Source organism: Terriglobus sp. ADX1, assembly GCF_036877645.1.
Lineage (GTDB): Bacteria > Acidobacteriota > Terriglobia > Terriglobales > Acidobacteriaceae > Terriglobus.
On the sequence record NZ_JAEDXV010000031.1, the window covers coordinates 1 to 46,741 of the forward strand.

Below are 46,741 nucleotides of genomic sequence, written 5' to 3' on the forward strand. Positions count from 1 at the left end.
CGTCCCAGACATATGCAATGGCAAAGCGATACTTCGGCGACCACGCACTAAAGTATGCCTGCGGCTTCATCAGCACGGCGATGTAGCTGCTGGCTGGTGCGTCCGGCTTCATGTCTGTGACATTGATCACGCCGCTACCGTTCAGTCCCGGGGCATTTGGCCACCCAAAAGGTTCGCCCTGCTTCAGGTAAGAAGCTTCACCCAGGCTTTCAGGATGCGTCATCGCAGGGCCTGCCGCGCTCATGCGAAACTCGGTCGTCGCCGGATCAAGGAACGGCGGCGACAGCGTTACATGCTGTGTCCATGCAATGGGACGATCAAAGGAAGCCTTGTTCGTAACCCGCTCTTCAATGCGAACGCCTTCGCCTTCAAGTGTGAGTGTGCGCACAAAATCAATCTGCGCCAACGGAAAGTGCGCGCTGCAGGTAAGAGTGTTGCCCGATTCTTCAATCGTGTAAGGCAAGATGGAACTCTCACCATGCACGGTCAAGCTTAAGGCGGCTTCCGCTTCACTCGGCCCACCAAAGATATCCAGGCAAAGGTTGTGCCCCAGAATGCCTGACAGTAGCTTGGCCTCCGCATCGCCGCCGTAAAGCACTTCCTGTTCCGGCTTCAGCGCGCTCGGCTCCATCGTGGGCCAGGGGGGCGTCCACATCGGATTCACATCGGCCCGCTTGCTGTACACCTCAGCAATGTGGCCACCTTCTTCTGTCACGGTAAGGCGAAGGAATTCGTTTTCGATCGAAACTGTGCGGCGTCCCAGGTAGTTCGTCTTCGGCATGCCGTTATTCTCTCCTGAAACAGAACGCAGCGATCGCTGCATTTTTGCGGCGACCGCTGCATTCTGCTTCTTATCTGTTGTTACAGCTTCTTAATGGAAATGTTACGCACCCAAAGGTCGCCGGTAGATTCTGACTCCACACCAATCTTTCCGCTAGGACGGAAGTAAGTGGGGTCGATATCTACAAACTGCGTAATCAAGTGACCATTCATGTAAATGGAGGTCGAGTGACCAATCGCCACAACGATGAATTGATTCCAGTCGTCCTTATGGAACCATTCGTCATGCTGTGCCTTGTCCACAATCTTTGCCATGGCATAGCTGCCACTGACATCGCCATACATGGAGTAACCGGGTGTAGCGATCACTGCGCGGCCACTCTGTTCATAGAACATGCCGCTGTACTTGTTGCCTTCGTCAAAGTCGGCCTGCGGACCGGCCAGATCCCACTTCGACTCATACTCACGCGTCGGAGGTGTGCCGGGATTGGCGCATGCAGCCGGGCGAGGCGGCCGAGCCGGTGCATTCGCTCCTGCAGGACGCGGCGGCGGTGTGGGCCGCACTACCGGCGGAAACTTTGTACCGGTTGAATTTGGATCGCCCGTAATGTAACTGCGGAATTGCATGCCGCCATTGATGTTGCCGGTGCCCTTCATCTCATACTTCAATACGAAGTCACCAAACTCACCAGCGGTGGAAACGGCATACACCGTGCCCGTGGGTTTCTCGCAGGTGGCAGAGAGATGAATCGAACCATCCTTGATGTCCCACAGGTTCGAGTCATAGCTCCAGCCCTTCAGGGTTCCATCAAAGAGCGAGGTAAAGCCGGTGTTGTCGTTAAAGTCCACCATCGGTGGCGGCTGCATGATGCGCTGGAATCCAGCACGCAGCGGATTGGCAGGCGGCGCACCCGCTGGGGCCTGCGCCATAAGTGTCGCGGAGAGGGTAAGTGCTCCCGCGGCGGCAATTAAGTTGCGATACTTCATCGGATACAGCCTCCGGTAATTCAGTTACAGAAACTCTTTGGGCCTACTTAGCCGCATACTGCGGCCTGAAGAAATATCAACGGCGACAAGTGATGCGAAGTAAGTTCGACTTACTCCGTCTCCACTGTCTCCCACTTCTTTGTCTGTGCGGACTTCAATACAGCGTCCGTCACATATTCCGTCATCAAGCCATCGCGGAAGGTTGGTCCCACTGGCTTGCCACTATCCAGCGAAGCTACAAAGTCGGCTACCTGGTGCGTAAAAGTATGTTCGTAACCAATCTGCAATCCGGGCACCCACCAGTTCTTCATATAGGGGTGATCGCCGTCGGTGATGTGAATGTCTGTCCAGCCGCGCAGCTTACCGTCGTTCTTGTAATCGAAGTACTGCAGATGGTGAAGGTCATGCAGATCCCACGATGCGGAAGCCTTCTCGCCATTGATCTCAAGCGTGAATAGGGCCTTGTGTCCGCGTGCATAACGAGTGGCCTCAAACAATGCGAGTGAACCGTTTTCAAAGCGCGCAATGAACGCGGAAGCGTCATCAATCTTTACCGGAACCACTTCGCCGGTAAGCGTGTTCTTGCGTTCCTTGATAAAGGTTTCTGTTGCTGCGCTGACTTCTTTGATAGGGCCGTTCAACCACATGGCCATGTCGATGTTGTGTGCAAGCAAGTCGCCCGTTACACCACTGCCAGAGACAGAGGCATCCAGGCGCCACAGACCTTCACCGCCCATCGGCAGATCCTGCGAGATTGTCCAGTCCTGTAGGAACTGTGTGCGGTAGTGGAAGATGCGGCCAAAGCGGCCTTCATCCAGCAGGTCTTTCAACAGAACAACAGCAGGCACGCGGCGATAGTTGTACCAAACCATGTTGGCTACGCCTGCATCTTCCACGGCCTTCACCATGGTCTTGGCTTCTTCTGCAGTGCGCCCTAGTGGCTTCTCACACATCACGATCTTGCCTGCCTTTGCGGCTGCAATGGCAATCTCTGCATGTGTGTCGTTCGGGCTGGCAATGTCGATCAGGTCAATGTCGTCGCGTTCAACGAGTTTCTTCCAGTCGGTCTCAACTGACTGCCATCCCCAGTTATCTGCAAACTTTTTCACGCGATCGGCATTGCGCGCGGAAACCGCCTTCAGCACCGGTTCATACGGCAGATCAAAAAACTTTGGCGCCTGGCGAAACGCGTTGGAGTGCGTGCGGCCCATGAAGCCGTAGCCCACCATGCCAATGTTGAGTGTCTTCTTGCTCACTGTCTTCTCCGAAAATAAAAGCGCCCCATGTAAATGAGGCGCCTTGAATCGTTAGTTCCAACCATGCGCATCACGCACGTCGATCATTACCTTCAGCACCTTGTTCCATGTCTGCGGATCGGTCATCACATCGTTTGGGAACATGCATCCATCCCAGCAGATGTGCTCAAAGGCGCGTGTGGGAACACCGTTGTCATCGCGCATCCACATGCCGGCCACCTTCACAATGTCCATCAATCCATTCGGATCATCTGGAGGACAATGGCGGCCCGTTTTATCGTGCGAGCCCTGCCCCTTCACAGTGCCGTCGTTCTGGGCAACGTGGAAGTCAATCGTCCACGGACGCAGAGCCTTGGTGACCTTCTTCAGCGCAGCGGTAATCTCTTCTGGAGTAGCGCACCCCTCGGCCACAATGCGGCTCTCTGGCGAGTTATAGCCCAGCGTGTACAGCATGGTGTGTGCCATGTCCGCCTGGAAGCCCACGGTCTTCGGGCGGTTCACCATCTCCAGCAGATGTAGCATGTGGTCCCATCCATGCATGCCTGCCCAGCAGATTTCGCCTTCCGCCGCCAGCCGTTGACCTTCTGCTTCCGCAATGTTTGCGGCTTCCCGAAACGTCTTGGCGATCTTCTCCGTGTTGGCTTTCGGATCTTTGTACCAGTCTCCGGTTCCTGTAGCGGAGTCAATGCGGATAACGCCGCTGGGGCGCACGCCAAGCGCGGTCATCTTGCGGCCGATAACGCATGCCTTTCGCACCTGCTCCAGAAACTTACGAACTTCCATCTCGTTGCCCATGGCCGAACCGCCGCCCGTGGGCGCCCATACCGGAGCCACAAACGATCCGCAGACCAATCCACGTGCCTGCAGCTTTTCGGCGAGCACCTTCAGGTCGTCATCGGTGGAGTCGATCGATGTATGCGGTGCGGACATGAACAGATCCACCCCATCAAACTTCTGGCCGTCCACTTCTGCTTGCGCGGTCAGTCCAGCATGGTTTCCAGATCAATAAACGGCTCAGTGGAATCTGGTCCTTTACCAACGATTCCGGGCCACATTGCATTGTGCAGGCGCGGTTTGCTGTGTGTTGCTGCCATGACAATTCCCTCGTAAAGCGTGTTTTGCGGCGTAAAGATGGGCCGCTTGATTTAGCCGGCCCACTCTACGCGAAATGTACTTACTTCTTCCAGCTTGACGGCCCGAAGTCGCGGATCAGTTCCGCGGCATCGGGATTGCCCGGTCCGAAGTGCTTCAGGATCACCAACGGATCGGTGCCGCTTGCGTTCGTGATGGTCACGCCCTTGCGCGCGGCAGGAGCGGTAACGAAGAGTTCGTCTTCTGTCAGATCGCCAAAGCGAATCTGCGACGGCGTGCTGACCGGCGTACCGCCAAAGTCGCCATAGCCCTGCGTCACGATCAAACCATACGCCTCTGGATCGGTGATCGTCACGGTTGCACCCGGCAGAATAGTCAATTCCTTTGCCGAGTAGAACTTCGTGCCGTACACCACCCACTTCTCCACGAACTTGCCCGCTTCCTCACGCTGGACCTTGGGGAAGACTTTCTTGTTCGCGCCGAAGTTCGGGTCCGTGTTCGCATCCCAATCCAGCATGCTGATGATGTATTCGATGTCCTGCTTCTTGTCTTCCGGAACATCCTTTACCAGCAGATCCCACGGCACAATACGGCCTTCCACTTCGCTCTGGAACATGCCAAAGACGTCGGAGTTCACCTGCGGCTCGTAGGTGCAGAGCGATCCCGGTGCGTGCAGGATGCCTGGATCAATCTGCCATCCTGCACCCGGCTCCAGACGGTATGCACGCGATAGGAACGTGATGCCGTTGTCGCCCTGCTGCCACTTCTTCAAGCATTCGCGGATCTGATCCTTTGTGGTTCCAGGCTCCAGCCCCATGAAGGTGAAGGGGAAGTTGTTGAAGGTCTGGTTGTACTGCGGCGGGAAGTAATAGGCTTCCGGCTTGCCCTTGAAACCAACCGCGCTGGCATGCTCCTCGTTCTGGTGCATGTGGTGCGGGATCGGGCCCTCGTTGTCGAAGAACTTGCAGAGCAGGTTCCATCCGTCTTCACGCTTGAAAACGTCTTCACCCAGCAGCAGGTCGCCGGCAATTTCCACGGCGTCCTTCAGCAGGAACTTACCGCCGTTCTTCGTCACGACGAAGGAGAGGCCTTCAAATTCCGTGGTGTCCGGACCATTTGCGGCTTTGGTAGTGGAAGAAAACCAGCGCTCATTAATGCCGCCGCGATGGCCGCCGAATGCGTAAATGTCATCAGGATGGAGCTTCAGCCGCCGTCCGGGAATCATGAACGAGCGGGGAACCCACGAAGGGGCAAGCTTCAAAATACCTTTGCCAGCTTCTACTGCCTGCTGGACTGTGCTGCGTTCCACTGCCATGGTCGATCCTCGAGGAAAAAGTGTTCTTGTAGGTACAGCTTGTGCGCAAGGCGGCGTTCGTCTGCGGCGCTGCGGCGGATATGAGACGTCTCAGTTCCGAGAGCGTAAGCCCCGCGACGTAACCGTGTCAACCGTGTTTCCGGTGCCTGTGCGCTGTTCGATTCCCCGTGATTGCAGGTTCTCTTTGGCGCACTTGCCTGTCATGCGGGGTTGATAGCATGGCCTGCATGGAATTCCACCTTGACCCCGCCAGCTTCCGCGCCCTCATCTTCGACTGCGATGGAACGCTGGTGGAGACACTGCCCGCCCACATTGCCGCTTTACGGGCCACACTGGGGCCAATGGGCATTCTGCCTACCGCCGAGTGGGCTCGTGGCCTGTATGGAACCACACCACCGCAGGTGTTGCTTGAGATTGAGAAGGCTTACGGCCCCATTCCTGCGCCGCATGCGGACATTCTGAGGCAATGGGTGGCCAACTACACGAAAAGTCTGCACCTGCTGGAGCGGATTGTGCCCGTCTGCGAGGTCGCCCTGCAGTTTCAGGGCAAGGTCCCAATGGCCGTCGCCTCCAATAATCAGCGCGCCAACATTGAAGCCACCATCCGCGCTGTGGGTCTGGATGGCGTCTTTGGATGGATCGTTTCAGGCGAGGATGTGGCAAAAGGCAAACCGGCACCCGATCTTTTTCTGGAAGCAGCCCGCCGCATGAACGTGGCACCGCTGGACTGCCTGGTGTTTGAGGATTCTCGCGAAGGCGTGGAGGCGGCGGAAGCGGCGGGGATGCGCGTGATCCGCATTGATGCCAATGCAACTCGCGTTCCTGCCACCAGCGAGACCCACTAAAGCACAATCCCGCCCGGACTCGCTATCATCAACTGTGCCTTGCCTGCGACCCACCAAAACGGTCTGGGCAGAGTCCAATGGGGGAATGTTGCGAACGCTGCAAAGACTGGCACTTGGAACGCTTGCAGGCCTGTCGTTTGCAGCCGTTTCCCTGGCACAGACACCCGCTCCCTCTGCCGTCGGCTGGCTGCGCTACGTTATTCCGCCGGACCCGCCGCGTTACCACGACATGCCCCACGCCGTAGCTCTACTGGGCGACGCCAACGGTCGTCCTGCACCGGAAGAAGAAGCTGCGGCAGAGGAACTGGATCGCGGCCTGGGCCACATGGTTGCCGGCACGGACGTTCTGCTGCACCGCATTGACCCACGCAACGACGCCATCATCCTTGGCACGCCAGAGGCCCTGCGTCGCTCGGGGTTAGCCCGCATTGCACCCGGATGGGTGGATAAGCCGGTGCCGGAAGAGGGCTTCCGCATCGTCCACCTGCGCAACGGCATACGACAGTGGTGGGTGCTGGAAGGCGGGTCGCCCCGTGCGGAGCTGTACGCCGCCTTTCGCTTCGCCGCAATGGTCACAGAAGACCGCCAGTTGCCAGACGAACTCGCGGAATCGCCACACTTCCCTCTGCGAGCGATCCAGATCGAAGGCCCAACGCCAGACGATGGTGTTCTGCGCCAGTACGGACGCCTTTTTGCTTCCGTTGGCATCAATGGCATTGTTCTGAACTGCAATGCGCAGCAGAAGGCTGAGGCTGCGCGCCTCTTCCGCCCCTACGGGATCCGCGTCTGGTCCAGCCCTGACGAACTCCAGACCGAACGGAATCTTCATCTTCAGGACAGCAGCTTCCCGGACGCGCCCATGAGCGGTCTTGCTCCGGAAACCGCAGGAAAAGAGCATCGGGCAGCACGATTCCTTCTGCTCCCCGGCGGCCTTCGGCAACCCGTCACCCCACTGCACGCATGGCAGATGACGCTGCGCTCCCCGGTAGCCACCAGCCTCACCGGTACACTCGGTATGCTTTCGCAGGAAGCAGTTCTCCCGTTGCTGGAACAGCCAATGCTGCAAGCCAGTCTGTACGCCTTTGGCCGGTTTGCATGGAACCCGGAAGAATCGCGTGACAGCATCGTGGACCAGTGGGCGCGCCAGACGTGGGGGGACGACGCCCGCATCTTTGACGTGGCGAAGAAGATCGTCGTCGACAGCGAAGCCAGCTACGCTGGCATCACATCGCCGCTGGGGCTGCCGCGCCTTGGCACAGAACATGGCCCCGACCCTATGGCGACGGAAGCGGGACATTCGCTGGCCGACCGCGAGGGCATTGGCGCAGCGCGACTGCAAACTGCAGAGTTCCCGGAAGCGTTCCGCCGAGAATACGCAAATCCCTCTGCGACGCCGCAGGAATGGTTGCTGCTGCTGCATCGCGTGCCTCTCAGCTTCCGCGTCCGCGATGGTCAGACTGTGACGCAGTCCGTGTATGACGCTGCCTTCACCGGTGCATCCGCTGCAGCCAACGCGGACGATGCATGGGATGAAACCCGCAGCTTACTCGAACCGGAACGCTGGACCCCAACACATCTGCTACTGCAGGACAACGCACGCCGCGCAGAAATCTGGCGCGAAGCAGTCGTAGACTGGCTGCTGCGCGTTACCGGCCAGCCTGACACGCTGGGCTTTGCAGGCAAACATGCAGGCCGCATTGAAGCGGAAACGATGACGTTGAAGGGCTATCACACGGTCTTCACCGAAGACAAAGAAGGCTCATCAGGCGGCGCCTACGTTTTCTGCTCATTGTCAGATTGCTCCGCCAGCACCGAGTTCCGGGGTGAAGAGAACGTCTATCGCATTGAGGTGGGCTACTTCGATGCACCGCAGGCGCCCCAGCGATTTGTACTTCGTATTAACGGCGCGGTTGTGGATACATGGACATCAACCGTACGCGGCGCGCAGCCCGGTGGCGTTTCTGCCGAGCGATTCGTCCGCAACGGCGTCCGTTTGAAACCGGGCGACCGCATTGAGATTCACAGCACCGGCGCGTTGGATTTCATGGAAATCACACGGGATCCGCGCTGGAACTAAAGCCTCATGCAGCCGGAATGATAGTGTGAGCTTGAACCCGATGATTGACGAACCAACACCCGACCTCCACGGCCTGCGCCGCCGCAAAATGCTTGCCGCGGTGTACATCATTGGTGGCGTTGCGGAGGCTACTGCGTTCAGCATCCTGGCGGTGCTGCATCTGCTGCAATACTTTCCGGCGGCATTCGGCATCATCCTGGGATTGCATCTGCTGCCGTTGGCCGGAGTAGTTCACTCCTCCCACTTCCGCACCTTCGGATGGTCCATCGCGCTTTGGTCTGCGGGGTGTTTGCTACTTACAGAACATCTGGTGCTGATGAGCAGCGCCGGCATTCTGGTGTTGGCTGCGCTGCTGGTTCTTGCATTGCTATTCGGTGGCCGCGCTGCAACGCCTGCAAACACGGCCACCTGAGCGGAAATTCTTACGGTGTGGCGCGTACCACTTCCAGTGCACTGTCAGCCCGCACTGTCACACGAGTCACATCTGCAGGCACAATCACAGAACTGCTTGCCGGGAGTTCCGTCATGGACTCGCCGGCTACCATCACCTGGGCATCGCCACCGATAGCAGTCAGGCAGTAGGGCTTGTTGCCGGGATTCTCAAACTGGATGGTGTCGCCAATCTTGAGCGAGAAGCTATCCACCGTGAAGTACTGTTCCTGAATCAGCCGCTTGCCTTCGCGCCCATCCACCGTGATGGGTTTGGGCGCAACTTTACCTGCGCGGGTAACGACTTTGCTCACTGCCAGCCCTTTGTCGACGTGCAGTTCACGCGGACGTCCGTAGTCGTACAGACGATACGTGGTGTCAGAGGTCTGCTGTGTCTCCAGAATGGTGACTCCCGGCCCAATGGCGTGAACCGTACCCGCATCCACAAACACCATGTCACCCGCTACTACTGGGATGTGCTCCAACAGATTTTCCGCAGTGCCATTAGCGATGGCGTCACGCAGCCCCTCAAGCGTAGTGCCGGGCTTCAGCCCGCATGCAACGGTGGCTCCCGGTTCAGCCTGAAGGATGTACCAGCACTCCGTCTTGCCACGGCCAATGTTTAGGGCCGCAGCCTCTTCGTCGTTCGGATGCACCTGCACGGACAGCTTGTCGTCGGGAAACAACAGCTTCATCAGAAGCGGAAATTCTTTTTCGCTTGCCAGCGATCCCAGCAACTTGACCGGCTCTTTCTCCGCCAGCGACGCAAGCGTTTCGCCTGCATAGTCGCCGTCGTTCACGAGAGACTGCGGTCCGGTGAGCCACGCTTCGCCAATCGGCTCCTTGTACTGCGCATCGCGCTCGGCCCAGTCGGGATACCAAGGCTTCAGGTCGCGGCGACCCCATGTGCGTTCGGAGAAAGACGGATGCAGACGAAATGGATTGAGAGTGCTCATGACACTCCCATTGTCCTCCATTGCGACTGTTTAGCGCATTACATTGCGTAGGGTGGCTGCGGCACTTTCTGGTGTGATGTCGCGCTGTGGTGATCCCAGTAGTTCAAACCCCACCATGAACTTGCGCACCGTGGCTGAGCGCAGCAGCGGCGGATAGAAGTGCGCGTGCAACTGCCACTCCGGATGCTCTTCGCCATCGCACGGGGCAGGATGGAAGCCCATGGAATAAGGGAATGGAGCATCAAAAACCCGGTTGTAACCAGCAGTGAGCGTCTTGAGAATATCCGCAAGCCCGTCGCGCTGTGCTTCACTCAGCGAACGCATGGAAGCGACAGGATCACGCGGCAGTACCAGCGTTTCAAACGGCCACACGGCCCAGAACGGAATCACCACCACCCATGTATCGTTCTGCGCGACGACGCGTTCGCCCTTTTCCAGCTCCTTCTGCAGATAGGCGTGCAACATGGTTTCGCCGTGCTTGGCGAAGTATTCCTTCTGCGTGCGCAGCTCCGTGGCGGGCTCGTTGGGAATATGTTCGGTGGCCCAGATCTGGCCGTGCGGATGTGGATTGCTGGCACCCATCATGGCGCCGCGATTTTCAAAGATCTGCACGTAGCGAATATCTGGATTCGCGGCCAGCTCAGCTTCCTGCGCAGCCCACACATCCACCACGCCACGAATCGACGGCACATCCATCGTGGCCAGCGTCAGGTCATGCCGCGGGCTGAAGCACAACACACGGCAGATGCCGCGCTCCGTCTCGGCATGCAACAGGCCATCGTCTTCCGTGATGATTTCCGCATCGGGCTTCAGAGCGGCGTAATCATTGGTGAAAACATATGTACCGGTGTAATGCGGCGTTTGCTCGCCACCAGCGCGCGGATTGCCGGGGCACAGATAGCATGACGGATCATACTGCGGCGATTGCGGCACCGCGACGTCTTCCGTCTGCCCCTGCCACGGACGCTGCGTACGATGCGGCGAAACCAGAACCCACTCTCCACGAAGCGGATTCCAACGACGATGCGGTGTGGTCAGCAACAACGGATTCATTACGCACGCTCCAGTTGCGCCAACGCGCCATCGGCTGGTGTGCAGACGTAGATTTCAGCTTCGATGTTGAAGTGCCCTTTGTAAGCCGCTGCGAGCTGCGCCGTGAATTGCGGAACATCGTTCGATGCGACAAGACTCACCGTGCATCCGCCAAAGCCGCCGCCCGTCAGTCGTGCGCCATAGCAACCGGGCAGCGTGACGGCGGTGGCTGCAAGGAAATCAATCTCAGGGACGCTGTCTTCAAAGTCATCGCGCTGACTGGCGTGCGAGCCGTTCATCAACTCGCCCAGCTTCACAGCATCGCCCGCCTTCATAGCAATCTCTGCCTCACGCACGCGCGCATTTTCCGTGATGACGTGCTTGCAACGCTTGTACACGTTGTCGCTCAGGCTGGCGCGTACGGCTTCCAACTGATCTGTTGTTGCGCGCCCCAGATCTTCCGCTTCAGGAAAGCGCGCACGAATCACGGCCTGCCCTTCTTCCAATTCGCGACGTCGAATGCCGTAATCGCCCGTGGCCACGGAATGCCGCACCATGCTGTTGGCAATCACAATGCTGCACTGCGCCAGATTGCCGGTGTTCATTGGCAGCAACTCGTAGGTGAGCGTGCGTGTGTTCAGAAGCAGTGCATGTCCTTCGGTTGCTGCAGTCACAACAAACTGGTCCATAATGCCGCAGGGCGAACCGACAAAGTTGTTCTCTGCACGCTGGCACAGCAGGGCGATCTCCTTCGCCTCCAGCATCGTGCCGGCATGACGCAGCAGCGCAACCGCAGTGGCAACCTCAATGGAAGCTGACGAACTTAGCCCCGCGCCCAATGGCACATTGCCATCCAGTTCCATGCGGAACGGCGGCACATCAATGCCCAGCGCCCACAGCTCATGCAGCACGCCTGCGGGATAGTCGCTCCATGCGCCGGTGGCTTTCTCGTCGCGCGAGCTGGCGTGCTCGCCAGGAAATGCAGTCGAGTTGAACACATAGCCTTCCGCAGCAGCAGTCACGCTGGCTTTCGTGGCGAAGGGAATCGCCATGGGCAACACCAGCCCGCCTGTGTAGTCGGTGTGTTCGCCTAACAGATTTACTCGGCCCGGCGCGTTGGTGAAAATTACAGATGTCAAACGTTCAACCTCTTTCGGCAGCATAGCGTGGCGATTCTGTAACGCAAACCCATGTATGCTTTTCTGCGCAGCTTGACCACCCTGATTCTGAGGTCTCAAAAAAATTCTATGCGACGTATTGCCTTTGCCCTGCTTGCTTCTGCACTTTCTCTGTCTGCCGTGGCGCAGACCAAACCCGCGGCACAGACAACATTGGCAGCCACGCCGCCCATGGGGTGGAACTCGTGGAACTGGTTCGCAGGAAAGGTGACGCAGGAGGACGTAAAGGCTGCGGCGGACTTGATCGTCTCCAGTGGCATGCGCGATGCGGGCTATGTCTACGTGAATATTGACGATACGTGGGAAGGCAAGCGCGACGCCAACGGTGTGCTGCATACCAACGAGAAGTTCCCGGACATGAAGGCGCTGGCTGATTATGTGCACAGCAAAGGCCTGAAGCTGGGCATTTATTCCAGCCCCGGCGACCAGACCTGTGCGAAGTACGAAGGCAGCCTGGGCCATGAACAGCAAGACGCGGATCTCTACGCTTCGTGGGGCATCGACTACCTCAAGTACGACCTATGCGGTTTCGGCAAGGAGATGAACAGCAAAGCTCCGGGTGACAGGCTGAAGCAGAACCAGATGATGCACGACGCCTACGAGAAAATGCACCAGGCTCTACTGAAGACGGGCCGCCCCATTGTGTACAGCCTGTGCCAGTACGGGTTTGATTCCGTGTGGCAGTGGGGTCCGTCTGTGGGCGCAAACCTGTGGCGCACCACGGGCGATGTGCAAGCAAACTGGGCCTCCATCGCGCTTATTGGAAAGACGCAGATCGGGCTGAGCAAATATGCCGGCCCCGGCCACTGGAACGATCCCGACATGCTGGAAGTGGGCAACGGCAAGCTCTCGCTGGATGAAAACCGCGCCCACATGGGCATGTGGGCCATGCTGGCCGCACCGCTACTCGCGGGCAACAACCTGACACAACTGACCCCTGAAGTCACCGGCATTCTGACGAACCGCGAAGTCCTGGCCATCGATCAGGACAAGCTGGGCAAGCAGGCAGAGCGCGTCTACCAGGAAGGACCAATCGAAATCTGGTCGCGCCCGCTGGCAGATGGCGGTGTAGCGCTTTCTGTTATCAACTTCGGTGAAGATGAAAACTTTGTACGCGGCATCTCGCTGCACCTGAAGGAAGCAGGCGTGAAGCCAGGTATGAAGGCGCGCGATATCTGGAATGCAAAGGATCTGGGCGCAATCAAGGACGACTACAAGTACTCGCTGAAGCGCCATCAGATGTTGCTGCTGCGTTTCTCGAAGTAGTTATTTGAATCAGTGCAGAAGCCGCTGGAAGTTTCACTCTCCAGCGGCTTTTCCACGTGATCTTTACCACTCGAAACGCAGGCCAGCCTGCAGACGCCGTTCGCGGGTGGGAGAGTTTGCCGACTGACTCGCCATGCCAAAGGGCTTTCCGGTTATCCCCTCAGCGGCAATCGTTGCAGCGTCCTGAAACGTAAGTGGCACCACACCATCCGCGCCAGCAGATCCTACAAGAAATGCACGCTGCTCCACGGTCGTCACGTTCACGTGATTCAGCAGGTTGTACGCCTGCATCATCAGACGTAGATGCGCCCGGTCATGCGCCATCGCAAAAGCACGAGACAGACTCAAATCCACATTCTCCGTCCAAGGCAAACGAAGTGTGTTGCGGCCAACACTCGGCAAATAATTCGCACCACCGGAGTTATTCAGGCTTTCGCGGCCACCCGGTAAGGACGAGCCACCGGAGAGGTTATAGCTGTAAGGACGCCCGCTTTGGATTAGCAACACAGGAGAGAGCGACCATCCATTACTGACTGTGCGAAGAAAAGCATTCGTAATCCGCACGCGTGGCTGCCACACGGCAAGCATCGTCACGCGGTGGCGATGATCAAAGTTTGATGGAGCACGATCGTACAGCGGACTGTACGGATCGAAGTGTGCATTCTCATTGCGCGCCGTGGGACCAGTGCGCACCGTGTCCAGCGATTTGCTGTACGTCCACGAAGTGCGCAGCGTGAGTGTGCGTGGCGTCTGATGCTGCAGCGTCAACGCCATCGCGTGATAGGTTCCGTTGCCATCAGACAGGATCGCCGTCACAGGACCAAACGCGGATGTCTTGCGAGCGGTGTACACCGGCACATGAAACACATCGCCACCGCGCGCACCTGCTTCACCACCATTGCGCACGATGCGGAACGCAATGTTGGAGGTGGATGGTGCAATGTTGAGATCGACTGTGTCAGTCAGTTCGCGACTTAGCGCAAGGATGTAGCTTCCTGAGATGTGTGTTCGCGTTGCAATCTGCTGAGAGACGGATAGCTCTGCAGTCTGTGCGGCAGGCATCTGAAACGAACGTGAAAATGCCCACGCTGCGCCTGCACTGGCCAAAGGCCCAAAAGGTGCGCAGGTATACGTTGCGGGGTAGCCGAAGTTCGTCCCATAAGATGCGCATGCAGGATCAATGATGGTGCGCGGTGTAATGCGAAGCTGCGTCTGGCTGGCGGTTTGTGCAGTGTTGGCAAGCGCTCGCTGAATCGTGGTGCCGGGGATGCTGGAGAATTGAAACCCATATCCCACATGCACTACCGTGCTGCTCGTTGGCGCATACGAAAAGCCTGCGAACGGCGCGAGATTATTCGTGTCAGAAGGCATCGTCTGTGTCGCAGCAAAACCGCCGAAGACCGCATCGATACTGGGATTCGGATGCTGCGGTGGAGGCAGGCGATCCCACTCGTAACGCGCACCCGCATTAATGTGCAGTCGCGGCGTCACACGCCAGCGATCCGAGACGAACGCACTCCATTCCGCCGTATGAAAACGCGTCTCTGGAACACTGCCGAAGGTCTGCGTGAAGTTGGAAAAGCAGAAGTAATGTGGCTGCGAATAGATCGACGGACATCCGCCATTCGGATAGCTGGCAGAGTTGTAGGTGTAGTCCGTAAGAAAATCCACCAATGAACCTGCATGGCCCGATGTAGTGGAATTGGCATAGAGATACCGACCATTGTTCGCTTCGCTTCCAGCGATGCGCTCATCTGTTGCGATCAACGATGCACCCACGCTCACCTGATGCGCTCGTCCATGAAATCGCAATGTGATTCCGGCTTCCGCACTGCGTTCATCCGGCAGTCTGCGCAGCCCGGTAATGGGCGCGCTGCCGAATGAAAACGCATCAGACAAATCTACCTGTGGCGCACCGCCACCGGGGCCTGTATGCGGCTCTTGCGGCAATGGTGTCGGTGACTCAGCATAGGTCACATCGCTGCTGTATCCAATGCGCGTATCCAGACTCCATCGCGGATGCAACATGGCCGTCGTGTGCAACAGCACATCATCGCCTTCGGTACGAACGCTGCCGATGCTGCCTCGACCACGGGCAACCACAGGTAAAGCATTCTGTCCCGCAGCAGAATCGAAGCGCACACGATTCCATTGCGCTGCAGTGTTGCTATGAGCCGTGTCCCAGTCCAACCGTGGAAAGAGCGATACCTCATTCGCATGGCGATCCAACGCGCCACTCAAACTATCGATATAAGCCAGCCCATTCGCAATAGCAGTAGCACTGACTCCACGATTTGCCAGCAATGCGCGTTGCACCGCCGTAAGCGAATAAAACGCGTTGTCGGATGGACTGGAGGTGGCAGGAAAGCTTCTCCGTTGGCCATCCAATGCTATGAAACCATATGCGCCGCGGAGCCCCAACCTGCCTCCGATGGAGCCGCCAAATTGTTCTCGTTGATCGCGTGGCTTTACCAGCGTTGTTGTGGGCGATCCGTTGTTGTAACGCGTCGTTGTGCTGAAAGGATTCGCCGCATTCCCCGCGCTGTTGCGGATCAGGAAGAACGCCGAGCCGTGAAAGTCTTCGCCGCCGCGCCGCGTAACGGTTCGCAATGCTCCGCCTGCTCCATGCGGTTGTGTCTTATCCGCATCGGCAACAGCGCGTACGCCAAACTCCTGCACAGCCTCTTGCGTAATGGCAAAGGGAAGCGCGCTGCCGCCACGCGGCTGCATATCAAACTGACGCGTATGGTCTGCGCCGTCCAGCGTGAAGCGGTTCAACGCCGGATCCTGCGCGCGAATGGAAAGCCGCGCGTTGTCGGTATCTCCCACAGCTTCCGGCGCGCTTTCCTCCGCGGGATTTAGCACCACATCCGCATCTTCCGCTGCGACCAGCGGTGTGAGTACGGCCAGCGATTGGAACCTGCGCCCATCCAACGGCAGCATCTGCAACTGCTGCGGTGACAGGTTCGCATTCAGTGGAGAATCAAACTCCACGGCAGGTGAGGCGATGACCTCCACCGTCTGAAGCGCTCCACCTATCTGCATACGTGGCATCAGGCGCGTTGTCTTACCAACAGCAACATCCACCGCATCGACCTGTAATGGGTTGAAGCCTGCAGCCGTAGCGGAAAGCACATAGCTTCCAGGCGTCAATGATGGAAAGAGAAACTCACCCAAACGATCTGATTGCAGCGTGCGCTGCTGGCCGGTATGCACATCACGCAGGGTCAGCGTAACGGACGGCATTGCAGCGCCGGAGGGATCGCACACGATGCCATTCAGCGCGCCGGTAGAGGCATCCTGTGCCATGGCAACAGGCATAGCGGCGAGACTCAACAGCAACGCTGTAAACGTTCGGCGTGGTAGGAGAAGAACAGCGATACGAGACAACGCGAGCAAGCGAAACAGCACTCCCCAACCGCACGCTGAAGCATGCGGCTATCTTCTTCGGAACACACCACCACTGCGGGAACAAACGACACTACTGCTAAAGCCCTCTCTGTGCTGTCTGGAGAGCTTCTGTACATAACAAAATTCGAGTCTTCGCAGCGTAGCGGTTTCGTCATGAAAACGCAAAACATGTAGCGCAAAAAAGCAAAAGGGTGACGGCCGAAGCCGTCACCCTTTCGTTTCCGAATTTCCGAATTAGAAGTGGAACTTCGCTCCCAACTGGATCTGGCGCGGGCTGTAGGCCAGGTTGCTATTCACCGAAGTACGAGTGCCAAAGGCCGAGCTGTACGTCAGCGTGTTCGCCGTAGCGCTGGTGCTGATGGTATAGCCGGTCGTTGTTACGCCGGTGGTGTTGTAGTGGTTGGCGATGTTGAAGCTCTCGCCCAACAGCTCCAGGTCCATACCTTCCCGGATCTGGAAGCGCTTGCTCAGGCGGAGGTCAGCCACCATGGTGCGGGGCAGTTTGTAGGTGTTACGGCCAATGTTTGCGATGCGGAACGCACCGTTGGAACCATTGATGCCACCACCGATGGCCGACAGCGAGGAACCGTTATCGCCCAACGCCGTGGTTGGAGTGCCACTGCTTGCCAGCGAGTACGGCAGACCGCTCTGCGCAGCGAAGCTGGGCGAGATTTCCCAGGCATTCGTCAGCAGACCCCAGGGTCCGTGAACGAACTTCGGCGTTTGATACACGGCGTACATCACCAGACGCTGTGGCACGTTGTTATCAGAGTTGCCGTAGTCGGCCGCGGGGTTCAACGGATCCGTGTAGGCATTGGTGCTGGTGAACGTGGTGCCGTTCACACCGTTGTCCAACGCATGTGAGAACGTGTAGTTCACGTCAAACGACAGACCGTTTGTGAGCTGATGCTTCGCTTCCAGAATCACACCGTGATAGCTGGAGCTGGCATTGCTTACAATCGCCGTCACCGCACCGAACACGGGGTTCGGACGCTGGCTGCTGGCATACGCATTGGGACCGTTCACACCCGCGGCAACAGTGCCCGTAGCACCCTTGGCGTAGAAACGTGTGGTGACCTTGCTGCCAGCAGGCAATGGTCCTTTGCCCGTGGTGTCCGCAACGGTATAGGTAACAGTCGTGGTCGGAGTGGGCAGGTTCGCATCCACGAAGTTCGGCATCTCGCGGCCAAGTGCACCAATGTAGCTGGCGCCGATGGTCGTTCTCCAGCCAATGGAGCGCTGGATGGAGAGATCAAACTGCTCCGTGTAAGGATTCTGGAATCCAGGAGCAAAGTACGTGGAAGCCGGAGCTGCACCCGCAGATCCAACACTGCCGATCACAGCAGGATAAGCCGGAGCGCCGCTCTGCGTTGAGGTGTAGTTAAAGGTGAGCTGAGACGCCGGCACACCATTGATCTGTGTTGCATTGCCGGTGCTGGTGAGAGCGCTGTAGATGGTGGAGTTGATGGTGCGGCCGTAGAAGAGACCGAATCCACCACGAATGCTGGTCTTGCCATTACCGAACGGATCCCACGCAAAGCCCACACGCGGAGCAATGTTGTTCTTATCCGAAGGCATCACACCGGTTTGGGCAATCGCGTTGGTGCCGAAGTTGCCACCTGTAACCGGCAGTCCTGCATAAGGGCTGGGGAAGAGCTGCAGCTCATAACGCAGGCCATAGGTAATGCTCAGGTTCGGAGAAGCCTTCCACTCGTCCTGCGCGAAGATGCCGATGTCGTGCGTGACGAAGTCGAACGCCGTGGGACCGAAAGCCTGCTGGTAGGACGAGTAGTTCTTCGCCTTGTTGTAGACAGTCGAGTTCGTGCTCTGACCCAGGTACCAGTCGCCGAGGTATGCACCCACGGTGGAGTAGCTGTAGCTACCGAACTGGCTACGCAGGTTCTGGCTCAGGTCGTAGGTGTGCAGGTAGTCCATACCGAACTTCACGTTGTGCGAACCGTGTGTCCAGTTGGCAGTATCGGCCACCTGCCAACGACGCTCATCGGGGTAGCGCTGACGCTGCAGGAACGTCTGGGTACCGAAATTGAAGCCGTTGGTGATACCAACGTTCGGCGGCAAGCCAAACGGATTGGTATATGTGCCACCACGGGCCTGATTGATGTAGTTCTGCTCGTAGTTGGTAGCAGGAGTCTGAGCAAACTCGTACTCGAAGTCGCGGCCGTACTGGTAACGCACTTCGTTGACGAGATTGCTGGTGATTGTGGTGTCGAGCTTGGCGACGCCGAAGGTGAGCTTCACAAAGTCATCGCCGAAGGAACGCGTGCCGTAGGTGTTGGTGGCCTGCGTTTGAATACCCGCGGGCGATGCCCAGTTGAGGCGGTTCACTTCAAAGCTGGCATGGTTGCGACCGTTGATCTGCCAGTCGATCTTCGGGAAGAAGATGTTCTGGTCGCCCGTACGTGGCACGGGGCCAAGCATGGTGTTCAACGCAGCGAGACCCTGGTTATACAAAGGAACTGCAGCTGCATACTGTGCAGGTGTAACAGCGGAAGCGCTGCCGGTTCCCAGATAGTTTGCTGCCAGCGTGCAGTTGCTGGCATCCGCTGTGCTGGGAGCAGCCGTACCGGTGGTGACGCCGCAGGTCTTGCCCGTGGGCAGCGTCGCATCTGGAGCCGCGAAGAAGGTAGCCGGGCTGCTGGCAACACCCGTTCCGGGGAAGTTGCGCTTGAACTTGTCGATGGCCAACAGGAAGAACAGCTTGTCCTTGATGATGGGGCCGCTGACCGCACCACCAAACTGCTTGCGCCAATCCTTGGGCTTGATCACATTGGTGACCGGACCAGAAGAGGTAACAGTGGTGAGCTGTGTCGTGGGCGACTTGGAACCCCAGCCAGCGTCACGATCGCGGAAGTACAGTTCGCCGTGGAACTGGTTCGTACCGCTCTTGGTAACGGAGTTCACAACGCCACCCACTGCGCGGCCATATTCCACCGTGTAGTTCGAGGTGTTCACCTGGAATTCCTGCACTGCGCTCTGCGCCGTGGAGTATCCCGCACGCGTACGTCCGCGCTCTTCCGCGAAGAATGCCTGGTTATCGTCCGCACCGTCAATGGTGATGTTGTTCTGCAGTACGCTCTGGCCACGGAAGCTCAGCAAGCCGAAGCCATCCGAGTTAGACACAACGCCCGGAGTCAGGGCGGCGTAGCTGGACCAACGATAGTTGTTCACCGGCAGGTTCTGGAGAACGTGCTGCTCGATGACACTGTTGAAGTCCGGCGACGTGGTGTTGATAGCCGGAACTTCTGAGGTCACAGTGACCTCTGTGCTGGTGCCAGCGGCAGCCAGGTTCGCATCCACATTGGTCAACAGACCAACCTGCACGACGACGGCCGTGGACTTGTATGCTCCGAAGCCCGTAGAGGTGACTTCTACGGTATAGGTGCCCGGCTGAAGATGGATTGCGCGGAAATAACCCTGATCGTCCGCCTTCACGGTCTGCGAAGCCGAGGTTCCATTGTTCGTAACGGTGATCTGCGCTCCGGGTACAACAGCGCCACTCGGATCATGGATAATTCCGCCGACAGCGCCATCCACGGCCGACTGCGCAAATGCGCCAACCGCCGCTCCGGACATGAGTACTGCCGCAAGCGCAAGGCTGCGGAAGGTCTTGATTTGCATCGAAAAGTCTCCTGAAATTTTTCTTCGCGTTCTTATATGTCTGTCGAAACGATTGCCGACAGGGTGGTGCGGATAATTTGCGGGGCGTAAGTGAAACTCTGAAGGCCCTCTGCGAAATGTCCCCTCAGAGTTTGGCAGGTCACTGTCAACGGATCGTGAATGCGCGGGGGACGCCTATGTTGTCCGGCGTCTCCATTTTCTCCCATTAACACGCACAAAAAAAGACATTTCGACCGTTCAGCGTGTGGGAAACAAGTTCCAATTCGGCACAGGAAGCGCGCATCCACTAAACTGAATAAAGGCACTGATGTTTATTGACGAGGCAAGAATCCGGGTAAAGGCGGGCGACGGCGGCAATGGCTGCATGGCCTTCCGCCGGGAAAAGTTCGTTCCGCGCGGCGGTCCGTCCGGTGGCGACGGCGGCCACGGCGGCGACATACTGATGCGTTCCAGCGAAAAGCACAACACACTGGTGCACTTCCGCTTTAACCCGGAACACAAGGCAGAACGCGGTACCCACGGCGAAGGCTCCAACATGAGCGGCCGCAGTGGCGATTTCACCCTTCTAGCCGTCCCGGTGGGAACGCAGGTCTTCGACGAAGACACCGGCGACCTGATTCACGATTTCCGCTACCCCGACGAACAGATCGTAGTAGCGCGCGGCGGTCGTGGTGGCCGCGGCAACCAGCACTTCGCCACCAGTACCCATCAGGCTCCGCGCGAGCACGAACTGGGTCGCCCTGGTGAAGAGAAGCATCTGCGTCTTGAATTGAAGCTGCTGGCTGATGTGGGTCTTGTCGGCTACCCCAACGTGGGCAAATCGACGCTGATTTCGCGGCTTTCTGCAGCTCGTCCCAAAATTGCGAACTACGCCTTCACCACGCTGGAACCGAACCTGGGCGTGGTCAAGGTGGGCGATTTCCCGCACGAACAATCGTTCGTCATCGCGGATATGCCCGGACTGATCGAAGGCGCCAGCCAGGGCGCAGGCCTCGGTATCCAGTTCCTCCGCCACATTGAACGCACCAGCGTTCTGGCTCACCTGGTAGATGTTTCTGACGGTTCTGGCCGCCCGGACCCTGTGGAAGACTTCAAAGTGATTGCAGGCGAGCTGGAAGAGTTCGGCCACAATCTGGAAGACAAACCTGTCATCGTGGTTGCTGCCAAAATCGATGCGGCCAATCCCGACAAGTTAAAAAAACTACAGACCTACGCGAAGCGTCGCAAGCTGCCTTTCTATGCCATCTCCGCTGTTACAGGAGAGGGCATTGAAGCGCTGAAATTCGCTTTGGGTAAGGCTGTGGAAGAGCATCGCAAGGGCATTGATCTACTGCCGCCCCCTGCACCGGCACCGCGCAAACACAAGAGTGCGTATCCGCCGCCGCTGGCCAGCAAGAAATCAGGGCGGTAAAGCGCAGTGCATGGTCTGACCACTTTTTGTTACAAAGGTGGGGTCAGATGAAACGCCTTCCGTTCATTTCCGCCTCTCTGGTCCTTGGGGCTCTGTTTGCATGGTGCCCGAAAGCGCTTTCGGCACAGGAAGTCCCCGTGTCCAAGCAGAACGTACTCAAGCAGGACAACGTCATCCGCGGCCAGAACCTCTTTGGCCAGAACTGCGCTGCCTGCCATGGAGCTAACGCCACCGGTGGCATGGGGCCAAACCTGACCATGTCCGCACTGGTGCGTCACGACGTGGGCGGTAAGGACATTGGCACGGTGATTCATGAAGGCCGTATGGACAAGGGCATGCCTGCCTTCCCGCAGATCACAGCGGATCAGGTATCCGATATTGCAGCGTTTCTGCATGCGCGTATTGATGCCTTCACACGCGCGTCCGCCCTTGGCGCCAGCGCATTTGCTGGTTCGTTGAATGTGGGTGATGCCAATGCGGGCAAGGCCGTCTTTGCTGCAAAGTGTGCCACCTGCCACTCCGCTACAGGCGACATGAAGGGCATTGCCACCAAGCGCGATCCCGCGGAACTGGAACAGGCGATTCTGCTGCCGAAGACGAAGCCCGAGACAGGTTCCGTAACGGCTGCAGGCAAGAAATACGACGGTCGCTTTCTGCATCGAGACGGCTTTACCGTGACGCTGCAAACCGCCGATGGCGTGTCGCATACGTGGGAAACCGATCACGTCACTGTGAATGTCAACGATCCGCTGAAGGGACATAAGGCGCTGCTGCCCACCTACACCGATAAGGAAATTCATGATGTTTTCTCGTACCTGGAAACGCTCAAGTAGCGCCGTCGTTCTTACCCTGGCGTGCCTGACCGCGGGTGCGCAGAAGAAGCCTGTTGCAGCACCCGTTGCCGCAGTGCAAAGTTTGCCCAGTGTGGGCGCTGACTGGTCGCAGTACAACGGCGACAGCTCCGGCCGCCGCTACTCTTCGCTGTCGCAGATCAACAGCACCAACGTGAAGAACCTTACGCTGGCGTGGACGCTGCCGACGAAGGGACTGGCGATCAAAGGAACACCCATTGTTGTGGATGGTGTTCTCTATGTCACGTCACCCAACCATGTGTGGGCTGTGGACGCCGTCACCGGCTTGAAGCTGTGGAGCTACGAACGCAAGTCGACGGGCAACATGATTGCCAACCGCGGCGTTGCGTACCTGGATGGGAAGGTCTACTTCGGCACGCCAGACGCCCATGTGATCGCGCTGGATGCGAAGACCGGCAAGGTCGTATGGGATAAGGAAGTGGGCGATGTCACCTTCGGCTATTACATTGCCGTAGCGCCCCTCGTGGTGAAGGACAAGCTGATTGTCGGCACCAGCGGTGACGTATCGGACGTGCCCCACGCGCTCTATGCTCTGGATCCTGCCGACGGCAAGCAACTGTGGAGGCTGAACACCATTCCCTCCGCAGGTGAACCCGGCGCAGACACATGGCCCAGCGAAGAGGCGCGGAAGCACGGTGGCGGTCCGCTGTGGGTCACCGGCACCTATGACCCGGAACTGAACCTGATGTATTGGGGCACGGGCAATCCGCATCCGGTACTGGCTGGCAATGTCCGCGAGGGCGCAAACCTGTACACCTGCACCATCCTCGCCGTCGATCCGGACACCGGCAAGATCAAGTGGTACTTCCAGCCCAGCCCGCATGACACACGCGACTGGGACGCCGTGGAAACCAACATTCTGTTTGACGCCACCATCAATGGCAAGCCGCGCAAACTGCTGTCGCACGCCAGCCGCAACGGCTACTACTTCCTGCTGGACCGTGTAACGGGCGAATCACTGGTATCGACCCCGTTCACTCCTCTGAACTGGTCTAAGGGAGTCAATGCAAAGGGCGAGCCGATTCCTGATCCTGCGAAGGAAGAGACGCCCGGCGGTGTACTCATTCACGGTGTGGCCAACGGAAGCGCCAACTGGCCTCCGCCCGCATTCAGCCTGCAAACCGGCCTGTTCTACGTGAATGCGGAAGAGGGATGGTCGTACTGGTACTCCGCCCTGGATGCCAACGGCAAACCGGAAGACCATCAAGGTGGTTCGGGCATTTCATTGGAAGAGAACAGCTTCCTGCTGGCACTTGATCCGAAGACTGGTAAGGAAGTCTGGCGCAGGGACACAGGCCGTAATAGCCGCAACTACAGCGGTTTGTTAGCCACGGCAGGGCATCTGCTTTTCGGTGGCGATGCCTATGGCAACATCTTCGCGCTCGATCCGGCCACGGGCAAGGCGTTGTGGCATGCGCGTCCAGGCAGCAACCTGACCAACGGCCCCATGACCTTTGAACGCAACGGTCGGCAGTACGTGGTCTTCGGTGTAGCGGATACGCTGTATACCTTCGCGCTACCTCAGTAACAACAAATCAAAGCAAAGAGGTGGATTCTCATGCGGGAATCCACCTCTTTGCTTTGGGATACATAACGGCAAAACAGCAGAGGGAGCCCGAAGGCTCCCTCTGCATTGCTTTTCAAGCGGTGGAGTTACGCGCCCACCGGCTCGGCTACTTCCTTCAAACGCTTTTCCAGCAGGGCTTCCAACTCTTCCAGAGCCTTGGAGAAGCCTTCGATGCCTTCCTTCAGCTTGTCGTGAGCCATGCGGTCTTCCGCGTGCATCTTCTCGAAGGTAGCCTTGTCGATCGTGATCTTCTGGATGTCCATGGACTTCGCCTTTTCAGCATCCAGCTTCTTCTCCAGCGTGCCTTCCTTGCTGTTCAGCTCGTCCAGCAGCTTCGGAGCAATGGTCAGCAGATCCGAACCGGCCAACTCTTCAATCTCGCCGATGTTACGGAACGAAGCGCCCATCACCTGCGTCTTGTAACCGAACTTTTTGTAGTAGTTGAAGATGGTGGTCACAGAGATGACGCCGGGATCTTCCGCACCGGTGTAATCCTTGCCCGTGTCCTTCTTGTACCAATCCAGGATGCGGCCCACGAACGGCGAGATCAGCGTCACGTTCGCCTCAGCGCAGGCAATGGCCTGATGCAGACCAAAGAGCAGCGTCAGGTTGCAGTGAATGCCTTCCTTCTCAAGCTGCTCAGCAGCCTTGATGCCTTCCCACGTCGAGGCAATCTTGATCAGAACGCGGTCCTTGCTGACACCGGCGTCCGCGTACTGCTTGATGATGTCCTTCGCGACTTCGATCGTCTTCTCCGTGTCGTAGGAGAGGCGGGCATCCACTTCGGTGGAGACGCGGCCCGGAACGATCTTCAGAATCTCGCGACCAAAGGCGACAGCCAGAGTCTTGAAAGCTTCCGCAGCAACAGCCTTATCGTCGGAGTTCGCGCCGGCGTTCTGCTTCGCGGTCTTCAGCACGTCGTCCACAATGTGGCTGTACTCCGGCATGTTTGCCGCGGCGGTGATCAGCGACGGGTTGGTGGTCGCGTCGGTCGGCTTAAACTTCTCCATCGACTTCATGTCGCCGGTGTCGGCCACCACGGTGGTGTACTGCTTGAGCTGGTCCAAAAGCGTCGCCATTTGCGTTCTCCTTCGAATGTCCCTGAGCAAAAATCGTTTCGCTGTCTATTTTACGCCTGTTCGCACACCTATTTGGATGCCTTACAGCGTAGTAATCACTGCCTTCTTCAAGGCAATCACCTAACCAGTATTCGTATCCTCGAATTCAGTTCGTTGATGGAAAACCAGGTCAGCCACGAATGTTTAAGGGAGTGTTACACGGACACTCGTGCTGCGCTGCTCCCCCGTGCCATTCACTGACGCCACCCAGTACTGATAGCTATGTCCATTCGCCACGGACTTGTCTGCGTAGGTAAATCCGCGCAAGGGTTCCTGCGTCAGCAACGTGGTGTTTCCGGATTCTTCGCGATAGACACGATACCCGGTAACTCCTGCGTCGTCTGGCGGTTGCCACACCAGGTCAACTTCCGGTGTAGAAAGCGTGTTGGTCAGCGCCTCAACGTTTGTCGGCGGTAATGGCAGCGGCAGCTTTGCCGATGCCGCAACCGTCACGCTGGCCGCATCACTATCCATGAGAAACGACTCACCACCCAGCGATACCGTACGACGACGGAAGACGGTGTAACGCTGCTCTTCACCCACATGACCACCGGTATCGAGTGTTCCGTCAGAGAGTCCATTTAACTGTTTTGCGGGATCCGACGCGGAAAGCAGGGTGGACCGTGCGGTATTGGTTCCGCGCGACACGCGCAACATTACGCCGTCGCCACCTGGCTTCCACTGCACCAGAACGCCCTGCGCCACCGGTTTCGCACGCAGATCACTGACGATCTCGGGCGCAGCTCCAGCCGCCGTCTTCACCTCAGTCCATCCCGCACCACTCCCAGCGGAGTTCACCAACCGCACGCGATACACCAGCGTGCGTGCGCTGCCTTCTGCCAAGGGTGCTGGTAGAACATCGTGATAACCACCAGCCGCGCCGGCAGTTGCCGCAAGATGCGTAATGGGCGTGCAGTTTGCGTTGGTGAATACCTCCGCGCGGCACACCTCCGCCTGCATAACGCCCGCACTGTGTTTTCCAGTTAATGAAACGCCATCGGTGGTGCGCACAGGATTCGTCCATGTGAGGTCAACCGCATTCCCCACACGTGTTGCAGCTAAACCACGCACTGCCGCAGGCAAATGCAGCGATGGCGGACGCACCGGCCCCTGGCTGGCGCAGCCCACAAGCAATAGTGGCAACGCCGCAAGGGGTGCAAGGAATTGTCTGTTACGGAACACGGCCGAAATCACATGTACGAGCCTAAAGTCCACAGGCAACCTTTTGCAAAGACAAGATTTGTCACTTCATTTCAATGCGGACATCTTTCCGTCCAAATTCAACATCTTTTGCCTACGTGAAGTGTCGCTAAACAGGAGAGATTCACTGATGGCAACATCCGGAGAGACGAAGGACGCAATCATGACAGACAGTCCGTCTCCGCCCACCAATACAAGTGATCCAGTGGCTGGTGAAGTTGCGGAAAGCTTCATTGCGGAAAAGAAGCTCGGAGAACGGATCAAGCAGTTGCGCCTTAAAAAAGGCATGGGCCTTGTCGAACTTGGCCGCCACACGGGCCTCAGCGCCAGCTTTCTATCGCAACTTGAAACCGGCCGCGTTGTGCCCACGCTGCGCAACCTTGCACGCATCTCGTTGGTTTTTTCCAAGGACCTGAGCTACTTCTTTGAGCCAGAGCCGAAGACGCTTTTCCGTGTGCAGCGCGGAAAAGATCGTATTCGCCTTCCGCAGAGTGGCACAGACGATCCAGCCTATTACTTTGAATCGTTAGGCTACCTAATCCCAGACCGCCAGCTTGACCCGTACTTTGCGGAGTTCTTACCGAACGTAACGCCGCGCCGTGCGCATCAGCACCCCGGCTCTGAGTTTCTATACGTTCTGGAAGGCGAGATGGACATTACGCACGGAGAGTCCACTCATCGACTGGAAGCTGGCGACGCCGTCTATTTCGACGCGAATACGCCACACAGTTATGCCAACGCGGGGCAGGCACCCGCCAAGGCGCTCATCGTTACGCTGCAGGGTAATGCGACTTCGCAGAGTGGTGGAAGCGCACTGCCACATGGCAATGGAAAGACGCGCGGATCCAATGAGAGCATCGCCGCGCGTTAGTCCGGTTCAGCGTTCCGTATAGAAGAACTTCTCGACCGCGTTCCAGTCCTCAACGCGTGTCCATTCCTTCGCAAGCCGGTTATGTGGCGCGGAAAAGAGCAACCCCTTGCCCTGAAACGCGCGTAGTTGCCGAGGATTGTCATCGATCAGGTAATCGGCGGCAAGAATCCCCTTGTCGCCACAGAAGACGATGTGCGACGGACGGATGAAGGGGAAATGCTGCTCCATCCATGCAAACTTCGCCGCGAAACTCATCGGCACTTCCATGGCCGCAGACGCGATGAAAACCTCGTGATCGCGGTTGAGGCGCTCGAGGACGCGTTGCGCATCCGGCATCACTTCCAGGTGCCGAAAGAATTCAGGTTCGTTGAGGTATCCGACGAGCGCCTCATGGTGCGCGTCTGGCACGCATTGCCATAGCCACTTGCCGTCCATATCTTCTTTGGAAAGTTCCGTGCGAAAGTCGGCGTTGTAGCGGCGGATGTGTTCTGCGACGGTGTCCGCCATCACCTCGTCCATATCAATTGCAATTCTTGCCATGAATCGACCCTAGCATGTCGTGTCTATGCACCATAAACAGTGCATACGCAAACTCTCTGCATCCCCTGCCGGAATCCGCCATCTGAAATCGGGTATGGCTGCAACCACAATGGAAGAGTTCGGCGAGTCAGCCGAGGTATTGCACGCGGCAGAAGCGCCGTGGCGACCGAAGCATAACCCCTGGCTGATTGCCCTCACAGTGACCCTGGCTACCTTCATGGAGGTGCTGGATACCTCCATCGCCAACGTGGCGCTGCCGCATATTGCGGGTGGGCTGGGTGCCTCGCAGGATGAAGCTACGTGGGTCATCACCAGTTACCTGGTGGCCAACGCAATCATCCTTCCGGCTTCCGCGTATCTGACCACGTTCATCGGGCGCAAGAAGTTCTACATGATCTGCGTGGTCATCTTTGGTATCTCGTCGGCTATGTGTGGGCTGGCGCCTACCCTGCCTATCCTGATCCTGTTCCGGTTGATCCAGGGTGCTGGTGGTGGCGGACTGGGGCCGAGTGAGCAGGCCATCCTTGCCGATACCTTCGAGCCTAAGCAGCGTGGGCAGGCGTTCGCGCTGTATGGGCTGGCGGTGGTTGCGGCTCCGGCCATTGGGCCTACGCTGGGTGGATGGATTACGGACAACTATGACTGGAGATGGATATTCTTCATCAACGTCCCTGTTGCGATCCTGTCGTTGGTGTTGACGACTCGTATGGTGGAGGATCCTCCGCACATCATCAAGGAAGTAGAGGCGAACAAGCGTAAGGGACTGAACCTGGATTACATCGGGTTCGCACTGCTGGCGCTTGGCTTCGGGTCGCTGGAGTTTGTGCTGGACAAGGGCCAGGAAGATGACTGGTTCGGTTCCCACATGATTACGGCCTTTGCCATTGTGTGCGCTGTTTCGCTGGTTAGCCTGATCATCTGGTCGCTGTGGCGGTTGAAGAAGGGTGAGAAGCCGATCCTGAACCTGACACTGTTCAAGCAGCGGAGCTTTGCGGTGTCGTTCACGCTGCTGTTCGTGCTGGGCTTCTCGCTGTATGCGTCGACTGTGCTGATTCCGCAGTATGTGCAGACTTTGCTGGGTTATACGGCGGAGCTTGCGGGATTGGTCATCTCGCCGGGCGGATTCACCATCATGCTGATGATGCCGGTTGTCGGCATCCTGATTACACGTGTTGATCCGCGTGTGATGATCTCGTTCGGCTTCGCACTGCTGACGTATTCGCTTTACCTGATGCACTCGCACATGAATCTTGGGTCGTCGTTCGCGGACATTATGTGGCTGCGTATTGTGCAGGCTGCTTCGCTGGCGTTCCTGTTCATTCCCATCAACACCATTGCGTACAACAACATTCCGCGATCGCAGAACAACGATGTCAGCGGACTTTCAAATCTTGCTCGTAATGTGGGTGGGTCGGTGGGTACGGCGTTCGTGGCGACGATGTTGTCGCGGCGCTCGCAGGCGCATCAGGGTTACATGATCCGCAACCTGACACCCACAAGCCAGGCCTTCAACGACCGTATTAACAGCGTTGCCGGATTCCTGCAGGGCAGTCGCGGTCCCGGCAGCGGCAATCATGCCGATGCGATCTCCGCAGCGCAGGGCAACATCTACAACATGCTGCACAACCAGGCGTCGATGCTGGCTTATCTGGACATCATCGCGGTGCTGGCAGTGTTCACAGCCATCATGGTTCCGCTGGTGTGGATTGTGCCCAAGCCCGCTCACATGGACGGCGACGCACCCGCGCACTAATCCATCCGCAACACATCACCACAACGAATGGCCGCTCCTTCTGGAGCGGCCATTTGCTCTTGCGCTGAATCTTTCCGCAATGGGATGGGGAGGGTACCCCCCTCCCCCCTGTTTTTGCAAAATCGTCTTTCGAAAGGACTTAGCTGCGGGGTATCCCGCAAAATCGTCTAACCATTGGGGTTAGGGGCAAAATCGTCTTTCTATTGGACTTATCGGATTTAGACTTTTTCCGATAGAAGCCCTACTTCTATTGTAGCGATCTGGAGGAAAATACCATGCCAACTATATTTACTTTGGTTTGTTAGTGATAGATCAATTTGGGGCTTGACACGATTCTCATCGACCAGGCCATCGACTGGATCCGCTCTTGATTATGAACGGTCTCCGCGGGAGACATGTATCTAGCCTTGGGATACAAGTAAGAGGCAATGAAAGTTTTTTGGTCCTGGCAATCAGATACCGATGGAAACATCGGGAGGCACTTCCTCAGAGACGCAATAGAAGAATGTATTCAAGAGTTGTCTATAGGGTCAGAGCTGGAAGAGGCGGAGCGCGGAACCGATTTTGAGGGTCTCCACCTTGACCATGATCGAAAGGGTGTTCCAGGAAGTCCCGATCTCGCACGTCTCATTTTCGAAAAAATTGAGGCTTCTACGGTTTTTATTGCCGACGTAACATCCGTTGGCTGCGTTGATATCGATGTGGTCACAAGCAATAAAGGCAAACGCCTGATTAATTCCAATGTTGCGATCGAGCTAGGTTATGCTCTGGCGAAAGTGGGAGATCGCTCGATCATCATGGTGATGAACTCTCACTACGGCGAACATGCGAACTTGCCATTCGATCTACGCGCCAAAGCAGGACCGATACTTTTCAAGTTAGCTCCGCTGGCTGACAAGACGGAAATTGCATCTCAAAAACGTCTTCTTAAGGGGACACTTCGCTCTGCGCTTCGGGAATGCCTGATGGCAGCGATTAAGGACAAGCAGCTTTCGGAGATCCACAATCAACGTAAGCCAGACGTAACGTCTGAGGACTGGGAAGCGCTGGGAGAAAAGCTGAAGTCAATGTGTCAAGGCCTGAGGGCTGACTCACAGTATCGTGGCGATACCCAAAAAACGACTTGGCGGATCGCGGGAGGACGAAATGCTACTTGTGCTTCATATCTGAGTCGCGCGGGCGCAATGCTACGACGATCCGCCAAGGTCAGAGAGACTATCAACGATGTAGTTCTTTCGGAGCCTGATGATATGGATCGATGGCTTAGCTTTCTGCAATATCGAGGATGTCTTCAATCAAAAGCGCACGCTTTCGAAGAGCACGACGATGGCACAAGGATCATGATTCTTCTGGGTTCCATAGAAGATCTCCCAGAAGCTTCGTTCCGCGCTTGCTTAGACTTGGCAAATGCCGAGTTTTGAGTTTGAGAGCTATAGATCTTCGAATAGGCTATTTCTTAGTTCCCTCATTTTGAGGCCGTCGAAATCGTTATGCTTAATTGCGTATTCCATCTGGTTAGATTGAAGTACGGAATCTAGGAAACGAATATACCCAAGTTTCATCCCTGAACTGTAGACAGTATTGGCTAGTTGGTACGCCAGAACGATTCCATAGGGCCTCATCTTTGGCATATCGATAAGGTTGAAATATTCGTGGAAAACGATATCCACGAGGTATCGCCTGAACTTGATTCCGATGTTCTCAGCGAGGACAACATACCCGACGCAAGATGCCAAGGCAAACACGCTGCTTTTAAGAATGTTTTCGTTCTCGTGTTGTCCAGGACCATGTCGTAGAGTCCTGTTTGAAGTGGGCTTCAAGTCACCACCCGCACGGATCAGTTCTCTCAAGACATAGACTGCCTCATAAATAAGATATGCGTAACGGTTTGGGAATTCTTCTTGTCCTGAAGATAAGGGGTCATTCACCCTATAGTTCCGCGACATCTTTTGGACAAATGTCGAAAGATAGTAGAGCCACATATGCCATGGATAATCCTGGTCGAGCGCTTCAGCGGTCATTATGTGGAAAAAGCTAATAGAAGAATAGATGGGATCGCGGAGCTTCAAATGATCAAAGTCGATGTATGAGCGATTGTATGGATCAGTGTCTGAATCTCTTGCTAGAGAATCTAGGAGGCGGCAGACGTATTCGCCAACAGGTCTGTACGCTGCCGCATCGAAAGCGTTCTTTACATCACTAAAGAGATAATGCAGAAGAGGGTTCTTCGGGTATATATGAAAATGGTTTCCCTGAAGATTTTGGTTATCACGCAGTTCGCGAAATAATATGCTATCGGCATCCTCAAGAAGTGCCGTGAAGTAGCGGTCAATAAAGACTTCCGAGTCAAAACGGTCTTTCCACTGTTTTATAAATTCAAGACCTAAATATGGACGAATATTCGCCAACTTCTGAATGAATTTCGAGTTCAGGAATACAGACGAAGCCAACACCGCCAGCTTCTCACTTTGGTCGAAACGGGAAGCGAGACGACTTGCCAGCTTTGATAGTGGCTTCCTAAGCCTTTCGTGCCTACGGATCCATACCGCTATTCTCTCGAGGCCAGCCGGCGCTTTCTCCGAAAACATAACTCCCAAAAAATCCTCAATGTCTCGTTGTCGCTCAATCTGAGCCGCGAAACGAACGAGGATAGGATCTGACGTGAGATTTCTGAAAATCATGCAGTGATGTTCCTCTATCAGAGCAAGAAGTTCGATGTAGCTTTCTGACCAAAGAAGTCCTTCGGCAAGCTCAACAAGAATAGGAAGACGCTGGAGGCTCAGGCGCCACCAGCGGATACGCGCAAAAAGTAAGAGAATGCAGCAAAATGCGATAAGTTCTTGCAATTGAAGAACCGTAAGTCCTCTTGGGAGAGGGAGCACTATTCGAGGAAAGTGCAATGCTATTGCGTCATTAAACTCCAGCCCAAGGATCCATACGAAACAACAAACGGACGCAAACCTATCGATGAAGCCCAACTTAAGCTTGAGCCCAAGCTGTTGTGACCGCGGCAGCACAGCAAAGATCGCAGGAAGTATTGCTAAGAGTGCAATAAAGGTCGACACGAAGCGATTGTAGTCGCTGCATCCGCTGCGTTCCCAAAACAAATCTTGCGGCTCTGTTGGTCGTTACCTCTCCAGCCAGAAACAGATTTCCCCGCTTTTATAACGCAATATCTGCGATAAGAAGTTAGTAGCCTAGGCTGCTACTCGCCGACCTTTAGGACGGCTAGGAAGGCTTCCTGAGGGATGTCTACTTTGCCGATTCGCTTCATGCGCTTTTTGCCCTCTTTTTGCTTGTCGAGGAGTTTGCGCTTTCGGCTGATGTCGCCGCCGTAGCACTTGGCGAGGACGTCTTTCTTGATTGCCGATACTGTTTCGCGGGCTACGATCTTGCTGCCGATGGCGGCCTGGATGGCAACCTCAAACATCTGCCTTGGAATAAGCTCCTTCATCTTGTGGACGAGGGCTTTGCCGCGTTCGTAGGCGAAGTCGCGGTGGACGATGATGCTGAGTGCGTCGACGGGTTCGCCGGAGACGAGGATGTCCATTTTGACCATGGGGCTGGTCCATGTTCCCGACAGGTGGTAGTCGAGTGAGGCGTAGCCGCGGCTGACGGACTTGAGGCGGTCGTAGAAGTCGAGCACGATCTCATTGAGCGGGAGCTCGTAGGTGATCATGACTCGGTTGGCGGAGACGTACTCCATGTTCTGCTGCTTGCCGCGCTTTTCTTCGACGAGCTTGAGGATGTTGCCGACGTACTCCTCGTTGGTGAGGATTTTGGCGATGATGACGGGCTCTTCGACCGAGTCGATGGTTGTGGGGTCGGGCCAGCGTGAGGGGTTTTGCACTTCAAGCGTGGTGCCGCCGGTGAGGTGGACCTTGTAACCGACGCCGGGGGCGGTGGTGATGAGGTCGAGGCCGAACTCGCGCTCGAGGCGCTCCTGGATGATCTCCATGTGGAGGAGGCCGAGGAAGCCGCAGCGGAAGCCGAAGCCGAGGGCTACGGAGGACTCGGGCTCGAAGGAGAAGGACGCGTCGTTGAGCTTGAGTTTGCCAAGGGCTTCGCGCAGGGCGCCGTGCTCGTGGCTTTCTACGGTGTAGAGGCCGGCGAAGACCATGGACTTGATGTCTTCAAAGCCGGGGAGCATTTCCGTGGCGGGGTTGGTGGGGTCAGTGATGGTGTCGCCGACCTTGGTGTCTGCCACGTCTTTGATGGTGGCGACGAAGAAGCCGACTTCACCCGCGGAGAGCTCGGCGATTTCAACGGGCTTGGGGGTGAGGACGCCCATGGATTCCACGTCGAAGATTTTGTTGTTGCTCATGAGCTTGATGCGCTGGCCCTTGCGGAGACGGCCGTTGATGACGCGGGCGAGCACGATGACGCCTTTGTAGGGGTCAAACCATGAGTCGAAGATGAGGGCCTGGAGCGGCTTTTCTGCGTCGCCGGTGGGCGGCGGGATGAGGGTGACGACGGCTTCGAGGATGTCGGCGACGTTGAGGCCGGTCTTGGCGGAGACGGCGATGGCGTCGTCTGCGGGCAGGCCTACGGTGTTCTCGATCATCTCCTTGGTGCGCGGGATGTCGGCGCTGGGGAGGTCGATCTTGTTGATAACAGGAATGATTTCGAGGCCGTTGCTGATCGCCAAGTAGGCGTTGGCGAGGGTCTGGGCTTCCACGCCCTGGGAGGCGTCGACGACGAGCAATGCGCCTTCGCAGGAGGCGAGGGAGCGCGAGACTTCATAACTGAAGTCGACGTGGCCGGGGGTGTCGATGAGGTTGAGCTGGTAGGTCTGGCCGTCGTGGGCCTGGTACATCATGCGCACGGAGTGGGCTTTGATGGTGATGCCGCGTTCGCGCTCGAGGTCCATGGCGTCAAGGACCTGCGCCTGCATCTCTCGCTGGGTAAGCGAGCCGGTGAGTTCGAGGAGGCGATCAGAGAGGGTCGACTTGCCGTGGTCGATGTGCGCGATGATCGCGAAATTACGTATGTACTTGGGATCCATGCTCACCCTTGATTCTACGTGCTTCGCACCATTCTCGGCACTTCGTGCAAGTTTCGGGGCGAGAGACGCTGCTAGGCGCGAGGGAAGGGCGGCCGGGACCAGGCGAGGCTTTAGTGGGGGGGTGGGGGAGGGTTTTAGTAGGAGCTGTCTTCTACCTTGGCGAAGCCTGCCACGATAGCGATGACGAAACCAGCGATGAAGAGCGAACCGAGCAGCATGGGAGTCCTTTCAGAGCAGCGAAACAAGTGGCGCAAAAACAGACCGGGGAGTTCGGGGCTACGAACTCTCGATAAACGTAATCGGCAGGGTCGGGGGTAGGAATAGCACCCTTTGGGTCATCTGCATAACACTTTTGTGGTATCTGGTTCAGGAAAAGTTACGGGCGCGTGAGATCAGTCCCCTGCCATGCGGCGAAGGCGGAAATTTTTTCTTTCTGGAATGCGGGTTGCCTGACCGAGGCAGAGGCAGGAGGGACGTGACAGAAGATTGCGTCGACGGGCGACTTCGATTGGGCGATATTCGAATGAATTGAACGTTATTCGCCCGAGGGGTCCGCAGGAAGCAGTTGGACCGGTTGGCATCTACAGGCTGGAATTGGACTTGGCGGGAAATTATTTCCGTGTCGAACTACATAAATATTTGATTAACGTGGGGAATACGGCCGACTGGCCGTTTCAGTGCACGCGAGTTGAGGACGATGCGTGTCCGATGTCTTTCTACCCCCGCTCTTCCCCCTACGCCTTAAGGAGTGCCAATTTGAAGTCTTTGTTTCGCGTGCTTCCCGTCGCCCTTGTGGCGGTGTCGACCTGTAGCTATGCGCAGACCATTACCGGCAGTGTGAATGGCACCGTGACGGACCCGTCTGGTGCCGTTTTGCCGAATGCGAAGGTAACAGTCACAAATGTCCAGACCAACGTAAGCAGCACTACCCAGAGTTCCAGCACGGGTGTGTACAACGTCCGCTTTCTGCAGGTGGGCCAGTACAAAGTAACGATTGAGGCGAAGGGTTTTGCCGCACAGACGCTGGGGCCATTCGCCCTTGAGGCAGGCCAGGACGCGAAGTTTGACGCGAAGCTGACTGCCGAAGGAACGAACCAGTCTGTGGAGGTGCAGGCTTCGCTGGTGCCGTTGCTGAACACCGAGAGCGGCGAACTTGGCATGACGCTGGATACCCATGCGATCGATAGCATTCCGCTGCAAGGCCGTAACTTCTCATCGCTGACGATCTTTACGCCGGGCGCGGTCGCGACCGACCCGACGGTGTTCACCGGAGCGAATGCCATTGAGCGCAGCAAGGATGGGGGCGCCCAGGTTTCAGTCAATGGCAACCGTCAGCAGGCGAACAACTACCTGCTGGATGGCATTGAGATCAACGAGACGATCAACAACACCATTGGCTACAACCCCAGCCCGGATGCGCTGGACCAGGTGCGCACCGTGAGCAGCAACGCACAGGCCGAGTATGGCAATGTGAACGGCGGCGACGTGATTGCGTTGCTGAAGAGCGGCACGAACAAGTTCCACGGCAGTGCGTTCTACTACGTGACGGACGACAGCTTTAACGCCAACACATGGGCCAATGGACTGAGCGCGACGCCTGTTCCGAAGACGAGCGAGACCAGCAACATTTTTGGCGGAACCATTGGCGGCCCCGTATTGAAGGACAAGCTGTTCTTCTTTGCGGACTACTCCGGCAACCGTTACCACAAGGGCGGCTACCAGGATGTGAACGTTGCAACGCAGCGCATGCGTAATGGCGATTTTGGCGAAGTGCCGTACCAGTTGTATGACGCACAAGCAGCAGGCAAACCCGCGTTCGTGAACAATCAACTTCCGACAACGGCGCTGAATCCTGTGGCGCGTTATCTGTTTACGCATCCGGAACTGTATCCGCTGCCGAACCAGGCAGCACAGGCGGGAACAATCACGACGGGCAACTTTCGTGGTGTGACGAAGCAGCGCATTTACAACGATCAGTTTGACGTGAAGGTGGACTACCGCTACCGCGACAAGGACACGATGTTTGTGCGTTACAGCCAGAGCACGGCGGGCGATACGAACACGTCGCCGATTGCGCTGGCCTTCCCCACGGCTTCCACCTATCCGACGAAGGGTGTGGCGATCAACTTCGTACACACGTTCACACCGACGATCCAGAACGAGTTCCGCGCGGGCTTCTTCCGTACTGCGTGGCACCAGGGCGTGCCCACAGATACGACCGGCGTGTTTGGAAGCAATGGCAACGCAACCGTTGGTATTGGTGGTGGCAGCCCGGTTCCGGGATTTGCGGCACAGAACATCAACGCAGACGGCAACAACCTTGCTGCGAGCAGTGGTGGCGCGGCGTTTGGTAACTCCGGCATCTACTCCGACAACGTGATGAACAACTTTACCTATGGCGATAACCTCACGATCCAAAAGGGAAATCACGTTATCAAGATGGGCGCGCAGTTGATCCGTTATCAGCAGAACAGCCTGTACACGGGTAACGATGGCGCGCAGGGCCAGATCAGCTACAACGGCCAGTACACGGCGAATACAGGTGTGAGCGGTGCCACAGGATTTGGTGTGGCGGACTTCTATCTGGATCGCGCAAGTTCCGCGGGCCGCGGAACACTTGCGGGCCATACTGGTCAGCGCCAGTGGCGTGATGCAGCCTTCCTTCAGGACGATTGGAAGATCATGCCGACTTTGACGGTGAACCTGGGTCTGCGTTGGGAGTTCGATCAGCCGATCTATGAAGTGAACAACAAGCAAGCGAACCTGAACCTGCAGACGGGTGCAATCCAGTTGGCAGGCCAGAACGGCAACAGCCGCGCGCTGTACAACCCGGTGTGGACGAACTTCATGCCGCGTGTTGGCTTCTCGTGGAACCCGAAGCAGAAGCTTGTGGTTCGCGGTGGCTTTGGAACGACGACGTACATGGAAGGCACGGGCGCGAACCTGCGTCTGACGATCAACCCGCCGTTCCAGACGTCGATTGCGTATACCGGCAGTGCTCCGACAACGACCGCTGCCGGAACATACACCACGGCTGAGAGTGCGTTCACGGGCAACACCAACGCCACCTGCTCCTACGCGACGGATCCGACGTGCGGACAGCGTTTCCGTGCGTGGGCACCGAATCTGAAACCCTCCACGGTAACGGAGTACAGCCTGACGACTGAGTATCAGTTGAACAACTACTCGTCGTTCCAGGTGGGCTATGTGGGGCAGTATGCATACCACCTGATTCAGGCAGTGGCTGCGAACCAGTTGACTGCTCCCTGCTTTGTGAACGGCGCGCTGGTGGCGTACAACTCCGCTGCCTGCTTTGCTGTGAACAAGGCTCCGTACTACCAGGTGGTGGGTCAGTCCGGCACGGTGCCGTTGACGGCATCGGAAGCGATGGCGAACTACAACGCGCTGCAGGCTACGTTCCGTCAGCGTTTGCGTGGTGGTCTGCAGTTCACGGCGAACTATGCGTATGCAAAGGCGCTGACGAATAGCGTGGGCTTCTATGGCGTATCGAATGTAACGGGTGCCAGCGCGTATGCGGCTGATCCGCGTAACAACTCGCTGGAGTATGGCCCCAACGGTACGGACGTGCGTCACAACGTGAACTTCACAGCGACGTATGAACTGCCATTTGGCCGTGGCCGCAAGTTTGGCAGCAATATGCCGCGCGTGGTGGATGAGTTTGTTGGCGGATGGCGTGTGGCTGCATCCGGCTTTGTGTACACGGGTTTCCCCATCACGATTACCAGCAACAACATCAACTCTGGTGTGAACTCAAACCAGCAGCGCATGGTGAAGTACCGTCCGCTGAAGGTGGTGAATCGCAGCGTGCAGCACTGGTTTGGTACCGATCCTTCGGCCACGCCTTGCCTGACCGCTGGCGTAGACAACGGTGTGTGTGCGTATGGTTTGCCTGCGGATGGTGTGATCAGCCCGCAGCGTCCTGGTACGGAACGCACGCCGGGCTACCAGCAGTATGACGCTTCAGTGTTCAAGGACTTCAGCATTACGGATAGCCAGAAGATCAGCTTCCGTGTGGATGCCTCGAACGTGTTAAACATTGCAAGCTACGGCAACCCGGATGGCACGGCGCAGGACTCTGCGAGCGGCACGTTTGGACGCATCAGCACGACGCGTTCCGGCCCGCGTATGTTGCAGCTTTCGGCGAAGTACTCGTTCTAACAATCAACGCAAAACAGCAACGTCCACGCAGATGACTTCTGCGTGGACGTTGCTTTTGCGTTGGACGATTTGGGGTTGTCGATGCGTTCTGGGTTTCCCGATGCGTTGTAGTGGGTTGAGAGTAATGCAGGTCCTTCGGCTTCACTGTGTTTCGCTCAGGATGACGATTCTTCGAATCGTATGAGCCTCGCTCTTGCGAAGCTGTTTCTGGATTTGTGGATGAAAGGGGTTGAGATTGTTGGTGAGGTGAAGTGCGTAGGGATTCTTTGCTGCGCTCAGAATGACAGCCTTTGGACATATGAGCTTGGTAGGATGAACGACAGTTGGAGATGTCAATGATTAGTCGCCGTCGCTTTCTGGAATCTGCCGCTGTTGCCGCCACGCTTGCTCACATGGAATCGCGCTCGTTGATGGCGCTTTCGCAAAAGGCTGTTGCCAAGGATGATGTGTTGCAGTGGGTGGATCCACGCATTGGCACGGGCGGGCATGGGCATTGCTATCCCGGTGCGAGCATGCCGTTTGGCGCTGTGCAGATTTCGCCGGACACGTACACCGAAGGCTGGGATTGGTGTAGCGGCTACCATGTGACGGATTCGTCGATTATGGGCTTTAGCCATACGCACCTGAGCGGTACCGGCGTGGGCGACTTGATGGACTTCCTTGTTATGCCGGGTGTGGGTAAGGCGAAGCTACAGGCGGGTTCGCGTGAGAATCCGGAAGAGGGCTATCGGTCGCGCTTCAGCCATGAGACCGAGGTGATGCATCCGGGCTACTACTCCGTGATGCTGGACACGTACAAGATCAAGGCCGAAGTGACTGCGACGGAGCGCGCGGGCGTGCATCGGTACACGTTCCCGAAAAGCGATTCAGCGTACCTGATTGTGGATCTGTATCACGGGCCTTCCAACAAGGAAGGTAAGACGACTGTTGCTGAAGCGGGTGTGAAGGTGGCAGGCGCGAAGATTGAAGGTTGGCACCTGACGCATGGGTGGGCGAATCCTCGGCATTCAAATTTTTCGATGGAAGTGTCGAAGACGCCGACGCGCGTTGAGCTGTTTGTGGATGATGCTGCGGTGAGTGGCACGGAAGCACGCGGCAAAGTGGTGAAGGCCGTGCTGTACTTCAGCACAAAAGCCAACGAACAGATTGTGGTGAAGACGGGCATCAGCGCCACGGGCGTGGCAGGTGCTGCGAAGAATGTTGCAGCGGAAGTTCCAGGCTTTGACTTTGATGGCGTGCGCATGAATGCTGAGGCGGCGTGGCGCAGGCAGTTGGGCAAGGTGCGCGCTTCGTTCATTGACGATACGCATCGCACGATTTTTTACACGTCGCTGTATCACATGAGCCTGGGGCCTGTGCTGTTTGACGATGTGGATGGGCGCTATCGTGCCATGGATAACACAGTGAAGACGCTGCCTGCTGGCGAGCGCAACTACACCACTTTCTCGCTATGGGATACATTCCGCGCGGCGCATCCGGCTTACACGCTGATTGAGCCGGAGCGTGTACCGCAGTTTGTGAATACGCTGATCCGCATGGGTGAGGAGTCGCCTGCGGGTGCACCGGTGTGGCCGCTGTGGGGTCGTGAGACGGAGTGCATGACGGGCTTCCATTCTTCAAGTGTGATTGCAGAAGCACAGAAGAAGGGATTTCCTGCGGATTACAAGCGTGCGTATGCGATGTTGCAGAAGGGTCGTGCGGACGATGTGCAGGGCATGACGTGGCACAAGGAGCATGGGTATATTCCGGCTGATCTTGAGGGCGAGTCAGTGTCAAAGCATGTTGAGTTCTGCTATGACGACTGGGCGATGGCGAATATTGCTTCGCGGCTGGGCATGACGGCAGAACGCGATGAGCGGTTGAAGATGTCAAAGGGATATCTGAACAACTGGGACAAGAGTGTGGGCTTCCTGCGGCCAAAGTTGTCGACCGGCGAATGGACTACACCGTTTGATCCAATTGAGATGCGGCACTGGGACAAGTGGTGGGACTACACCGAAAGCAACGCATGGCAGACGACGTTTACGGTGCAGTGCGATCCGGGCGGCATGATCCACATGATTGGCGGCAATGCGCCGTTTGTGACGAAGCTGGATGCGTTGTTTAATCAGCCGAGCACGCTGCCGTCGTATGCTCCGCCGGACATTGCGGGCATGGTGGGGCAGTACGCGCATGGCAATGAGCCTTCGCACCACATTGCTTATCTCTACGTGTATGCCGGTGTGCCGCACAAGACGCAGAGCCGTGTGCGCAGCCTGATGGACACCATGTACAAGGCGGAGCCGGATGGCATGCAGGGCAATGAGGATGTGGGCCAGATGTCGGCCTGGTACTTCTTGAGTGCGCTTGGTTTCTATCCTGTGGACCCGGTCAGCGGTATTTATGTGTTGGGTTCTCCGGTGACGACGGGCGCGACGTTGGATATGGGCAAGGGCCGTGTGTTGAAGATTGAAGTGCAGCGCGCGAACTCGTCAGACTGCTATGTGAAGGAATTCCGCTTGAATGGAACGGTGCAGGACAAGGCTTGGTTCCGGCATAGCGATATTGCGAATGGTGGCACGCTGACGTTTGTAATGAGTGCTACGCCGAATGAATCGCTGGGTGCGGATGTGAAGGTGATTCCGCCTTCGCAGGAGATTTAACGATTTACGACACGTTGCCGGGGTCCGCAGAAGCTATTCTGTGGACCCCGAAGCTTTTTCTGGAGAGATGTATGCGGTCCGTTGCGGCTGTGGTTGCGTTGTTATTCGCGGGATCTGTGGTGGCACAGACGATGCCGCAGGCGAAGGAGCTTCGCCGCTTTCATGCTGAAGAAGCGAACCAGGGTGTGGCGACCGATCGCGACTTTTTCTATGCGATTGCCGATCATGACGTTGGCAAGTACCGCAAGACGGATGGCGTTCGCGTGGCGGAGTGGCATGGGCAGCCTCCGCAGTTCATTCACATTAATAGCTGCACGGTGATGGCGAAGGAGCTGGTGTGCGCCATGTCGAATTTCCCGGGTGTGCCGCAGGTCTCGTCGGTGGAGCGTTTTCGCACGAGCGATCTGAAGCATTTGAGTTCGACGCCACTGGGAACGGGACGTGGTTCGCTGACATGGGTGGAATGGCGCGACAACAGTTGGTATGCGTGTTTTGCCAACTATGACGGCAGGGGTGGCGAGCCGCCACGCGATCATCGCGCGACGGTGCTGGTGCGTTTTGACGAGCATTGGAAGGAGCAACAACGCTGGTTGTTCCCAGAGGATGTGCTGGATAAGTTTGGGCACATGAGCGCGAGCGGCGGGCGGTTTGGTGCGGACGGTCTGCTTTACGTGCAGGGGCACGACCTGCCCGAGATGTATGTGTTGCGTGTGCCCGCGAAAGGCGATCGGCTGGAGCATGTCTCAACGTTTGGTATGCCGACGAATGGACAGGCATTTGATTGGGATCGCGCGAACCCGCGGCATGTGTGGTCCATTGCTCGCAAAGGCAGTGTGGTGGTGGAGAGTGAACTGCCTGCAGTGAAGTGAACGTTTCTAGTTTGCGGTTTTGGACTGCGCCTGTGCTGGCTGGTTCAGTTTGGCGTCGGCGGTGCCGATGCGGCCTGTGGCTGAAACTCTAACGACGAAGCGGGCGCGGACTGCTTTGGGGTCGTGGTCGAGGATGAAGTGCAGGTCCAGGTTGTGGTGAATCTGGCCTACGGGTGGAACGTCCTGCGCGGCTACGCGGACGATGCGTGAGATGCGCTTGAGTTCCTTGTTCTTCTTGTCGAAGGTGGATGCGATGACGACGACTTCGGCGCGGCGCGGCTCTGTGTCCGTCGCGTTGGACCAGATGAGACCGTTGCCGTCGACGAAGATGTTGAATGCGTCAGGGTTTTGCGCGTCGGGTGTGAGCGTGATGGGAACGCCGTCGTAGACCATGTTGCTGCTGTCTGCGGAGAGCACCTCAAAGGCGAGGCGTCGCGATGGGTTTACGGGATTCACACGCGCCGGGGGTAGTTCGACGTAATAGCCTTCGCGGGTGATGGCTTTCAGGTTGGGGTCATCGAGCGTGACCTTGATGCGGCGGAATTTCTTGGGGTCGGTTGTGGTGGTGGTGGGGCGGTAGGCGAGCGAGTAGAAGCTGCCGCCATCGCGGATGCCGTCGCCGATGACGGTATCGACATCGTTGCGGCCGTAGAAGCTGCGGCCGCCGGTGGCCACGGCGAGTTTGGTGAACTGATAGTTGCCGCCGAAGGGATCGTTGAAGGCAGCATCAGGGCCGTAGCCCGCGCCGGGGTCCACGCTGAGACCAGCAGGGTCCACCGTGTACAGCGTGATGCGTGCGTCGCGCAGTTCATTCACGCATTGCTGCACAGCGTTGTTGACGCGATTCTCCGTATCGACGGGACCATTGACGAAGTTGTAAGCGGGAAAGCCGCGGCCAATCCACACCATGTTCTTGTGGCCGGGATGGCCGATGACGGCTTGTGCCACGCGCGTAAGCGTCGCGAAGGCGGTGGCGAAGCGTTCGGCGATCCAGCCACCGCTGTGCAACTGCCACGGGAACGCTACGAGGTGATGATCGAGCGCGGTGAGGAGTGCCTGCTTGTCCTGCGTGTAGTCCTGCAGAACGGTGAAGTTATTCAGGCTGACGGCGATCAGCATGGTGGGTGTGGTGAGTTTGTCAGGCTGCTTTTGCAGGATCTTTTTCAGCGAGTAGCGGGCGAATGCCATGTCCTCAAAACGCGTGTTGAATTCGTCGAGGAGAAGGATGTTGACCGGCGCCTGCGGTGCGACGCGATCCAGTTCTGCTGTGGAATGAATGGATGCTGTGCTGGGGACCGCGTGGGCACCGGCTTCTTCAAAGTTCAATAACGTCTGCGGCTGATCGAGTTCGGTGACGTGAAAGGCCGATTTGGGAAGGCCAGTGACGATCTTGTCATTCCGATCTGTCACCACGACATCGAGAACGACAAGGCGTGCGCTGCGATGCAGTGTGTAACTGCCGTCCGTAGAGCGCTGTGGCTCAATGCCAGCGGATGGTGCAGGTTGCGCTGGCTGGGCGCCCTGTGGCCATGCTGTGACGGAGCAGAGCGTCGCCAGTAGGGATGCGGCTGCCGTTGTTACGAACTTTCGCTTCATCGCACCGCCTTAGACCGGGATTATCCGGTGCCGTGACTTGTTCAGACAGCATTTGTGGATGGAAAGTCGCGGGAAGAACCCAAAATGTCTCGTTTTGTGTGAATTGACGGAAATGGCCATCGTGCGAGGATGGGAAGGATGACTGTAAAACGCAAAGAACGGCGCGATACCGGCGCGCGCAAGAAGTTTTCCGGGGGAAGCCGGCCTGTGGCCACCGAACCGCAACTGCTGGAAGCGGATGAGGCAGGGCCAGCGACGATCCTGTCGCGGCGTGCAGCGGATCGTCTGCGCGCGGGACATTTATGGGTGTATCGGAGCGATGTGGAGTCGTTGATTCCGGCGCTGGGAGCCACCACGATGACGCCGGGCGGCCTGGTGACGCTGCTGGATAATCGGCGGATTCCGCTGGGGTCGGCCTTGTATTCCGAGGCTTCGCAGATTGCGCTGCGGAAGGTTTCTGCGGAACCACGTGTGGGACGCGGCGAGTATCTGGAAGACATGGCGGTGCGTGTGCGCACGGCGCTGACGCTGCGGCAGAAGATGCTGGCGGATGGTACTACGGATTCGGCGCGGTTGATCTTCTCAGAAGCGGATGATCTGCCGGGTATCGTTGCAGATCGTTACGGCAACCTGGTGGTGTTGCAGTTGTTGACGCAGGGTACAGCGCAGGACGATGTGCGCGCGGTGCTGGCACGCGAACTGGCCGTGGATGGTGTGGATCAGGTGGTGGAACGGGCCGATCCGCGTATTCGTGAGTTGGAGCAGCTTCCTGCGTCTTCGATCGAACCGCTGTTTGTGTTCGAAGGCGTGAGTGGGCCGCCGAAGACGCTGTTCACGCTGAACGGACTGCACCTGCACTACGACGCGAACGCCGGACAGAAGACGGGTGCGTTCCTGGATCAGCGATTGAACTATGCTGCCGCTGCGGCGGCGCATGCAGAAGCACATGGCACCGGTAATGGTGAGGCGCTGGACATCTGCACGTATCAGGGTGGATTTGCGCTGCATCTGGCGCGTGTGGCAGCAAAGGTTACGGGAGTGGATCAGAGCCGTAGTTCACTGGAGACTGCCGAATCCAACCTGGAACAGAATCGTAATGCGATTGCTGCGGAGGTGGAGTGGATTGAGGCCGATGCCTTTGAACTGCTGCGCGCCTATGACGCGGAGAAGCGGCAGTTTGACACCATTGTTCTGGACCCGCCTGCGTTTGCGAAGACGAGGCGTGCGGCAGAGGGTGCGATGCGTGGCTACAAGGAGCTGAATCTGCGCGCGATGCGAATGCTGCGTCCGGGTGGTGTGCTGGTGACGTGTTCGTGCTCGCACCATGTGAGCCGCGAGATGTTCACAGCGACGGTGGCGGAGGCTGCTGCAGATGCTGGACGCCATGTGCGGTTGATGGAGACGCGCGGCGCTGCACCGGATCATCCTGAGGTGCTGACACTGCCGGAGACGGCGTATTTGAAGTGCCTGATTCTGCGCGTGGATTGATGCGTTGATGGCGGGCGCCGTTCGACAACGCCCGCCATCGCGCTTACTTCAGGATGGTGGTTAGCGGTTTGCCGTCCATGTTGCTGTAGGAGAGGCCGAGAATCTTTGCGATGGTCGCGGCCACATCAAGATTGGGGAACGATGGCTGCTCCCCTGCGTGTGGTTTGATGGCTGCACCGCTGGCGATGAAGATCTCCTGCATGAGTGGACGCGTGTTGGGGTAGCCGTGTGCGCCAGTCTGCGGTTCAGGGCTGGGAGCATTCGGTCTTACACCACCAAACTTCCAATCTTCTTTGGCGTAGACGATGACGTCTGGCGCGGTGTCGTTGTTGGCAGGACGCGGCCATCCCTGTGCGACCATTTCGCTCTCGCTGGGGATAGTGTCCGTAGCAGGGCTGGCAGCGAAGGCGGCCTTGATCTTCTCTGTTAACGCGGCGTTCGCGTGTGTCTCGTAGATATACGTGGCTCCGCCTTCAGCGAGTGCGGCTGCCTCACTGGGTTGAATGCCTGCGTTCTTCAGCACCGTATTTGGGTCAACAGTGTGGTGCACGCTGGACTGGCCGTGGTCGCTGACGATGAGGAAGGTGGTGCGATCAAGATCGCCCGCTTCGCGCACGGCGTTGACGACTTCCTTCACCTGATCGTCAAGAAAGGCCACGCCGTTATCGCCTGCCTGTGTCTTGTAACCGTAAGCGTGTTCTGTGCCGTCCAACGTCAGCAGGTGCAGCAGCGTCAGGCTCGGGTGGTGATGCTTGATGGCATAGACTGCAGCACGTGTATACAGGCGATCGCGGTAGGGCTGCGATGGGCCGTGATTGAAGTTCTTCAGCTCTTCGGGTTTTAGATCGCCGGAGGCAATCATTTCCTGAATCAGCTTGCTGGATTCCACGGGCTGTTCAAAGAAGCTGTAGTCGATGCCTGCGTTTTCTACGGCGACCCAATCCATCTCTGCCGTGACGAGGCCCTTGGCTTTGGCTTCGTCATAGACGGTGGGCACATGCACCAGCTTTGACTTGTCTGCGTGGAACTCCACGCCGATGGGGCCGCCGGTGCGCTGGCCGTGGATGAGGCCGTTGGCGATGAGGCCATGCTTTGCGGGCGTAACGCCGGTGACCATGGCGGTGTGGTTGGGCCAGGTGACCGTTGGATTTACGGGCTGCATGCTGGTGGCCCATGCACCGGACTGCATCAGGCTGTGCAATGTTGGCGTGGGTAGCCACGGATCGTGCAGTAAGGGCGCACCAAATGCGTCCAGGCTGATGACCACCACCATCGGCTTGCGTTCCTGTGCCGGTGTGGGACGAACTGCTGCCAGCGGAGTTGCCGCCAGCAGGAGTGTTGCAAGAAGTTGTTTCACGACGCGTTGC

The 46,741-nt window shown here is 57.4% G+C and carries 31 protein-coding genes; 14 read left to right on the plus strand and 17 right to left on the minus strand.

The genetic code is table 11. The annotated features are described in order from the left end of the window. From JAO32_RS16785 to JAO32_RS16805, 5 genes are all read right to left on the minus strand, one after another. Window positions 1–781: hypothetical protein (locus JAO32_RS16785; RefSeq protein ID WP_334242517.1), on the minus strand; the 781-nt coding region annotated here is incomplete at its 3' end. Window positions 782–861: 80 nt separating this feature from the next. After that, on the minus strand, window positions 862–1,767 hold the full coding sequence (locus JAO32_RS16790) for a 3-keto-disaccharide hydrolase (RefSeq protein ID WP_334242518.1): 906 nt from the start codon (window positions 1,765–1,767) through the stop codon (window positions 862–864). A gap of 110 nt (window positions 1,768–1,877) precedes the next feature. After that, on the minus strand, window positions 1,878–3,023 hold the full coding sequence (locus JAO32_RS16795) for a Gfo/Idh/MocA family protein (protein WP_334242520.1): 1,146 nt from the start codon (window positions 3,021–3,023) through the stop codon (window positions 1,878–1,880). 51 nt (window positions 3,024–3,074) lie between these two features. Further along, a complete protein-coding gene (locus JAO32_RS16800; RefSeq protein ID WP_334242523.1) occupies window positions 3,075–3,953 on the minus strand; it encodes a TIM barrel protein in 879 nt (292 codons plus the stop codon). A 244-nt stretch (window positions 3,954–4,197) separates the two neighbouring features. Then, complete coding sequence (locus tag JAO32_RS16805; protein ID WP_334242525.1) at window positions 4,198–5,430, minus strand: hypothetical protein; 1,233 nt, start codon at window positions 5,428–5,430, stop codon at window positions 4,198–4,200. 227 nt (window positions 5,431–5,657) lie between these two features. On the opposite strand from JAO32_RS16805, the gene JAO32_RS16810 reads away from it, so the two are divergent. The 3 genes from JAO32_RS16810 to JAO32_RS16820 all read left to right on the plus strand — a co-directional run bounded on the left by JAO32_RS16810 (window position 5,658) and on the right by JAO32_RS16820 (window position 8,764). After that, window positions 5,658–6,275 carry an HAD family hydrolase gene (locus JAO32_RS16810; RefSeq protein WP_334242527.1) on the plus strand — a complete coding sequence of 206 codons (618 nt, stop codon included), beginning with the start codon at window positions 5,658–5,660 and terminating at the stop codon, window positions 6,273–6,275. 85 nt (window positions 6,276–6,360) lie between these two features. Beyond that, window positions 6,361–8,352, plus strand: coding sequence for an alpha-glucuronidase family glycosyl hydrolase (locus JAO32_RS16815; RefSeq protein WP_334242528.1), 1,992 nt, complete (start codon window positions 6,361–6,363; stop codon window positions 8,350–8,352). Between the two features lie 25 nt (window positions 8,353–8,377). After that, on the plus strand, window positions 8,378–8,764 hold the full coding sequence (locus JAO32_RS16820) for a hypothetical protein (protein ID WP_334242531.1): 387 nt from the start codon (window positions 8,378–8,380) through the stop codon (window positions 8,762–8,764). A 10-nt stretch (window positions 8,765–8,774) separates the two neighbouring features. Here JAO32_RS16820 and JAO32_RS16825 read toward each other — a convergent pair whose 3' ends face one another. The 3 genes from JAO32_RS16825 to galK are packed head-to-tail and all read right to left on the minus strand — an operon-like array spanning window position 8,775 to window position 11,908. Beyond that, on the minus strand, window positions 8,775–9,737 hold the full coding sequence (locus JAO32_RS16825; RefSeq protein WP_334242533.1) for a type I phosphomannose isomerase catalytic subunit: 963 nt from the start codon (window positions 9,735–9,737) through the stop codon (window positions 8,775–8,777). A gap of 30 nt (window positions 9,738–9,767) precedes the next feature. Continuing rightward, the gene (locus JAO32_RS16830) at window positions 9,768–10,790 is read right to left on the minus strand and encodes a UDP-glucose--hexose-1-phosphate uridylyltransferase (protein WP_334242534.1); all 1,023 of its coding nucleotides are present in this window, start codon (window positions 10,788–10,790) and stop codon (window positions 9,768–9,770) included. After that, complete coding sequence (gene galK / locus JAO32_RS16835; protein WP_334242536.1) at window positions 10,790–11,908, minus strand: galactokinase; 1,119 nt, start codon at window positions 11,906–11,908, stop codon at window positions 10,790–10,792. The genes JAO32_RS16830 and galK overlap by 1 nt, the downstream gene beginning before the upstream one ends. Before the next feature lie 108 nt (window positions 11,909–12,016). Between galK and JAO32_RS16840 the strand changes: the two genes are divergently transcribed. Further along, window positions 12,017–13,213, plus strand: coding sequence for a glycoside hydrolase family 27 protein (locus tag JAO32_RS16840; RefSeq protein ID WP_334242538.1), 1,197 nt, complete (start codon window positions 12,017–12,019; stop codon window positions 13,211–13,213). Between the two features lie 63 nt (window positions 13,214–13,276). On the opposite strand, the gene JAO32_RS16845 is transcribed toward JAO32_RS16840, so the two are convergent. Then, the gene (locus JAO32_RS16845; protein ID WP_334242539.1) at window positions 13,277–16,534 is read right to left on the minus strand and encodes a TonB-dependent receptor; all 3,258 of its coding nucleotides are present in this window, start codon (window positions 16,532–16,534) and stop codon (window positions 13,277–13,279) included. Window positions 16,535–16,858: 324 nt separating this feature from the next. Further along, window positions 16,859–20,263: a TonB-dependent receptor gene (locus JAO32_RS16850; protein WP_334242541.1), complete on the minus strand. Its 3,405-nt coding sequence runs from the start codon at window positions 20,261–20,263 to the stop codon at window positions 16,859–16,861. Window positions 20,264–20,570: 307 nt separating this feature from the next. On the opposite strand from JAO32_RS16850, the gene obgE reads away from it, so the two are divergent. From obgE to JAO32_RS16865, 3 genes are all read left to right on the plus strand, one after another. After that, the gene (gene obgE, locus JAO32_RS16855; protein ID WP_334242543.1) at window positions 20,571–21,674 is read left to right on the plus strand and encodes a GTPase ObgE; all 1,104 of its coding nucleotides are present in this window, start codon (window positions 20,571–20,573) and stop codon (window positions 21,672–21,674) included. Between the two features lie 137 nt (window positions 21,675–21,811). Further along, a complete protein-coding gene (locus JAO32_RS16860) occupies window positions 21,812–22,507 on the plus strand; it encodes a cytochrome c (protein WP_334242545.1) in 696 nt (231 codons plus the stop codon). Beyond that, complete coding sequence (locus tag JAO32_RS16865) at window positions 22,473–24,074, plus strand: acido-empty-quinoprotein group A (protein ID WP_334242547.1); 1,602 nt, start codon at window positions 22,473–22,475, stop codon at window positions 24,072–24,074. Before JAO32_RS16860 ends, JAO32_RS16865 begins: the two co-directional genes overlap by 35 nt. Window positions 24,075–24,199: 125 nt before the next feature. On the opposite strand, the gene JAO32_RS16870 is transcribed toward JAO32_RS16865, so the two are convergent. After that, a complete protein-coding gene (locus JAO32_RS16870) occupies window positions 24,200–25,192 on the minus strand; it encodes a transaldolase (protein WP_334242549.1) in 993 nt (330 codons plus the stop codon). A gap of 183 nt (window positions 25,193–25,375) precedes the next feature. Further along, complete coding sequence (locus tag JAO32_RS16875) at window positions 25,376–26,413, minus strand: fibronectin type III domain-containing protein (protein ID WP_334242551.1); 1,038 nt, start codon at window positions 26,411–26,413, stop codon at window positions 25,376–25,378. 148 nt (window positions 26,414–26,561) lie between these two features. On the opposite strand from JAO32_RS16875, the gene JAO32_RS16880 reads away from it, so the two are divergent. Then, the gene (locus JAO32_RS16880; RefSeq protein ID WP_334242553.1) at window positions 26,562–27,302 is read left to right on the plus strand and encodes a helix-turn-helix domain-containing protein; all 741 of its coding nucleotides are present in this window, start codon (window positions 26,562–26,564) and stop codon (window positions 27,300–27,302) included. A gap of 6 nt (window positions 27,303–27,308) precedes the next feature. Here JAO32_RS16880 and JAO32_RS16885 read toward each other — a convergent pair whose 3' ends face one another. Continuing rightward, complete coding sequence (locus tag JAO32_RS16885) at window positions 27,309–27,842, minus strand: 5' nucleotidase, NT5C type (RefSeq protein WP_334242555.1); 534 nt, start codon at window positions 27,840–27,842, stop codon at window positions 27,309–27,311. Between the two features lie 94 nt (window positions 27,843–27,936). Here JAO32_RS16885 and JAO32_RS16890 point away from each other — a divergent pair, with 94 nt between their 5' ends. Continuing rightward, a complete protein-coding gene (locus JAO32_RS16890) occupies window positions 27,937–29,595 on the plus strand; it encodes a DHA2 family efflux MFS transporter permease subunit (protein WP_334242557.1) in 1,659 nt (552 codons plus the stop codon). A gap of 428 nt (window positions 29,596–30,023) precedes the next feature. After that, window positions 30,024–31,016, plus strand: coding sequence for a hypothetical protein (locus JAO32_RS16895; protein WP_334242559.1), 993 nt, complete (start codon window positions 30,024–30,026; stop codon window positions 31,014–31,016). Between the two features lie 9 nt (window positions 31,017–31,025). Here JAO32_RS16895 and JAO32_RS16900 read toward each other — a convergent pair whose 3' ends face one another. Together JAO32_RS16900 and lepA are read right to left on the minus strand one after the other, a co-directional pair. After that, window positions 31,026–32,660, minus strand: coding sequence for a hypothetical protein (locus JAO32_RS16900; protein WP_334242561.1), 1,635 nt, complete (start codon window positions 32,658–32,660; stop codon window positions 31,026–31,028). A gap of 140 nt (window positions 32,661–32,800) precedes the next feature. After that, on the minus strand, window positions 32,801–34,600 hold the full coding sequence (gene lepA / locus JAO32_RS16905; RefSeq protein ID WP_334242563.1) for a translation elongation factor 4: 1,800 nt from the start codon (window positions 34,598–34,600) through the stop codon (window positions 32,801–32,803). 756 nt (window positions 34,601–35,356) lie between these two features. Here lepA and JAO32_RS16910 point away from each other — a divergent pair. The 3 genes from JAO32_RS16910 to JAO32_RS16920 all read left to right on the plus strand — a co-directional run bounded on the left by JAO32_RS16910 (window position 35,357) and on the right by JAO32_RS16920 (window position 42,290). Continuing rightward, on the plus strand, window positions 35,357–38,779 hold the full coding sequence (locus tag JAO32_RS16910; protein ID WP_334242565.1) for a TonB-dependent receptor: 3,423 nt from the start codon (window positions 35,357–35,359) through the stop codon (window positions 38,777–38,779). A gap of 335 nt (window positions 38,780–39,114) precedes the next feature. Continuing rightward, entirely contained in the window at window positions 39,115–41,421 is a 2,307-nt protein-coding gene (locus tag JAO32_RS16915) for a GH92 family glycosyl hydrolase (protein WP_334242566.1), read from the plus strand. A gap of 71 nt (window positions 41,422–41,492) precedes the next feature. Further along, on the plus strand, window positions 41,493–42,290 hold the full coding sequence (locus tag JAO32_RS16920; RefSeq protein WP_334242568.1) for a hypothetical protein: 798 nt from the start codon (window positions 41,493–41,495) through the stop codon (window positions 42,288–42,290). A 6-nt stretch (window positions 42,291–42,296) separates the two neighbouring features. Here the strand turns inward: JAO32_RS16920 and JAO32_RS16925 are convergent, their stop codons facing one another. Then, window positions 42,297–43,886: a VWA domain-containing protein gene (locus JAO32_RS16925; RefSeq protein WP_334242569.1), complete on the minus strand. Its 1,590-nt coding sequence runs from the start codon at window positions 43,884–43,886 to the stop codon at window positions 42,297–42,299. A 138-nt stretch (window positions 43,887–44,024) separates the two neighbouring features. Between JAO32_RS16925 and JAO32_RS16930 the strand changes: the two genes are divergently transcribed. Beyond that, window positions 44,025–45,374, plus strand: a complete 1,350-nt coding sequence (locus tag JAO32_RS16930) for a class I SAM-dependent rRNA methyltransferase (RefSeq protein WP_334242571.1) — start codon at window positions 44,025–44,027, stop codon at window positions 45,372–45,374. Window positions 45,375–45,417: 43 nt separating this feature from the next. Here the strand turns inward: JAO32_RS16930 and JAO32_RS16935 are convergent. After that, a partial coding sequence (locus JAO32_RS16935) for an alkaline phosphatase family protein (RefSeq protein WP_334242573.1) occupies window positions 45,418–46,741 on the minus strand: 1,324 nt, incomplete at its 5' end.

Bases quoted from the DNA above. Each gene is read 5' to 3' on its own strand.
- JAO32_RS16920 (WP_334242568.1), top strand. From the start codon at position 41,493: ATGCGGTCCGTTGCGGCTGTGGTTGCGTTGTTATTCGCGGGATCTGTG.
- JAO32_RS16895 (WP_334242559.1), top strand. From the start codon at position 30,024: ATGAAAGTTTTTTGGTCCTGGCAATCAGATACCGATGGAAACATCGGG.
- JAO32_RS16790 (WP_334242518.1), bottom strand. From the start codon at position 1,767: ATGAAGTATCGCAACTTAATTGCCGCCGCGGGAGCACTTACCCTCTCC.
- JAO32_RS16840 (WP_334242538.1), top strand. From the start codon at position 12,017: ATGCGACGTATTGCCTTTGCCCTGCTTGCTTCTGCACTTTCTCTGTCT.
- JAO32_RS16890 (WP_334242557.1), top strand. From the start codon at position 27,937: ATGGCTGCAACCACAATGGAAGAGTTCGGCGAGTCAGCCGAGGTATTG.
- JAO32_RS16815 (WP_334242528.1), top strand. From the start codon at position 6,361: ATGTTGCGAACGCTGCAAAGACTGGCACTTGGAACGCTTGCAGGCCTG.
- JAO32_RS16825 (WP_334242533.1), bottom strand. From the start codon at position 9,737: ATGAGCACTCTCAATCCATTTCGTCTGCATCCGTCTTTCTCCGAACGC.
- JAO32_RS16925 (WP_334242569.1), bottom strand. From the start codon at position 43,886: ATGAAGCGAAAGTTCGTAACAACGGCAGCCGCATCCCTACTGGCGACG.
- JAO32_RS16800 (WP_334242523.1), bottom strand. From the start codon at position 3,953: ATGTCCGCACCGCATACATCGATCGACTCCACCGATGACGACCTGAAG.
- JAO32_RS16850 (WP_334242541.1), bottom strand. From the start codon at position 20,263: ATGCAAATCAAGACCTTCCGCAGCCTTGCGCTTGCGGCAGTACTCATG.
- JAO32_RS16915 (WP_334242566.1), top strand. From the start codon at position 39,115: ATGATTAGTCGCCGTCGCTTTCTGGAATCTGCCGCTGTTGCCGCCACG.
- JAO32_RS16830 (WP_334242534.1), bottom strand. From the start codon at position 10,790: ATGAATCCGTTGTTGCTGACCACACCGCATCGTCGTTGGAATCCGCTT.
- JAO32_RS16880 (WP_334242553.1), top strand. From the start codon at position 26,562: ATGGCAACATCCGGAGAGACGAAGGACGCAATCATGACAGACAGTCCG.
- JAO32_RS16865 (WP_334242547.1), top strand. From the start codon at position 22,473: ATGATGTTTTCTCGTACCTGGAAACGCTCAAGTAGCGCCGTCGTTCTT.
- lepA (WP_334242563.1), bottom strand. From the start codon at position 34,600: ATGGATCCCAAGTACATACGTAATTTCGCGATCATCGCGCACATCGAC.
- JAO32_RS16845 (WP_334242539.1), bottom strand. From the start codon at position 16,534: ATGCCTGTTGCCATGGCACAGGATGCCTCTACCGGCGCGCTGAATGGC.
- JAO32_RS16885 (WP_334242555.1), bottom strand. From the start codon at position 27,842: ATGGCAAGAATTGCAATTGATATGGACGAGGTGATGGCGGACACCGTC.
- JAO32_RS16870 (WP_334242549.1), bottom strand. From the start codon at position 25,192: ATGGCGACGCTTTTGGACCAGCTCAAGCAGTACACCACCGTGGTGGCC.
- JAO32_RS16805 (WP_334242525.1), bottom strand. From the start codon at position 5,430: ATGGCAGTGGAACGCAGCACAGTCCAGCAGGCAGTAGAAGCTGGCAAA.
- JAO32_RS16930 (WP_334242571.1), top strand. From the start codon at position 44,025: ATGACTGTAAAACGCAAAGAACGGCGCGATACCGGCGCGCGCAAGAAG.
- obgE (WP_334242543.1), top strand. From the start codon at position 20,571: ATGTTTATTGACGAGGCAAGAATCCGGGTAAAGGCGGGCGACGGCGGC.
- JAO32_RS16810 (WP_334242527.1), top strand. From the start codon at position 5,658: ATGGAATTCCACCTTGACCCCGCCAGCTTCCGCGCCCTCATCTTCGAC.